General features: G+C 70.2%; 43 protein-coding genes (1 of these 43 only partly in view). 24 read left to right on the top strand and 19 right to left on the bottom strand.

The features are described 5' to 3' along the window. The 3 genes from AC06E6_RS09045 to folK form a co-directional block, all read left to right on the top strand. A protein-coding gene (locus tag AC06E6_RS09045; protein WP_054662938.1) for a response regulator crosses the window boundary here: on the top strand, nucleotides 1–93 show its end. The gene continues 348 nt to the left of window position 1, outside the view; 93 of the gene's 441 nt are visible here — the last part of the coding sequence; the start codon falls outside the window, past its left edge; the stop codon is at nucleotides 91–93. A gap of 6 nt (nucleotides 94–99) precedes the next feature. Then, nucleotides 100–1,620, top strand: a complete 1,521-nt coding sequence (locus tag AC06E6_RS09040) for a response regulator (protein ID WP_240213297.1) — start codon at nucleotides 100–102, stop codon at nucleotides 1,618–1,620. A 178-nt stretch (nucleotides 1,621–1,798) separates the two neighbouring features. Further along, nucleotides 1,799–2,287, top strand: coding sequence for a 2-amino-4-hydroxy-6-hydroxymethyldihydropteridine diphosphokinase (gene folK, locus AC06E6_RS09035; protein WP_161613198.1), 489 nt, complete (start codon nucleotides 1,799–1,801; stop codon nucleotides 2,285–2,287). Between the two features lie 159 nt (nucleotides 2,288–2,446). On the opposite strand, the gene AC06E6_RS09030 is transcribed toward folK, so the two are convergent. Beyond that, entirely contained in the window at nucleotides 2,447–3,184 is a 738-nt protein-coding gene (locus AC06E6_RS09030; protein WP_104938039.1) for a pteridine reductase, read from the bottom strand. A gap of 54 nt (nucleotides 3,185–3,238) precedes the next feature. Here AC06E6_RS09030 and AC06E6_RS09025 point away from each other — a divergent pair, with 54 nt between their 5' ends. From AC06E6_RS09025 to AC06E6_RS09015, 3 genes are all read left to right on the top strand, one after another. Further along, nucleotides 3,239–4,423 (top strand): class I SAM-dependent methyltransferase, encoded by a 1,185-nt coding sequence (locus AC06E6_RS09025; RefSeq protein ID WP_240213296.1) that lies wholly within the window; start codon nucleotides 3,239–3,241, stop codon nucleotides 4,421–4,423. Next, the gene (locus AC06E6_RS09020; protein ID WP_240213295.1) at nucleotides 4,420–4,833 is read left to right on the top strand and encodes a VanZ family protein; all 414 of its coding nucleotides are present in this window, start codon (nucleotides 4,420–4,422) and stop codon (nucleotides 4,831–4,833) included. Before AC06E6_RS09025 ends, AC06E6_RS09020 begins: the two co-directional genes overlap by 4 nt. 331 nt (nucleotides 4,834–5,164) lie before the next feature. After that, nucleotides 5,165–5,530, top strand: a complete 366-nt coding sequence (locus tag AC06E6_RS09015; RefSeq protein ID WP_104940110.1) for a cupin domain-containing protein — start codon at nucleotides 5,165–5,167, stop codon at nucleotides 5,528–5,530. Between the two features lie 66 nt (nucleotides 5,531–5,596). Here the strand turns inward: AC06E6_RS09015 and AC06E6_RS09010 are convergent, their stop codons facing one another. After that, nucleotides 5,597–7,894, bottom strand: a complete 2,298-nt coding sequence (locus tag AC06E6_RS09010; protein WP_478061030.1) for a beta-N-acetylhexosaminidase — start codon at nucleotides 7,892–7,894, stop codon at nucleotides 5,597–5,599. A gap of 99 nt (nucleotides 7,895–7,993) precedes the next feature. Here AC06E6_RS09010 and AC06E6_RS09005 point away from each other — a divergent pair, with 99 nt between their 5' ends. Then, nucleotides 7,994–9,226: an exo-beta-N-acetylmuramidase NamZ family protein gene (locus tag AC06E6_RS09005; protein WP_240213293.1), complete on the top strand. Its 1,233-nt coding sequence runs from the start codon at nucleotides 7,994–7,996 to the stop codon at nucleotides 9,224–9,226. Between the two features lie 47 nt (nucleotides 9,227–9,273). On the opposite strand, the gene AC06E6_RS09000 is transcribed toward AC06E6_RS09005, so the two are convergent. The 6 genes from AC06E6_RS09000 to AC06E6_RS08975 form a co-directional block, all read right to left on the bottom strand. Further along, the gene (locus tag AC06E6_RS09000) at nucleotides 9,274–11,616 is read right to left on the bottom strand and encodes a beta-N-acetylhexosaminidase (protein WP_478061028.1); all 2,343 of its coding nucleotides are present in this window, start codon (nucleotides 11,614–11,616) and stop codon (nucleotides 9,274–9,276) included. 166 nt (nucleotides 11,617–11,782) lie between these two features. Next, on the bottom strand, nucleotides 11,783–14,584 hold the full coding sequence (locus tag AC06E6_RS08995) for a TonB-dependent receptor (protein ID WP_104938046.1): 2,802 nt from the start codon (nucleotides 14,582–14,584) through the stop codon (nucleotides 11,783–11,785). Between the two features lie 115 nt (nucleotides 14,585–14,699). Beyond that, nucleotides 14,700–15,746, bottom strand: coding sequence for a glucokinase family protein (locus AC06E6_RS08990; protein WP_478061026.1), 1,047 nt, complete (start codon nucleotides 15,744–15,746; stop codon nucleotides 14,700–14,702). Between the two features lie 312 nt (nucleotides 15,747–16,058). Next, nucleotides 16,059–18,359 carry a beta-N-acetylhexosaminidase gene (locus AC06E6_RS08985; RefSeq protein ID WP_240213455.1) on the bottom strand — a complete coding sequence of 767 codons (2,301 nt, stop codon included), beginning with the start codon at nucleotides 18,357–18,359 and terminating at the stop codon, nucleotides 16,059–16,061. Nucleotides 18,360–18,468: 109 nt separating this feature from the next. Further along, entirely contained in the window at nucleotides 18,469–21,171 is a 2,703-nt protein-coding gene (locus tag AC06E6_RS08980) for a TonB-dependent receptor (RefSeq protein WP_240213454.1), read from the bottom strand. Nucleotides 21,172–21,231: 60 nt separating this feature from the next. After that, complete coding sequence (locus AC06E6_RS08975) at nucleotides 21,232–22,284, bottom strand: glucokinase family protein (RefSeq protein ID WP_478061023.1); 1,053 nt, start codon at nucleotides 22,282–22,284, stop codon at nucleotides 21,232–21,234. Between the two features lie 371 nt (nucleotides 22,285–22,655). Here AC06E6_RS08975 and AC06E6_RS08970 point away from each other — a divergent pair, with 371 nt between their 5' ends. The 6 genes from AC06E6_RS08970 (at nucleotide 22,656) to AC06E6_RS08945 (ending at nucleotide 30,257) form a co-directional block, all read left to right on the top strand. Further along, the gene (locus tag AC06E6_RS08970) at nucleotides 22,656–23,939 is read left to right on the top strand and encodes a sugar MFS transporter (protein ID WP_240213453.1); all 1,284 of its coding nucleotides are present in this window, start codon (nucleotides 22,656–22,658) and stop codon (nucleotides 23,937–23,939) included. A 43-nt stretch (nucleotides 23,940–23,982) separates the two neighbouring features. After that, complete coding sequence (locus AC06E6_RS08965) at nucleotides 23,983–25,059, top strand: LacI family DNA-binding transcriptional regulator (RefSeq protein WP_240213452.1); 1,077 nt, start codon at nucleotides 23,983–23,985, stop codon at nucleotides 25,057–25,059. 4 nt (nucleotides 25,060–25,063) lie between these two features. Then, the gene (locus AC06E6_RS08960) at nucleotides 25,064–26,089 is read left to right on the top strand and encodes an SIS domain-containing protein (RefSeq protein ID WP_161613209.1); all 1,026 of its coding nucleotides are present in this window, start codon (nucleotides 25,064–25,066) and stop codon (nucleotides 26,087–26,089) included. A gap of 175 nt (nucleotides 26,090–26,264) precedes the next feature. Beyond that, on the top strand, nucleotides 26,265–27,404 hold the full coding sequence (gene nagA, locus AC06E6_RS08955; protein ID WP_240213451.1) for an N-acetylglucosamine-6-phosphate deacetylase: 1,140 nt from the start codon (nucleotides 26,265–26,267) through the stop codon (nucleotides 27,402–27,404). Between the two features lie 569 nt (nucleotides 27,405–27,973). Continuing rightward, nucleotides 27,974–29,062: an acyltransferase family protein gene (locus AC06E6_RS08950; protein ID WP_240213450.1), complete on the top strand. Its 1,089-nt coding sequence runs from the start codon at nucleotides 27,974–27,976 to the stop codon at nucleotides 29,060–29,062. A gap of 154 nt (nucleotides 29,063–29,216) precedes the next feature. Next, a complete protein-coding gene (locus AC06E6_RS08945) occupies nucleotides 29,217–30,257 on the top strand; it encodes a S41 family peptidase (RefSeq protein WP_478061020.1) in 1,041 nt (346 codons plus the stop codon). Between the two features lie 10 nt (nucleotides 30,258–30,267). Here the strand turns inward: AC06E6_RS08945 and AC06E6_RS08940 are convergent, their stop codons facing one another. Then, nucleotides 30,268–31,494 (bottom strand): multifunctional CCA addition/repair protein, encoded by a 1,227-nt coding sequence (locus tag AC06E6_RS08940; RefSeq protein WP_478061019.1) that lies wholly within the window; start codon nucleotides 31,492–31,494, stop codon nucleotides 30,268–30,270. Next, a complete protein-coding gene (locus AC06E6_RS08935; protein ID WP_240213447.1) occupies nucleotides 31,491–33,449 on the bottom strand; it encodes a transglycosylase SLT domain-containing protein in 1,959 nt (652 codons plus the stop codon). The genes AC06E6_RS08940 and AC06E6_RS08935 overlap by 4 nt, the downstream gene beginning before the upstream one ends. Nucleotides 33,450–33,636: 187 nt before the next feature. On the opposite strand from AC06E6_RS08935, the gene AC06E6_RS08930 reads away from it, so the two are divergent. Then, entirely contained in the window at nucleotides 33,637–34,044 is a 408-nt protein-coding gene (locus AC06E6_RS08930) for an ExbD/TolR family protein (RefSeq protein ID WP_240213446.1), read from the top strand. A gap of 109 nt (nucleotides 34,045–34,153) precedes the next feature. Beyond that, nucleotides 34,154–35,032, top strand: coding sequence for an EamA family transporter (locus AC06E6_RS08925; protein WP_240213445.1), 879 nt, complete (start codon nucleotides 34,154–34,156; stop codon nucleotides 35,030–35,032). 141 nt (nucleotides 35,033–35,173) lie between these two features. Here the strand turns inward: AC06E6_RS08925 and AC06E6_RS08920 are convergent, their stop codons facing one another. The 4 genes from AC06E6_RS08920 to AC06E6_RS08905 form a co-directional block, all read right to left on the bottom strand. After that, complete coding sequence (locus AC06E6_RS08920; RefSeq protein WP_104940113.1) at nucleotides 35,174–35,911, bottom strand: endonuclease/exonuclease/phosphatase family protein; 738 nt, start codon at nucleotides 35,909–35,911, stop codon at nucleotides 35,174–35,176. A gap of 70 nt (nucleotides 35,912–35,981) precedes the next feature. After that, nucleotides 35,982–36,806 carry a thiol:disulfide interchange protein DsbA/DsbL gene (locus AC06E6_RS08915; RefSeq protein ID WP_240213444.1) on the bottom strand — a complete coding sequence of 275 codons (825 nt, stop codon included), beginning with the start codon at nucleotides 36,804–36,806 and terminating at the stop codon, nucleotides 35,982–35,984. A 119-nt stretch (nucleotides 36,807–36,925) separates the two neighbouring features. Beyond that, nucleotides 36,926–37,573, bottom strand: coding sequence for a thiol:disulfide interchange protein DsbA/DsbL (locus AC06E6_RS08910; RefSeq protein ID WP_161613219.1), 648 nt, complete (start codon nucleotides 37,571–37,573; stop codon nucleotides 36,926–36,928). 97 nt (nucleotides 37,574–37,670) lie between these two features. Beyond that, a complete protein-coding gene (locus tag AC06E6_RS08905) occupies nucleotides 37,671–38,447 on the bottom strand; it encodes a c-type cytochrome (RefSeq protein ID WP_240213443.1) in 777 nt (258 codons plus the stop codon). Nucleotides 38,448–38,572: 125 nt separating this feature from the next. Here AC06E6_RS08905 and yihA point away from each other — a divergent pair, with 125 nt between their 5' ends. Next, on the top strand, nucleotides 38,573–39,172 hold the full coding sequence (gene yihA / locus AC06E6_RS08900; protein ID WP_104940114.1) for a ribosome biogenesis GTP-binding protein YihA/YsxC: 600 nt from the start codon (nucleotides 38,573–38,575) through the stop codon (nucleotides 39,170–39,172). Nucleotides 39,173–39,257: 85 nt separating this feature from the next. Here the strand turns inward: yihA and AC06E6_RS08895 are convergent, their stop codons facing one another. The 3 genes from AC06E6_RS08895 to AC06E6_RS08885 form a co-directional block, all read right to left on the bottom strand. Then, entirely contained in the window at nucleotides 39,258–40,220 is a 963-nt protein-coding gene (locus AC06E6_RS08895; protein ID WP_240213442.1) for an MBL fold metallo-hydrolase, read from the bottom strand. Between the two features lie 109 nt (nucleotides 40,221–40,329). Then, nucleotides 40,330–41,163 carry a helix-turn-helix transcriptional regulator gene (locus tag AC06E6_RS08890; RefSeq protein WP_478061016.1) on the bottom strand — a complete coding sequence of 278 codons (834 nt, stop codon included), beginning with the start codon at nucleotides 41,161–41,163 and terminating at the stop codon, nucleotides 40,330–40,332. Then, complete coding sequence (locus AC06E6_RS08885) at nucleotides 41,163–41,867, bottom strand: VIT1/CCC1 transporter family protein (RefSeq protein WP_161613223.1); 705 nt, start codon at nucleotides 41,865–41,867, stop codon at nucleotides 41,163–41,165. The genes AC06E6_RS08890 and AC06E6_RS08885 overlap by 1 nt, the downstream gene beginning before the upstream one ends. Before the next feature lie 341 nt (nucleotides 41,868–42,208). Between AC06E6_RS08885 and AC06E6_RS08880 the strand changes: the two genes are divergently transcribed. From AC06E6_RS08880 to AC06E6_RS08860, 5 genes are all read left to right on the top strand, one after another. Next, nucleotides 42,209–43,588: a glutamate--cysteine ligase gene (locus tag AC06E6_RS08880; RefSeq protein ID WP_478061014.1), complete on the top strand. Its 1,380-nt coding sequence runs from the start codon at nucleotides 42,209–42,211 to the stop codon at nucleotides 43,586–43,588. Nucleotides 43,589–43,642: 54 nt separating this feature from the next. After that, nucleotides 43,643–44,278 (top strand): glutathione S-transferase family protein, encoded by a 636-nt coding sequence (locus AC06E6_RS08875; RefSeq protein WP_240213439.1) that lies wholly within the window; start codon nucleotides 43,643–43,645, stop codon nucleotides 44,276–44,278. 153 nt (nucleotides 44,279–44,431) lie between these two features. Then, entirely contained in the window at nucleotides 44,432–44,674 is a 243-nt protein-coding gene (locus AC06E6_RS08870) for a hypothetical protein (protein ID WP_240213438.1), read from the top strand. A 525-nt stretch (nucleotides 44,675–45,199) separates the two neighbouring features. Continuing rightward, nucleotides 45,200–45,580, top strand: a complete 381-nt coding sequence (locus tag AC06E6_RS08865; RefSeq protein ID WP_478061012.1) for a DUF3011 domain-containing protein — start codon at nucleotides 45,200–45,202, stop codon at nucleotides 45,578–45,580. Next, nucleotides 45,550–45,672: a hypothetical protein gene (locus AC06E6_RS08860; protein ID WP_275692619.1), complete on the top strand. Its 123-nt coding sequence runs from the start codon at nucleotides 45,550–45,552 to the stop codon at nucleotides 45,670–45,672. The genes AC06E6_RS08865 and AC06E6_RS08860 overlap by 31 nt, the downstream gene beginning before the upstream one ends. A gap of 250 nt (nucleotides 45,673–45,922) precedes the next feature. Here the strand turns inward: AC06E6_RS08860 and AC06E6_RS08855 are convergent, their stop codons facing one another. Beyond that, the gene (locus AC06E6_RS08855) at nucleotides 45,923–52,669 is read right to left on the bottom strand and encodes an MBG domain-containing protein (RefSeq protein WP_478061010.1); all 6,747 of its coding nucleotides are present in this window, start codon (nucleotides 52,667–52,669) and stop codon (nucleotides 45,923–45,925) included. An 11-nt stretch (nucleotides 52,670–52,680) separates the two neighbouring features. After that, a complete protein-coding gene (locus AC06E6_RS08850; protein WP_313228871.1) occupies nucleotides 52,681–54,222 on the bottom strand; it encodes a ShlB/FhaC/HecB family hemolysin secretion/activation protein in 1,542 nt (513 codons plus the stop codon). An 804-nt stretch (nucleotides 54,223–55,026) separates the two neighbouring features. Here AC06E6_RS08850 and AC06E6_RS08845 point away from each other — a divergent pair. The 3 genes from AC06E6_RS08845 (at nucleotide 55,027) to fghA (ending at nucleotide 57,427) form a co-directional block, all read left to right on the top strand. Next, nucleotides 55,027–55,302: a metal/formaldehyde-sensitive transcriptional repressor gene (locus AC06E6_RS08845; RefSeq protein WP_104938063.1), complete on the top strand. Its 276-nt coding sequence runs from the start codon at nucleotides 55,027–55,029 to the stop codon at nucleotides 55,300–55,302. A gap of 133 nt (nucleotides 55,303–55,435) precedes the next feature. Beyond that, nucleotides 55,436–56,545: an S-(hydroxymethyl)glutathione dehydrogenase/class III alcohol dehydrogenase gene (locus tag AC06E6_RS08840; RefSeq protein WP_104938064.1), complete on the top strand. Its 1,110-nt coding sequence runs from the start codon at nucleotides 55,436–55,438 to the stop codon at nucleotides 56,543–56,545. A gap of 51 nt (nucleotides 56,546–56,596) precedes the next feature. Then, entirely contained in the window at nucleotides 56,597–57,427 is an 831-nt protein-coding gene (fghA, locus tag AC06E6_RS08835) for an S-formylglutathione hydrolase (RefSeq protein ID WP_104938065.1), read from the top strand. Nucleotides 57,428–57,671 lie beyond the last annotated feature (244 nt).

The raw sequence follows: 57,671 nt of genomic DNA, 5'->3' as shown, positions 1-57,671 counted from the left end.
GTCAAGCCGGTGGACGTTGACCAGTTCTTCAACGCGGTCAAGACGCTCGGCACCTTCTGGGCGGTCATCAACCAGGCCCCGGAGCTGGAGTAAGCCGCCATGCCCAACAAAGGGACGCCGTTGGGTCCATTGCGCATCCTGCTGGTCGAGGATTCGGCCGAGGACGCTGAACTGTTGTGCGACCAGATGCTCGAAGCCGGGCTGGAATGCAGCTTCGAGCGGGTCGACAGCGAGCCGGAGCTGCGCACGCTGCTGGCGCAGTGGACGCCGGACATCGTGCTGTCGGACCTGAGCATGCCGGGCTTCTCCGGCTACCAGGCGCTGCGCATCCTGCGCGAGACGCATCCGCTGGTGCCCTTCATCTTCGTCTCCGGGACGATGGGCGAGGAAACCGCGGTCCAGGCGCTGCACGAAGGCGCCAACGACTACATCATCAAGCACCAGCCGGCACGGCTGCCCTCGGCGGTGGCACGCGCCATCCGCGAGGCGCGGCGCGAGATGGAACGGCTGCGGGTCGAGGACGAGCTGATGCGCGCGCAGCGGCTGGAAAGCCTGGCGCTGCTGGCGGCCGGGCTCAGCCACGACCTGCGCAACATCCTGCAGCCGCTGCTGATCGTGCCGGACCTGATCCGCGACCGCAGCGACGACCCCAAGGTGGTGCGGCTGGCCGACGTCATCGCCGAGTGCGGGCGGCGCGGCCACGAGATGGTCGAGTCGATGCTGTCGTTCGTGCGCGGCTCGCGGCTGCCCAGCGAGCGCATCGTCCTGCAGCGCCTGTTCCAGGGGGTCGGCATGCTGCTCAAGAGCAGCCTGCCGGGCAACATCGACCTGCACCTGGAGGTGCGCGACGAGCGCCTGGCGGTGGAGGGCAACTACACCGAACTGCAGCAGGTGCTGCTCAACCTGGCGCTCAACGCGATCCAGGCCATGCCCGACGGTGGCCGCCTGAGCCTGGTGGCCGAACGCGTGGCCACCACCGACGGCGAGCGCCTGTGCATCCGCGTGCAGGACCAGGGCATCGGCATGGACGCGGCGACCGTGGAGCGCCTGTTCAGCCCGTTCTTCACCACCAAGGCCAGCGGTACCGGGCTGGGGCTGGTGTCGTGCAAGCGCATCGTCGAGAGCCTGGACGGCACCATTGCGGTGTCCAGCCGCCCGGGCGAGGGCACCCGCTTCGACCTGCTGCTGCCGCTGCATGGCGCCGTGGTGGAGCGCGAGGAGAGCGCCATGCCGGTGGTCCCGGCCGGCCGTGGCCAGCGGATACTGGTGGTGGACGACGAGGCCACGCGCCTGTCGCTGCTGGGCAACGCGCTGGCCAGCCAGGGCTACCGGCTGCGGCTGGCCGCCGACGGTGCCGCGGCGATGCGCCACCTGCAGGAGGCCGGCATGCCGGACGCGGTACTGGTCGACAGCGGCATCCCGCTGCTGTCCGCCGGGCAGCTGCTCACCGAGATGCACGGCATGGGCTACCGCGGGCCGGCCATCGTGCTGGAGGAGAACCGCAACGAAGCGTTCGCCGACGGCCTGGTACCCACCGGCATCAGCGTGCACGTGCTGCCGCGCCCGCTGGAGATGCGGCGCGTGTTCCGGGTCGTGGCCGACGCGCTGGGCACGGGGTAGGAAGCCGGGGAAAAGCCAGGAACCCGTGGGGGAAGGCGGGAGCGGGTCACCGCCGCGGCAACCGCCCCTGCTTGCACCCTCCCTGGTTCCTGCTTCCGCTGCACTGGTTCCTGGCCCGAAGCCCTATCATGTGCGTCCCGATTCCGACCGTTTGGCGCAACACCGCGCCTCCCCTTCGATGACGACCGTCCTACTGAGCCTGGGCAGCAACGTGCGCCCGCACCATCACCTGCAGGCGGCGCTGCGGGTGCTGCGCGGGCGCTTCGGGCAGATCACCGTTTCCCCGGCCTACCGCACCCCGGCGGTGGGCTTCGACGGCCCGGATTTCCTCAACAACGCGGTCATGCTCGACACCGGCATGCCGCTGCTGGAGCTGGACGACTGGCTGCATGCGGTCGAGGACGCGCACGGCCGCGACCGCAGCGGGCCGCGCTTCAGCGACCGCACCTTGGACATCGACGTGGTGTACTACGGCGACCTGGTGGTGGAAGGCCCCGGGCACCTGCGCATTCCCCGGCCCGAGCTCAAGCACGCCTTCGTGCTCAAACCCCTGGCCGACATCGCGCCGGACTTCATCGACCCGGTCCGTGGCCTCAGCCTGCGGCAGATGTGGCAGGCACACCCGCAGCATGGCGACGTGTTCGATACCGTCGAACTGGCGGACTGAGCGCGCCGTCCGACGGCCGGTGGCCCGCTTTCCGCGGCACCGCGGAAAGCCACGCGGTGCGCCGCCGGGGCCGCGGCGGCGGTTCTGGCCAGGCGTCGCCCGCATCTGGTTCCTGCCGCTGAACCGGGCCGGCATCGGCGCGACCGCCGCCGCCATCGCTCAGGTCAGCGTGCGCCCACCGTCCAGCCGCAGCGTCTGGCCGGTGATGTAACCGGCATCGTCGAGCAGCCAGCGCACCGCCGCGGCGATCTCGTGCGGGGTGCCGGTACGCGCCAGCGGCGTGCGTTCCAGCAGCTTCTGCTTGGCGGCTTCGCTCTTGCCCTGTTCCGGCCACAGGATCGCGCCGGGCGCCACCGCGTTCACCCGCACGTGCGGCGCCAGCTCCAGCGCCAGCGAACGGGTGGTCATTTCCAGCGCGGCCTTGGCCGCCGAATAGGCGGGGTGGTCGCGCAGCGGCTGGCTGGCGTGCAGGTCGGTCAGGTTGACGATAGCCCCGCGTTGGCGGCGCAGGTGCCCGGCGGCGGCCTGGGCCAGGAAGAACGGCGCGCGTGCGTTGACCGCGAACAGCTCGTCCCACTGCTCGACCTCGACCTGGCCCAGCGGCGTGGGGAAGAAGTTGGAGGCATTGTTGACCAGCGCGTCGAGCCGGCCGAAATGCGCCACCACCTCCTCGACCAGCTCCGGCAGCGCCCGTGGGTCGCGCAGGTCGGCCTGCACCGCCAGCACGCTGCCCGGGCGCTCGCTCTCCAGGTCGAAGGCCAGCGCCTGCAGTTCTTCGCCCGACTGGTGCGCGTGCAGCGCCAGCCGGTAACCATGGGCGTGCAGGTGACGGGCGATGACCGCGCCGATACGGCGCGCGCTGCCCGTCACCAAAGCCACCCGTTGCGGATCCGTCATCTGCGTTTTCCTCGCTCGGCTATCCTGTGCATTGTCTCCGCAAACCGCCGTCCCATGCATTCCGACCTGCCCCTGCCCGAATCCGACGCGTTGGCCCACAGCGAGCAGCTGGCCGCGCACCTGCGCGCGGAGATCCTCGCCCAGGGCGGCGCGATGCCGTTCTCGCGGTTCATGGAACTGGTGCTGTATGCGCCGGGCTGGGGCTATTACAGCGCCGGCGCCAGCAAGTTCGGCGCCGCCGGTGATTTCGTCACCGCGCCGGAGCTGGGCACGCTGTTCGCCGCGGCCACCGCCAACGCGCTGGCGCCGGTGTTGCGCCAGCTGGGCACGCAGGCACGGGTGCTGGAACTGGGCGGCGGCAGCGGCGCGTTCGCCGAGGCCGCGCTACGCCACCTGGCCGGGCTGGACGCGCTGCCTGCGCGCTACGCCATCCTCGAGCCCAGCGCCGACCTGCGCCAGCGCCAGCGCCAGCGCCTGCAGGGCGCGCTCGACCCGGCGGTGTTCGCGCGGGTGGAATGGCTGGACCGCCCGTTCGAGGATGAATGGGACGGGGTGCTGTTCGCCAACGAGGTGATCGACGCGCTGCCCACGCCGCGTTTCCTCATCGACCAGGGCGAGGTCTACGAGGAAACCGTCGAGCTCGACGGCGAAGGCCGCTTCGTGCGCGGCGCGCAGCCGGCGGACATGCTGCTGTCGGCGGCGGTCCGCCACCTCGAGCGCTACCTGGAACGCCCGTTCGCCGACGGCTACCGTTCGGAACTGCTGCCGCAGCTGCCGTACTGGATCCAGGCGGTGGCCGGCGGCCTGCGCCGCGGCGCCATGCTGTTCGTCGACTACGGCTATACCCGTGCCGAGTTCTACCAGGACGACCGCCGCGACGGCACCCTGCGCGCGTTCTACCGCCACCGCGTGCACAACGACGTGTACCTGTGGCCGGGCCTGCAGGACATCACCGCCTCGGTGGACTTCACCGCCCTGGCCGAGGCCGGCACCGGCGCCGGCTTCGACCTGGCCGGCTACTGCCACCAGGCCGGCTTCCTGTTCGGCAACGGCATCACCGGCCTGCTCGAGGAGGCCGACGAACGCACCGACGAGGTCGGGCGCGTGCGTCTGCGCGAACAGTTCAAGCGGCTGACCCTGCCCACCGAAATGGGCGAGCGCTTCCAGGTGATGGGCTTCAGCCGCGACGTCGACCTGTCGGCCGCCTTCGCGATGGGCGACCTGACCTGGCGCCTGTGAGCGGCCCGCTGTTCAAACCGCTGCGCCACCTGCCGTTCTGGATCGGGCTGTGGGCGCTGGCGGTGCTGGGCGTGACCGTGGTGTGCCTGATTCCGCCGCCGCCGTTGCCACCGCTGCCGGAGAACGGCGACAAGGCCGAACACTTCATTGCCTATTTCCTGCTCTCGGCCAGCGCGGTGCAGTTGTTCCGCCGTGGCCGCGCGTTGCTGGCCGTGGGCCTGGCGCTGGTGGCGATGGGCGTATGCATCGAATTCGCGCAGGGCGCGTTGACCGACACCCGCAGCGCCGACCCGCTCGACGCGCTGGCCAATACCCTCGGCGTGGCCGCGGGCCTGGCGACGATGTTCACTCCGCTGCGCGATCTGCTGCTGCGGCTGCAGCCGCGTCGCGACGGCGCAGGGGAGCGCTAAGCGCCTGCGTCTGCCCAGGCTGTTCCCGCGCAGCGGCGCCGTCCGCAGGCTCGCGCCAGCGATGGCCGACGCAAAGGCGACGTCGCGATCGGGCGTGCTTGCCGCGGAGGCGTGTGCACCCGCGCCGTGCATTGAGAGGGTCCGGTGCGGGTGCTACCGTGCCATCCGGGCGATGGCCTGCACGCCGCGTCGGCACGCCGGGGCACCCGGTTGCAGGCGCTGACCCACAACGGCAATGCAGGGCACGGTGGCCATCCCGCGCCACCGCCGGTCTCTCCCGCCAGATCCCCCTGCCGGCGGCCTTTCATCTTTGGACAACAGCGCAATGCACATGCCGGACACCGCCATCAACCTGCAGGAAAAGCTGGCCCGGTTCTCGGAGCATTGGTCGCCCCGGGTCATCGCGGAAATGAACGACTACCAGTTCAAGCTCGCCAAGGTGCTGGGTGAGTTCGTCTGGCATTCGCATGCGGACACCGATGAGGTGTTCATCGTGCTGGCCGGCGAGATGGTGCTCGAGTTCAGGGACAGGACGGTCGCACTGGCCGCTGGCGAAATGTACGTGGTGCCCAGGGGCGTGGAGCACCGCCCGGTGGCGTCCAGCGAGTGCAGCATCATGCTGGTGGAGCCGCGCGGGGTGATCAACACCGGCGACGCCGGCGGCGCCTACACCGCAGCGAACGACGTCTGGGTGTAGGCCGCGCGCAGCTGCCGGCGCAGCCGGACGGCCCCTGCCGCGGCCCGCCCGCGCCCGTGCGCGCCGCTAGCGCAGCGTCACCCGGTCCAGCACCCACATGTCCGGACGGAAGTCGCCGCTGAAGCGGATGCACAGCGCTTCGGTCCTGTCGGCGCGGCGCAGCAGCGGCGCGCGCAGGGTGATGAAGCCGTCGGCGTCGGGGCGTGCGGGCAGGGGCGCGGTGGCGATGAGGTCGCCATCGCAGGAGCCGGCGCGGATGTCGAGTTCGCCATGCGCGCTGCGCGCCGGCAGGTAGCGGCGGCGGGCGTTCTCTTCCTCGCTCTGGTCGATGACGTAGGGCAGGCGGCCGGCGCGTACTTCGATGTGCTGCGCGCCGGTCATGGGCGCCTGCTCCCAGCGCCAGCACGGCTGCATGAAGGCGACGTTGAACAGGGCGCGCCGGCCGTCGGCCTGCACGGTGTCGTCCTGCATGCGCAGCACCGGGCCTTCGGCGCTGCACGGCTGCAGCTGGGCGTTGCCGCGGCTGCGCAGGCTGGCGGCGGTCACCTCGAAGCGGTCCGCCGGCTGCAGCGCGGCGCCGCTGGCGAAGGCGGCGCTGCGCAGCTGCACCGGCAGCGCGGCCTCGATGGGGCCGGTGTACAGCGGCGAGCGCAGCGTGGGCTCGCTGCCGTCGAGCGTGTAGCGCACCGGGTAGCCGAGCGGATTGGACAGTTGCAGCGTCGCCTTGTCGTGGCCGGCGGGCGCGTCGGCCAGCAGCACGCGGAACGGCGTACTTGCGTAGCCGACGCCCAGCGCGGCGTAACGCCGGGTCCAGGCCGGCAGGCGCTGCAGGAAGCTGGCGTAGTCCTTGCCGGCTTTCGGCGTCCAGCCGGTTTCGGCCACCGCCAGCAGGCGCGGGAAGGTGTTGTGTTCGACGGCGGCGAAACGCACGTCGTCGGTGGTCCACATGTTCGCCTGCAGGCCGAGGATGTGGCGGCGCTGGGGGGCGTCCAGCGCCTCGGGCACCGGCTCGAAGCGGTAGAACCTTTCCATCGGAATCAGCCGGGGGCTGGGCCGGCCGCCGGGCTCGTCCGGCGAGTCGGTCTGCAGGTAGTCCAGGTACAGATCGGCGTTGGGCGACATCACCACGTCGTGGCCCTGCCGCGCCGCGGCCACGCCACCGTCGATGCCGCGCCAGGACATCACCGTGGCATCCGGCGCCAGGCCGCCATCGAGGATTTCGTCCCAGCCGATCAGACGCTTGCCGTGCGCGTGCACGAGCGCTTCCAGGCGGTGAATGAACCAGCTCTGCAGCGCATCCTCGTCGGCCAGCCCGAGCGCGCGCATGCGTGCCTGCACGCGCGGCGATGCCCGCCATTGCGCCTTGATGGCCTCGTCGCCGCCGACGTGGATGTAGCGGCCGGGGAACAGCTGCGCCACCTCGGCGAACACGCCGTCGAGGAAGTCGAACGTGGCGTCGTTCACGTTGAACAGGTTGGCGTGGATGCCGCGGTGCGCCGAGACCGGGATCTGCCGGCCCTCGGTGCCCAGCGCCGGGTAGGCGGCGATGGCCGCGGTGGCATGGCCGGGCATGTCGATCTCCGGCACCACGCTGATGTGCAGCGCGGTGGCGTGGGCGACGATGTCGCGGATCTCGTCCTGCGAGTACCAGCCGCAGTATGGCGCGGGTTTGCCGCTGGCCGGATCGATGCCGGCGTCGCCGGCGGGGATGCGGCATCCGCCGACCTGCGTCAATCGCGGATGGCGCTTGATCTCGATGCGCCAGCCCTGGTCGTCGGTCAGGTGCCAATGGAACACGTTGAGCTTGTGCAGGGCCATGGTGTCGAGCAGCTGCTTCACCTGCGCCGGCGTCTGGAAATGCCGGGCCGAATCGAGCATGTAGCCGCGCCACGGGAAGCGCGGCGCGTCCTCGATGCGCATCGCCGGAAGGGTCACGCGCGCGGCCTCGCTCTGGGTGAGCAGCTGCCACAGGGTCACCGCGCCATGGAACAGGCCCGCCTCGCTGCTGGCGCGGATCGTGATGCCGTCGTCGCCGACGCTGAGCGCATAGCCTTCCGCCGGGATGCTGCTGGCCGGGTCGACAGCCAGGCGGATGCCGCGTGCACCTTGGCCGCGCGCGGCGATGGATAACGGCGTGAGCCCGGCCTTTGCGAGGAACGCGTTGAGCTGGCCCGCAACCCGCATCGCGGCGTCGCCCTCGGCCTGCACGACGGTGCTGGCGTCCACGGCGAAGGCCGCGGCACCGGCATCGACCCGCATCGAGGCCGGTTGTGGGATGAGCGAGGGGACGATGGCGTCGCCGCCGGCGCGGGCCGGCTGGCACAGCGCCAGCAGGCAGAGGGACAGCCACGCGGATCGACGCATCAGGGGTTCCGGTTGGACCAAGGCCAGGCCGGATTATCCGATGATCGGCTATCGTTGCGCATCGCCGATACCGTTGCCGACGCACGCATGCATGGATACATGAGAAACCTTTTCCTGTGCGTACTGTTGCTGGCGGCGACGCCCGTGCAGGCGGCCACGGCGCCCGGCAACGGGCCCGAACCCGGCATCGAGGTGTTGCTGCGCGAACGCGCCGCCGGGTTGCACGGCAAGCGCATCGGCTTGGTCACCAACATGACCGGCGTCGACCGCGCGCTGCGCAGCGACATCGACCTGCTGGCCGCGCGCGACGACGTCGAGCTGGTCGCGCTGTTCGGCCCCGAACATGGCGTGCGCGGCGACGTGCAGGCCGGTGGGCACGTGGATTCGTCGCGCGACGCGGCCACCGGATTGCCGGTGCACAGCCTCTATGGCGAGCACCGCGAACCGACGCCGGAGATGCTGCGCGGCATCGACCTGCTGTTGTTCGATATCCAGGATGTCGGCGCGCGTTTCTACACCTACCCGTACACCCTGGCCAACGTGCTGCGCGCGGCGCGGCGCGATGGCATCCCGGTATGGGTGCTGGACCGGCCCAATCCGGTGGGCGGGCTGCAGGTGGAAGGCCCGGTGCTGGAGCCGGCGCAGGCCTCGTTCGTCGGCATGTTCCCGATCCCGGTGCGCCACGGCATGACCATCGGCGAGCTGGCGCGGCTGTTCAACGCCGCGTTCGGCATCGGCGCCGATCTCACCGTGGTGCCGATGCGCGGCTGGCGGCGCGGCGATGCCGAGCCGGGCGGGGCGATGCCGTGGGTGCCGCCGTCGCCGAACATGCCCACGCGCGACACCGCGCTGGTCTACCTGGGCACGGCGCTGCTGGAAGGCACCAACGTGTCCGAGGGACGCGGCACCACGCGCCCGTTCGAGACCCTCGGCGCGCCGTTCGTCGATGCGCGGCAACTGGCCGATGCGCTCAACGCGCTCGACCTGCCGGGCGTGCGTTTCCGCCCGACCGCGTTCACCCCGAGTTTCTCCAAGCACGCCGGCAAGGCCTGCGGCGGGGTGCAGATCCACGTCACCGACCGCGAGGCGTTCCTGCCGTTCCGCACCGGGCTGGCGGTGGTCAAGACCCTGCACGACCTGTATCCGGACGCGTTCCGCTTCCAGTCCGATGCGCCGGGCGCGACGCCCGGCTTCTTCGACAAGCTGGCTGGCAATGCCTGGCTGCGCGAGGCGATCGGGCGCGGCGACACGCTCGATGCGATGCAGGCGCGCTGGCAGCCGGCGCTGCAGCGTTTCGAGGCGCTGCGCACGCGCTATCTGCTGTATCCGTGAGCCGACCCGCCCGCGGCCGCCGGCTGTCCGCCGGCGGCCATGCGGGCTCAGTCGCGCGTGCGCAGGGTCGCCTGCTGCAACACCCACATCTGCGGCCGGGTGTCGCCGCTGAAGGTCATGCACAGGTCGGCGCGACCGCTGGCCGGGACCCGCAGCGGCGCCTCCAGGGTGATGAAGCCATCGGCGTCCGTGGCCTGCGGCAACGGCTGGGACGCCAGCACCGGGCCCTCGCAGCCATCGCGCACCTCGAACTCGCCATGCGCCGCCACCGCCTTGCGGAAGCCGCGCTTGGCTTCTTCCTCGCGCAGCAGGCCGAAGTTGTAGGGGATGCGGCCGGCGCGCACCTGGATGGACGCCACGTCCTGCAGTTGCGCGTCTTCCCACAACCAGCACGGGTTGAAGATGGTCACGTCGAAGCTCGCGCGCGGGCCTTCGGCGGGGGTGTCATCCTCCAGCCGCAGCAGCAGGCGGCCGCCCTGCGGGCACTGCGCCAGGGTCTTGTCGGTGCGGGTCAGCAGCGCGGCGGCGTCCAGCGTCCATTGGCTCGCGCGGTCGGCCAGCGGCTTGCCGTCGAAGAACGCCGCGGCCTGCAGTTCGGTGGGCACCGGAACGTCCAGCGGCGCGGTGTAGGCAGGCGACCGCGAGGTCGGCACGCTGCCATCGGTGGTGTAGCGGATGTCGCCATAACCCAGCGGATTGGACAGCTCGACCCGCACCCGGTTGCCGGCGCGGTCGTCCTGGCGCTGCATCGCCACCGACAGTGCGGTCTGCCCGTAGGCGATGCCCAGCGCGCGGTAGCGGTGCAGCTGTACCGGCAGGCGTGCGAGGAAGCCGTCGTAGTCCTTGCGCTCCAGCGGCGTCCACGCGATTTCCGCCAGCGCCGCCATGCGCGGGAACAGGTTGTGCTGCAGCCGCTCCCAGGTGCGGGTGTGTTCGGTCCACATGTTGGCCTGCACCCCGATCACGTGCCGGCGCTGCGCGGCCGGCAACTGCGCCGGCACCGGGTCGAACGCGTAGATCTTCTGCATCGAGGTGAACTTCGGCCGGCCCGGCGGCTCGTCCGGCAGGTTGGTCTGCAGGAAGTCCAGGTACAGGGTGTGGCCGGGCGACATCACCACGTCGTGGCCATGGGTGGCGGCCTCGATGCCGCCTTCGATGCCACGCCAGGACATCACCGTGGCCTGCGGCGGCAGCCCGCCTTCGATGATCTCGTCCCAGCCGATCAGCTTGCGGTCGCGCGCCTCCAGGAACGCTTCCAGCCGCTTGAGCATGTGCGACTGCAGCGCTTCCTCGTCCTTCAGCCCGAGCCGGCGCATGTGCGCCTGCACCGCGGGCGATGCCTGCCACTGGTACTTCACCGCCTCGTCGCCGCCGATGTGCACGTACGGGCCCGGGAACAGCTCGATCACCTCGGCCAGGATGCCTTCCAGGAACTGCAGCGTTTCCTCGCGCGGATTGAACAGGTAGGGATTCACGCCCCAGTTGTGCGACGGTTCGGTGGGGCCATCGACCACGCCATGCTCGGGATAGGCCGCCACCGCCGCCTGGGCGTGGCCGGGCACGTCGATTTCCGGGACGATGGTGATGTGGCGGGCGGCGGCATAGGCCACCACGTCGCGGATCTGCGCCTGCGTGTAGTGGCCGCAGTAGCGGTTGGGGGAGCCGTCGGCCCTGCGCCCGGCCTCGCCCGGCGGCACGCGGCAGCCGCCGACTTCGGTGAGGCGCGGATAGCGCTTGATCTCGATGCGCCAGCCCTGGTCGTCGGTGAGGTGCCAGTGGAAGGTGTTGAGCTTGTGCGTGGCCATCGCGTCGAGCACCGCCTTGATCTGCTCCACGCTCCAGAAATGCCGCGCCGAATCGAGCATCAGCCCGCGCCAGGCGAAACGCGGGGTGTCCTCGATCCGCATCGCCGGCAGCGCCACCGCGCTGGACTGCGGCCCGGCGAGCAGTTGCCACAGCGTCATCGCGCCATTGAACAGCCCGTGTTCGTCGCCGGCCTGGACGCTGATGCCTTCGTCGCCGATGTGCAGCGTGTAGGCCTCCGGCGAGGTGCCGGCGGCTGCGGGCACGATGCGGAACTCGATGCCCGGGCCCTGGCCGTCGGCCAGCCGCAGTGGCGTGGTCCTGGCCAGCAGTTCGGTGAATTGCGTGGCGACGCGGCCGGCGGCATCGCCCGGTGCGCGGACCGCGGTGGTCGCATCGACGACGAAGCGGCCCTCGGCCGGCTGCACCACGGCCGGCAATGGAATCACCGGTGCGCCCTGCACGTCGGCGGCGGCCACGGCCAGTGCGGGCGCGGGGGACGCGCTGGGCGTGCAGCCTGTGGCAATGGCGGCCGCGGCGAGCAGGGCGGCCGCCATCAGTGTGGCGGCGGTTCGGTTTCGGATCATCGTGACTCCCTGGAACTGGATGGCGGCGTGGCGGCCCGCGCCGGTGTCCGGGCGGTGGGGCCTGCGACGCGGGCCGCCGGCCGCCACTGTAAAAAAAGCGGGCCTGGAAAAGCTCCAGGCCCGTTGGAGGAGAAAGAACGCAATCGGTATTCCTGCAGCTCCGCCCTTAGAAGGCGAAGCGCAGCGAGGCCATGTAACGGCGGCCGCTCAGGTAGGCACCGCGGGTGAGCTGTTCCACGCCCGAGTAGGAGTGGTACTGCTCGTCCAGCAGGTTCATGCCTTCCAGGCCGACGGACAGGTTTTCGTTGATCCGGAAGGCGATGGACGCATCCAGCGAGGCATAGTCCATGGTCCACAGCTGGCGGCCGGCGCTGACGTTGGTGAAGTACTTGTCACGCCAGCCGTAGGTGACGCGCGCGGTCCAGGTGTCGTTCTCGAAGAACGGGCTGATGTTGAACTGGTTCTTCGAGTTGAACGGCAGCGGGCGGCCGCCGGTGGCTTCGCCGTCGGAGTAGGTGTAGTTGGCGACGATGCCGAAGCCAAGCCCGAAGTTCTGCTGCCAGGCCAGCGAATAACCCTTGATCTTCGCGTCGCCGGCATTGCGCGGACGGTCCACCAGGTAGGTGTCGTTCTTGTTCTGGTTCTGGTTCCAGTGCGTCTCCGGGGTGGACTCGGTGAGGATGTAGTCGGCCACGTCGCGGTAGAAGATCGAGCCGGCGACGATGGCGTTCTCCGAGAAGTACCACTCGGCCGAGAAATCCACGTTGGTGGACTGGTACGGCTTGAGGTTCGGGTTGCCGCCGCCGCCGGTCAGCGCGGTGTCGGACAGCCACAGGTAGGAGGAGATGTCCGTGTAGTTCGGGCGGGCGATGGTCTTGGCCACGGACGCACGCAGTACCAGCGACTCGGTGGCGTCGTACACCAGGTTCAGGTTCGGCAGCACGTTGTTGTACTTGTTCTTCTTCACCACCGGGTCGTACGACGCCGCCAGCTTCTCGGCCGACCATTCCGGCTTGGTACAGCCGGCCAGGCCGGTGTTGCATTCGTAGCTGCCCGACTCCAGGTCGGTGCGCACGTAGCGCACGCCGACGTTGCCGCGCAGCTTGTCGAAGCTGAAATCGGCCTGCACGTACGCCGCGCCGATGTCCTCGTTGATCGACCAGTTGTTGCGCGCGAACTCCTCGGCGCTGAACGGCGAGACGACCGGCATGGTCTGCCACGGTGCCAGCCACTTGCCGCTGCTGATGTACTCGGCCAGCTTCCAGCCATCGATGGTGAAGCGCTTGCCCAGGTCACCGTAGCCGCTGAACCCGTTGAGGTAGTTGCCGGGCAGCTCGCGCGGATCGAACTGCGAGGCCTTGGCGTCGCCATAGGTGGCTACTGCGGCCAGGCCGATGCCCTGCTGGACCTGGCTGGTCTCGTGCTTGCGCTGCTTGTAGCCGAAGCGGACCAGGTAGACCGGCGAGTCGAGCTTGATGCCGAAGTCGACCTGGCCGTAGGTTTCCTTGTCGACGGTCGGCTTCTCGACCAGGTTGCCGCCCCAGCCGGTGTTCCAGCCGGGCTTGGACGGGTCGCCGCCCCAGCCGCCGTCCATCTGGAACTGGTCCGGGTTCAGGAACGGATTGCTGCCGGTGAACGTGACGCTGCCGGGATTGCCCGGGGCGTCGGCGATGGACCAGGTGTAGTCGGTGCGCGCCAGGAACTCGCCGAACACCTGCTTCGGGCCGCCGTCGGCCTTGGTGCGGCCGATATGGGTGGACGCGAACCAGCGCTCGTCGTTCCAGTCGAGCTTGACGTCGTAGGTCGACGACTCGACGTTGGCGCGGCGGTTCTGCAGGTCGAACACCACCAGCCCGTTCTTGTGGCTGGCACTGGTGATCAGCCCGTCCTTGACGGTGATGTCGCTCAGCGTCTTCAGGCTGTTCCAGGTGTTGCCCTGGTGGGTGAACATCGACTGCGCCATGTGGTCGAAGTTGGCGTCGATCTTCAGCGCGTTCAGCTCGATGTTCATCTGCTCCACCGGCTTGAACTGCAGCGCCAGCGAGTAGGTCTTGCGCTCGCGCTGCTGCTCGAAGAAGTGCGCGCTGGTGGAGTTGGGGCCGACCGCGTTCGGGTTGGCGTACAGGGTTTCGGCGCAGGTGCCGGTACAGGTGGCCGGCAGCGTCGGCTGCACGCCGTTGACCGGCGGCTTGGACCAGTCCGGCGGCAGGTTGGTCACCGAGCCCGGGGCACCGCCGACGCCGGCGATGTAGTCCTTGGCCCGCACGATGCCGTAGGACTCGATGCCGTCGCGGCGGATGCTCTCGTTGGAGGCCTGGGCCGAGACGATCACGCCGAAGCTGCCGGCGTCGTTCTTCCACGCGAACGCGGCCGAGGCGTTGGGATCGGTCTTCTCGACGCGGTCGTTGCGGCCGTAGCTGACGCGGCCGGACAGGCTGACCTTCTCCGGCATGTCCAGCGGCTTGCGGGTGGAGACGATCACGGTGCCGCCGATCGAGCCTTCATCGATGCGCGCTTCCGGCGACTTGAACACTTCCACCTTGCCGACCAGCTCGGGCGCCAGCAGCGAGTAGTTGAAGGTGCGGGTCGGGAAGTCGGACATGTTCCAGTCGCCGGAGGCGATGGACTGGCCGTTGAGCAGGGTGCGGTTCAACGCCGGATCGGTGCCGAGGATCGAGACCTTCTCGCCCTGGCCGTAGGCGCGGTCGATGGTCACGCCGGGGATGATGGTCATCGCCTCGGCCACGTTGGTGGCCGGGAACTTGCCCACGTCCTCGGCGGTGATGACGTCGACGATGGCGTCGGCATTGCGCTTGGTCTCCAGCGACTGCTGCAGGCTGGCGCGGATGCCGGTGACGACGACGCGGTCGAGGTCGGTGGCCTCCTTCTTGCCGGCCTCCTGCGCGTGCGCGGAAAAGCTCAGGCAGGTGACGATGGCGGCGGACAGTACGGACTTGCGGTACCTCATGATGTCTCTCCTCATCATTGGCGTGATTGTGGGTTGAACCGCGGTTGCTGGGGGGTGCCGGTGCGCGGGCGCGTGCCCGTGCGGCGGTGTCGTGGCTGCGTGGGTGGGAGCGTGCTCAGGTGCTGCGGTGCTGCAGGTACCAACTGGCTGCGCCGATGACGCCCAGTTGCCCGTGCTCGACCAGTTTCACGGGGATGCGCTGCAGCGCCTTGGCCATGGGTCCCTTGTTGAGGAACCGCTCGACGAAGGTGCTGCCGATGAGGAACGGGCCGAGCTTGGGCAGGATGCCGCCGGCCAGGTAGATGCCGCCCTGCACGCCGTAGAGCAGGGCCATGTCGCCGATGGTGGAGCCGAGGATTCCGCAGAACAGCTCCAGGGTCTGGACCGCGAGCGGGTCGCTGCCATCGCAGGCGGCGGCGCTGACCGCGTCGGGGGTGGCGTGCACGGGCGCGGTGCCGCGCACCGCGCACAGGGCGTTGTAGAGGTTGAGCAGGCCGGGCCCGGACAGCGCGCCGTGCTCGATGGAGACATGGCTGCGGTTGCGCAGCATGTGCTGCAGCACGGCCATTTCCAGTTCGGTGCCGGCGGCCAGCGCGGCCTGCCCGGCTTCGGTGGCGAGCACGACCGAGCGCTCGCCGACGGGAATCCAGAGCGCGGCGCCCAGGCCGGTGCCGGGGCCGACGACGAGGGTGGGGCCGCGCGGCGCCTGCGCCGGGCCGGTGAGCTGCAGCACCTGGCTGCCGTCGATGTGGGCGGCGGCGTGGGCGACTGCCTCGAAATCGTTGACCAGGTGCACGGCCTCGAAGCCGAGGTCGTCGCGGATGCGGCTGGCCGACAGCGGCCACGGCAGGTTGGCCGAGATCACGCTGCCGTCGGCCAGCGCGTAGCCGGCGCTGGCGATGACGCATTCGCGCGCGCCGGGGGCGTGGGCGTGGAAGTCGGCCAGGATCTGGCCCAGCCCGGCGTGGTCGGCGCAGCGGTAGCGGCGGTAGGCGATCACGTCGACGGCCTGGCCCGGCGTGGCACGGACCAGCCCCACCCGCACATGGGTGCCGCCGACATCGGCGGCGATCAGCGGCACGGCCGGCGCGGCGATGGGCTGGTGCTGGGTTGGACTGAAGCTGGCGACCACGCGGTTCCCCCGGAGTGTCTGCAGTTCCATGGGGAGCTGCGGCATCCGGAGTTTCGGCGTTGCCTGACAACGATGTCAAGCTGTTCTGCAAAAAATTTTCAGATCAACAATGCCGTCAGAATTTCAAATAACCCAATGATTGCAATGGCAAAAATTATTTCATTCGAAACGATGCTTCAAATTTGGAGGGTGCGTAGGACCAGTCGGTTGTATTCGTGAAATTTTTTCGCATCGCCCGGACCTGGCTCGCTGCCCGCGCCCGGGGGCCGGCACCGCAGCGGCCTACGTGGTCCGTCCCCATGAAGAAAAGGGCCACCGTTTCCGGTGGCCCCGGGGGCGTGCTCAGTGCGTGGTTTCCAGTTGTATCCAGTCCAGCGTCCACAGCGCCGGCCGGGTGTCGCCGGTGAAACGGATGCACAGGTCGGCGCGCGGCGGCGCCGCGTGCAGTGGCGCGCGCAGCTCCACGAACCCGTCGGCGCCCGGCGCCGCCGGCAGCGGCACCGACACCAGCGGCGTGCCCTTGCAGTCGGCCAGGATCTCCAGCTCGCCATGCGCGGTGCGGGCGGGTGCGAAGCGGCGGCTGGGTTCGTCGTGGGCGAGCTGGAAGTTGTACGGGATGCGCCCGGCGCGGACCTTCACCGCGCTCACGCCCGCCAGGTCCGCGTCCTGCCACAGCCAGCACGGGCTGAAGATGTTGACGTTGAACACCGCGCGCTCGCCGTCGGCGGGGCCGTCGTCCTCCAGGCGCAACAGCAGCTTGCCGTCGCCGGGGCAGAGGCCGAGCCGGGTGTCGTCGCGGGTGAGCAGCGAATCGGCGGTGACCGCGAAGCGGCTGGCCGCGGCGAGCGGCTTGCCGTCGAAGAACGCCGCGGCGCGCACCTCGGCCGGCAGCCTGACCTGCAGCGGCTGTACGTAGCGCGGCGACGCGGCGCTCACCGCGCTGCCGTCGAGCGTGTAATGCACCGCGTAGCCGAGCGGATTGTCGAGCGTGACCGTGGCGGTGCCGGCGCTGCGGTCGCCCTTGTCGTGCATGTCCACCTGGAACGGCGTCTGCGCGTAGTGGATGCCCATCGCGCGGTAGCGCTGCAGCTGGCGCGGCAGGCGCTGCAGGAACCCATCGAAATCGCGCTTGTCCGCTGGACTCCAGCCGGTTTCGGCCACCGCGGCCAGGCGCGGGAACAGGTTGTGCTCCAGATTGCGGTCGTTGCGCGTGTGCTCGGTGAACATGTTGGCCTGCAGGCCGAGGATGTGCTGGCGCTTGTCGGCGGCCAGTTCCGCGGGCACCGGCTCGAACCCGTAGGCCTTGCGCAGCTCGATGGTCGTCGGCCGGCCCGGCGGCTCGTCTGGCGAGGACGTCTGCAGGTAGTCCATGTACATGTGGGTGACCGGCGACATGATCACGTCGTGGCCTTCGCTGGCCGCCTTCAGGCCGCCTTCGGTGCCACGCCAGGACATCACCGTGGCTTCGGGCGGCAGGCCGCCCTCGAGGATTTCGTCCCAGCCGATCAGGCGGCGGTCGTGCTGCTCCAGGAACTTCTCCAGGCGCTTGATCATGTGGCTCTGCATTTCCATCTCGTCCTTCAGGCCGAGCCGGCGCATGTGCGCCTGCACGCGGGGGGAAGCGATCCACTGGTCCTTGACCGCCTCGTCGCCGCCAACGTGCACGTACCTGGCCGGGAACATGTCGATCACTTCCAGCAGCACGTTCTCCAGGAACTGCAGGGTGCTTTCTTCGGTGTTGAACAGGTTGGGGAACACCCCCCACTGGTTGTCGATGGCCAGCTTCTGGCCGGTCACGCCCAGCTCGGGGTAGGCGGCGATGGCCGCGGTGGCGTGGCCGGGGACGTCGATCTCCGGGATCACCTGGATGTGGCGCTCCGCCGCGTACGCCACGATCTCGCGGATCTGCGCCTGCGTGTAGTAACCACAGTAGCGGCGCGGCTCGCCGGTGGCCGGGTCGCGGCCGGCATCGCCCAGCGGCACCCGGCAGCTGCCCACCTCGGTGAGCTTCGGGTAGCGCTTGATCTCCATGCGCCAGCCCTGGTCGTCGGTGAGGTGCCAGTGGAAGGTGTTGAGCTTGTGCTGGGCCATGGCATCGAGCAGCTTCCTGATCTCGTCCATGCTCTGGAAATGGCGGGCCGAATCCAGCATCAGCCCGCGCCAGACGAAGCGCGGCGCATCGGTGATGGTGGCGGCGGCGACCTCGCCGGGGGTCTGGTCGGTCAGCAGCTGCGCGGCGGTGACGGCCCCGTAGAACAGGCCGCGGTCATCGCTGGCACTGACGTCGATGCCGGTGTTGGAGACCTTCAGCGTGTAGGCCTCGGCCGGGTTGGTCGCCGATGGGTCCAGGCGGAAGCGGATCTGTGCCTTGCTGGCGTTCTCGGCCACCGCCAGCGTGGGGCCGCCGTTCTGCCTGAGCAGCTCGACGAACTGGGCGGCGACGCGGCGCGAGGCCTCGTCATTGCCACCGACCCGGGCGGCATCCTTCAGTACGAAGTCCTTGCCGCCGTCGGCCTGGTAACGGGCGGGCAGCGGGATCAACGACGGTGCGCCGGCGGCGTGGACCTGCACGGCGGTGAGGCCGAGCAGCAGGCAACTGCCGAGCAGGGTTGCGCGACGACGCGCACGGAGGGACTTCGTCATCGGGGCGGAGCTCCTGTGTTTTCTGGAGGGTACTCAAAAAAACGCCGGGCCCGGAATGATCCAGGCCCGGCGCGTCATGCTGCCCGGCGGTGCGGCGTGCCGGGATGGATCAGAACTTCACGCGGGCATTGAGGTAGTACTGGCGCCCGTTGCTGTAGAACGCGGTCGGAATGCTGGCGCTCTGGTAGTACTTGTAGGTCGGGTCGTTGAGGTTCAGCGCATCCAGGCTGAAGCTCAGGTGGTCGTTGAACTTGTAGCTCAGTGCCACCGACAGGGTGCCGAAGCTGTCCTGGTAGTACGGATTGGCGCCGGACAGGCCGATCAGGAACTTCGAACGGTAGGTGTAGCCCACGCGTGCACCGAAGGTGTCGTTTTCGAAGTAGGCACCCACGTTGTAGGTGTTCTTCGAAGTGCCGGTCAGGTTGTTGCTGCCGTCGGCCCAGGTGTGCGAGGTGCTGCCATCGGCGTAGGTGTAGTTGCTGGTGACGCCGAAGTTTTCGCCGATCGGTTGCTCGTAGACCAGTTCGACGCCGGTGACCTTGCCGTTGGAGTTGACCGGAACCGAGACGTTGTACGGCTCGAGCTTGTGGGTCAGCTCGCTGAACAGCATCTGCGTCTCGGTGCCGAAGGCCACGTAGTCCTTCAGGTTCATCGAGTAGGCGCCGATCGACAGCAGGCCGCGCGGCATGAAGTACCACTCGAGGTTGGCGTCGAAGTTGGTCGATACGATCGGCTTCAGGTTCGGATTGCCGCCGCCACCGGTCTTGTTCAGGTCAGAGCCCCAGGACGAGGCGCCGAGCGCGGAAAAGTCCGGCAGGGTCTGGGTCTGGGATGCGGCAAAGCGGAACACCAGGTTGTCGGCCATGTCGAACTTCAGGTTCGCGCTCGGCAGGATGCGGCTGTGCTTGTTGTTGGTGTTGATGATCTTCCAGCCGCCCCACACCGGGCAGGCCCAGCCGCAGCCGGGGCCGGGGCCCTGGGCGAACAGGCTGGTGACATCCGCATTGGCGACGTCGCTGACCGACTGGTAGGACATGATGTCCTGGTCGATATTGACGTAGCGCAGGCCGACGTTGCCGCTCCAGCGGTCACCGACGAAGTTGGCCTGCACATAGGCGGAGAAGTTCTTCTCCTGGACCTTCCACTCGGCGCCATAGTTGTGGCGGCCGTTGGGGCCGTCGTCGTTGGACAGCCAGGTGGAGTTGTTGACCACCGCGTCCTTCAGCGCGCCGGGGGTGAAATACCACAGGTTGCGCGGGAAGGTGCCGCCGATGCTGCTGGCGAAGCCATCCGGGTACGGTGCGGTGGCGCCATTCTTGAGCGCACTCCAGATGTCGCCCGGGCTCGCGCCTTCCGGCGACATAGCCTCGCGCTTGTGGTCGGCGTAGCGGGCGCCGAAGTCGAGCGAGCTCAGCGTGCCGTCGTTGAAGTACTGGCTGAAGTCGGCGGTGAACCACTTCTCCTTGTCCTCGGCGGTGACCTGCTGGTTGCCCCAGGTGCCGAAGCTGGTCACACCGCTCGGGGTGAGGTCGCCGCCGACGTTCCAGTCGATCGGCGCGCCGTTGCCGTGGGTGCTCCAGCTGGCGCCGCCGCCATTGGCCAGGGTCACTTCGGCGATGAACTGGCGTGGGGTGGAGCCGGTGCCCTTGGTCGAGCCGGCCTGGAACTTGGCGCTCAGGTTGTCGTTGATCTGCCAGTCGGCATCCAGGGTGACGTAGCTGCTCTTGGCGGTGGCTTCGCGGTAGATCATGTCGTACACCGCGTAGTCGGTACCCGCCTGGCCGGTGTACGTGGCATCGGTCAGCACGCCATCCTTGACCACGTAGCCGGGGTTGGGTGCCTGCGCGCCGGCAAAGTGGTTGCCCCACAACATGAAGTTGCGGTTGTAGTTGTTGGCGTCCATCTTCGAGCTGAAGCCCTCGACACCCAGGATGAGGGAGTCGGACGGCTTGAACTGCAGTGCGACCAGCCCGCCCTTGCGCTCGCGGGTCTGTTCGAACAGGGTCGAGCCGAGCAGGCCGGGCGCCCACACCCCGACCAGGTCCGGGTTGGTCGCGGCCACCGGGTCGGAGGCGCCGATCTGGAAGAAGCCGCCGGGCACTTCCTGGGCTTCGCGGCGCAGTTCGCGCTTCTGGCTGAACGCCTGCACCATCACGCCGAAGGTGTTGTCGTCATTTTTGTAGTTGAACAGGCCGGACAGCTGCGGATCGTTGGACTTGGCCTGGTCCGAGCGCACCGCGCCGATCGAGGCCTCGGCGGTGATCTGCTTGGCGAACTCCAGCGGCTTGCGGGTGATGATGTTGACCGTGCCGGTGGTGCCGCCGTCCTGCAGCTTGGCCTGCGAGGACTTGTTCACCTCCACAGAACGCACCAGTTCCGACGGCAGCAGGGTGTAGCTGACGCTGCGGCCGACGTTGTTGCCCTGGCTGAGTACGAACCAGTCGGCCGAGCCGACGCTGTGGCCGTTGATCAGGGTCTGGGTCAGGCTCGGGCTGGTGCCGCGCAGGCTCACGCGGTCGGCTTCGTCGAAGCCGCCTTCGTCGGCGCTGGACGAGCTGATGTTCACGCCGGGCAGGCGCTGCAGGGTGTCGGCGACGTTGTGCGCCGGCAGCTTGCCGATGTCCTCGGCGGTCACCACTTCGACGCGGGCATTGGCTTCGCGCTTGGTGTCCAGCGACTTTTCCATCGAGCCGCGGATGCCGGTGACGGTGACGGTGTCCAGGTCGGTCGCCTTGGGCTGCGCTTCCTGCGCGTGGGCGCTGAAGGCAAGGCAGCCGGCGATGGCTGCCGAAAGCAGGGTCTTGCGGTGCATGTTGTCTCTCCTCAACATCGGAATGAAAGGCACGGGCGTGCCGCTTTACGTCTGGTCTTGCTATTGCATCTGTTGCTTATGCTGCGAGGCTTGCGTGGCCAACTTTTCCAGATACCAACTGGCTGCGCCGATGACGCCCAGTTGCCCGTGCTCGACCAGTTTCACGGGGATGCGCTGCAGCGCCTTGGCCATGGGTCCCTTGTTGAGGAACCGCTCGACGAAGGTGCTGCCGATGAGGAACGGGCCGAGCTTGGGCAGGATGCCGCCGGCCAGGTAGATGCCACCCTGCACGCCGTAGAGCAGGGCCATGTCGCCGATGGTGGAGCCGAGGATTCCGCAGAACAGCTCCAGGGTCTGGATCGCGAGCGGGTCGCTGCCATCGCAGGCGGCGGCGCTGACCGCGTCGGGGGTGGCGTGCACGGGCGCGGTGCCGCGCACCGCGCACAGGGCGTTGTAGAGGTTGAGCAGTCCGGGCCCGGACAGCGCGCCGTGCTCGATGGAGACATGGCTGCGGTTGCGCAGCATGTGCTGCAGCACGGCCATTTCCAGTTCGGTGCCGGCGGCCAGCGCGGCCTGCCCGGCTTCGGTGGCAAGCACGACCGAGCGCTCGCCGACGGGGATCCAGAGCGCGGCGCCCAGGCCGGTGCCGGGGCCGACGACGAGGGTGGGGCCGCGCGGCGCCTGCGCCGGGCCGGTGAGCTGCAGCACCTGGCTGCCGTCGATGTGGGCGGCGGCGTGGGCGACGGCCTCGAAATCGTTGACCAGGTGCACGGCCTCGAAGCCGAGGTCGTCGCGGATGCGGCTGGCCGACAGCGGCCACGGCAGGTTGGCCGAGATCACGTTGCCGTCGGCCAGCGCGTAGCCGGCGCTGGCGATGACGCAGTGCGCCACCTGCCGGTGGTGGCTGGCGAAGTCGGACAGGATCGCGCTCAGGCTCGGATGGTCGCCGCAGCGGTACTTGCGGTAGGACAGGATCTCGATGGTCCCGCCATCGCTGCCGCCGGCGCGGATCAGGCCGACGCGGACATGGGTGCCGCCGACGTCGGCGGCCATGAAAGGTAGAGACGCGCTGTCGAGCGGAAAGGTCTGCAGTGTGGGGGCGGCAGCGGTCACTCGGTTTCCCTATGGCGTTGGGGGAGCGCCCGTCAGGCGCCATCGGGAGCCGAGTCTGTAATCGTTCTGACAACGATGTCAACGAATAGTTGAAACTTTCGATGCTGCGCCGCAGCGCCGTTCTGCGCGGCGGCGACGGCTGCGGTTCGGTTGCATTCGAAAGCAGGTGGCCGGCAAACCCTGCGTTTTCAAGCGTGCGAGCACTGGCTGCATGCCGTGCGGCACGCTGCCAGCGTGGGCGGCAGGCGGGTCACGCGTACACGCGTTGTTGACAAACGCGTCGGCACCCAACCATAAATGTGACAACGTTGTTCCCAGTTACCACCGGTCGGCGTGAGCCGTCCCTCTCGCAGCTGCAGGAGCCTTGACCAATGTCCGCTGTTCCCGCTTCCACGCCGCGCACCGGCATGGCGTCGTCGATCGCCATCGTCGGCGGCCTGTTCTTCATCCTTGGATTCTGTACCTGGATCAACGGGCCGCTGATCACCTTCGTCAAGCTGGCCTTCGAGGTCAGCGAGGTGTCGGCGTTCCTGGTGTTGATGGTGTTCTACCTGTCCTACTTCTTCCTGGCGCTGCCGGCGTCGCTGATCCTCAACCGCACCGGCATGAAGAAGGGCCTGGCGCTGAGCCTGGCGGTGATGGCGGTGGGGGCCATGCTGTTCGGCCAGTTCGCGACGCAGCGCTGGTTCGCCGGTGCGCTGGGCGGCCTGTTCGTGATCGGCGGCGGCATGGCGCTGCTGCAGACCGCGGTGAACCCCTACATCTCGATCCTCGGCCCGATCGAGGGCGCGGCCCAGCGCATCGCGCTGATGGGCATCTGCAACAAGGTCGCGGGCATCCTGGCGCCGATCGTGATCGGTTCGCTGGTGCTGCACGGCATCGGTGATCTCGACGCCCAGGTGCAGGTCGCGGACGCGGCCACCAAGGCGCAGCTGCTCAGCGATTTCGCCGCCAAGATCCATACCCCGTACATGGTGATCGCCGGGGTGCTGCTGCTGGTGGCGGTGGGCGTGCTGTTCTCGCCGCTGCCGGAAGTGCGCGCGGCCGAGGCCAACGCCGTGGCCGCCGACGGCGCCGCGGAAAAGCACAGCATCTTCCAGTTCCCGCACCTGTGGCTGGGCGTGCTGTGCCTGTTCGTCTACGTCGGCGCCGAGGTGATGGCCGGCGACGCCATCGGCACCTACGGCCATGGCTTCGACCTGCCGCTGGACCAGACCAAGCTGTTCACCTCGTATACGCTGACGGCGATGCTGGTCGGCTATCTGGTCGGCCTGGTGCTGATCCCGCGCTTCATCTCGCAGGAGCGCTGGCTGGCGGTCTCGGCGGCGCTCGGCGTGCTGTTCAGCGTGGGCGCCTACGTCACCCAAGGCTACGTCTCGGTAGGCTTCGTGGCCGCGCTGGGCTTCGCCAACGCGATGATGTGGCCGGCGATCTTCCCGCTGGCGATCCGCGGCCTGGGCCGCTTCACCCAGACCGGCTCGGCGCTGCTGGTGATGGGCATCGCCGGCGGCGCGATCATTCCGCAGGCGTTCGCGGTGCTCAAGCAGCATTTCGACTTCCAGCTGGTGTTCGCCGCGCTGATGGTGCCGTGCTACCTGTACATCCTCTATTTCGCTGTCCGCGGGCAGCGTGCGGGCCGCGCGCATGGCGGCTGAATCGAGCATCATGGCGGCCAGTCAGTCCAGCCAGGAAACCGTCATGCGCAGGCCCACCATCAAGGACGTCGCCGAGCGGGCAAAGGTGTCGCTCAAGACCGTGTCGCGGGTCATCAACAACGAACCGTCGGTGATGCAGGCCACCCGCGCGCGGGTGCTGCGCGCGGTCGCCGAGCTGGATTACGAGCCGGATCCGTCGGCGCGCAACCTGCGCAGCAACACCACGTTCGTGATCGGGCTGGTCTACGACAACCCGAACCCGTACCACATCATCGGCGTGCAGAACGGCGTGCTGTCGGCCTGCCGCGAGACCGGCTTCGGCCTGCAGATCCATCCATGCGACTCGACCTCGCCGATGCTGGCCGAGGAACTGGCCGACTGGGTGCAGCGCTCGCGCCTGGCCGGGCTGGTGCTGACCGCGCCGATGTCCGAGCGCCCGGAGCTGGTGGCCGCGCTCAACGCGCGCGGGATCAAGACGGTGCGGATCATCGCCGCCACCGAGGACCCGGCCGACGGCGCCTGCGTGTTCGTCGACGACCGCGATGCCGCCTACGAGATCACCGAGCACCTGATCCAGCTCGGGCACCAGCGCATCGGCTTCCTGTGGGGCGGGCCGGAGCACCGCTCCAGCGGCGAGCGCTATGCCGGCTACGAGGCCGCGCTCAAGGACTACGGCATCCCGCTGGACAAGCACCTGGTGATCCCGGGCGACTACACCTTCGACGATGGCTTCCGCGGCGCGCGCCGGCTGCTGGCGCTGCGCGAGCCGCCCACCGCGATCTTCGGCTCCAACGACGAGATCGCCGCCGGGGTACTGGCGGCGGCCAACTCGGCCGGGCTCAACGTGCCCTACGACCTGTCCATCGCCGGTTTCGAGGACAGCCCGTTCTCGCGCCAGTCGTGGCCGGCGCTGACCACCGCCAAGCAGGCCACCGGCGACATCGCCCGGCATGCCGCGCGGCTGCTGATCAGCCAGCTGCGCACCGACGCCTACGAGGACAACCCGGTGCAGCTGCAGAACCAGGGCTTCGTGCCGCAGCTGGTGGTGCGCGGCTCCACCGCGCCGCTGCGCCAGCAGCCGTTGCGGCCGCCTTCCCCTTCCCCCGATCTTTCCGAGTAGAACCATGTTGCCCAGCGAGACCGAAACCCTGATGTTCAACGAGGCCGCGTCCAGCGCCTCGGTGATCGCCGCCCAGTTCGCCCGCAACCACGAGCGCATGCGCGCGCTGGCCGCGGACCTGCGCCAGAACCCGCCGCCGTTCGTGGTCACCTGCGCGCGCGGCAGTTCCGATCATGCCGCCACCTACGCCAAGTACCTGTTCGAGACCCGGCTGGGGCTGGTGACTGCCTCGGCCTCGCCGTCGGTGGGGTCGGTCTACGAGGCCCGGCAGCAGCTGCAGGGCGCGCTGTACCTGGTGATCTCGCAGTCCGGCAAGAGCCCGGACCTGCTGCGCAACGCCGAGGCGGCCAAGGCCGCCGGCGCGCGCGTGGTGGCGCTGGTCAACGTCGAGGATTCGCCGCTGGCGCAGCTGGCCGATACGGTGATCCCGCTCGGTGCCGGTGCCGAGCGCAGCGTGGCCGCGACCAAGAGTTACCTGGCCTCGCTGGCCGCGATCCTGCAGTTGTGCGCCTACTGGCGCGATGACCCGACCCTGATCGCCGCGCTCGACGCCCTGCCCGCGGCCCTGACCCAGGCCTGGCAGTGCGACTGGAGCGCGCTCACCGAAGGCCTGGTCGATGCCCACAACCTGTTCGTGGTCGGCCGCGGCCCCGGCCTGGCCGCGGCGCAGGAGGCGGCGCTCAAGTTCAAGGAAACCTGCGGCCTGCATGCCGAAGGCTACAGCTCGGCGGAGGTCAAGCACGGACCGATGGCGCTGGTCGGCCGCGATTTCCCGGTGCTGGCCTTCGCCCAGCCGGACGAGACCGGCGCCGGTACCCGCGCCCTGGCCGACGAGTTCGCCGCGCGTGGCGCACGCGTGTGGCTGGCGGGCGAGGGCGGCGACCTGCCGGTGGCGGCCGCGCCACACCCGCTGTGCGCGCCGCTGCTGACGGTGCAGAGCTTCTACCGCGCGATCAACGCGCTGGCGCTGCGCCGGGGCCATAATCCGGACCTGCCGCCGCACCTGAACAAGGTGACCGAAACCGTCTGAGCGCCGGTCCCCGGCCTGCGCGGCGGGCCGGGCGTCGCAGGGGGCGGCACAGGCCGCCGCCGGCTCACCGCGCAGGCGCGCGCGACCTGCCGCCGCCGCCATCGAACGGGCAGGGACGCTGCCGTTGTTCATCCTCCCGGCGCAGGGCTGCGGGAGGGCATCCGGAACCAAGAAGATGACCAGTTACGCATTGACCCACGCCCGCATCCTGGGCAACGACGACTTCCACTCCGGCCACGCGGTACTGGTGCAGGACGGCAAGGTGGCGGCGGTACTGCCGGAGGCCTCGCTGCCGGCAGGCGTGCCGCGGCACGATCTGGGCGGCGGCTGGCTGCTGCCGGGCTTCATCGACGTGCAGGTCAACGGCGGCGGTGGCGCGCTGCTCAACAACGCCCCGGACGTGGCGTCACTGCGCACGATGATGCGCGGGCACCGCCGCTTCGGCACCACCGGCATGATGCCGACCCTGATCAGCGACGACGCGGCGGTGATGGCCCAGGCCATCGCCGCGGTGCGCCAGGCCATCGCCGAAGGCGTGCCCGGCATCCTCGGCATCCATCTGGAAGGCCCGTACATCGCACCGGCGCGCAAGGGCACCCACGATGCCGGCAAGTTCCGCGTGCCGGGGCCGGACGAGGTGGCGATGGCGACCGCGCTCGACAACGGTGTCACCGTGATCACGCTGGCACCCGAGCGGGTGCCGGTGGAGACCATCCGCGCGATGGTCGGCAACGGCGCCATCGTCTGCGCCGGCCACACCGCCGCCAGCTACGAGGAAACCCGCGCCGGCCTGGAGGCCGGCATCAGCGGCTTCACCCACCTCTACAACGCGATGACGCCGCTGCAGGGGCGCGAACCCGGCGTGGTCGGCGCCGCGCTGGAGGACCCGCACAGCTGGTGCGGGGTGATCGTCGATGGCGTGCACGTGCACCCGGCCAGCCTGCGCGTGGCGCTTGCGGCCAAGCCACGCGGCAAGGTGATGCTGGTGACCGATGCCATGCCGATGGTCGGCGCCGACGATCCGTCGTTCGCGCTGTATGGCGAGGTCATCACCGCCGTCGATGGCGTGGTGCGCAACGCCGCCGGCTCGCTCGCCGGCTCGGCGCTGGACATGGCTACCGCGGTGCGCAACACGGTCAGGCTGCTGGGGCTGCCGTTGGCCGAAGCCGCGCGCATGGCATCCACCTACCCGGCGCGGTTCCTGCGCCTGGACGACCGCTTCGGCCATATCGCCGCGGGTTACCAGGCGGATTTCGTGCTGCTGGATGAAAGGCTGCAGGTGCAGGCGACGTGGATCGCCGGGCAGCGCGAGTGAGGGAGCCGCTCTCCCTTCGTGGCGGGAGGGCACGGTTTGCGCGCCGCTGGCGCGCGCGTGCGTTCGAGCGCCCACGCCATTGGCGTGGGCCGGGACGCGGAGCGGGAGGGTACGGGCGGAGCCTCACAGCGTTCGATCGTGCGAAGCCCCGTTTTGATCGGCCCTGGGCAACGGCAGCGGCTTTCGCTCCCGCTTCGCGTGAGCGGGTTACTCATCTTTGGCTCGTGCAAAGAGAAGGTAGCCAAGAGCAAGCACGCCTGCCTTCGCGCCCACGGCAGTGACGTGCCGTGGGTCCACTCCGCCGCCGGGATTTTTTTGACGAGACATCCCTGTCTCGTCGAAGAACGACGTGCATCCCAGCACGTCGCCGCTTGCGGGGGCTTGTCCGTCGGCGCCGTCCCTGCGGAAGGGGACCCGGCAAGTCAAATCACGAGCAACAGCAACAGCAGGCCTCTGCTTGTGGTTCCGGCAAAGGTGGCAGTTCTTTTCAACAGACCGAAGGGCTGGTCAATCGCTTCTCGATGCGGTGTCTGCCGGCCTCCGCTACCTGACCGCACGGGATACCCTCCATGAGCAGTTCCCCATCCAGCCAGACACCCACCCGCTTTGCATCGGTCGATGCGCTGCGCGGCATCACCGTCGCGGCCATGCTGCTGGTCAACAACCCGGGCACTTGGAGCCACGTGTACGCGCCGCTGGAACACGCGGAGTGGAACGGCTGCACGCCCACCGACCTGGTGTTCCCGTTCTTCCTGGTGATCGTCGGCGTGTCGATCGCGCTGGGCGTGGTGCCGCGGGTCGAGCAGGGCGCCGACCGCGCCGCGCTGACCCGCAGCGTGCTGGTGCGGGCGGCACGCATCGTCGGCCTGGGCCTGCTGCTGCACCTGTTGGCGTGGTGGTGGCTGGACCTGGCGCATTACCGTCCGCTGGGGGTGCTGCAGCGTATCGGCGTGTGTTTCGCCGCCGTCGGCGCGCTGGCGATCTGGTCGCGCGCGACCACGCAGTGGGCCTGCCTGCTGTTGTTGCTGTCCGGCTACGCGGCGCTGCTGGCCGCGGGGAGCACGCTCGAGCCGTGGCACAACCTGCCCAGTCGCGTGGACACCGTTGTGTTCGGCGACCTGGCCTACCGCTACGACGCCGCCACCGGGCTGGGGCATGATCCGGAAGGGCTGCTGTCGACGCTCGGCGCCCTGGCCTCGACCCTGCTCGGCCTTCGCGCCGGCGCGCTGCTGCGCCAGGGCCGTGCGGCGCGGCTGCTCCCGGCCGCGCTGGTGCTGTTGCTGCTGGGGGCGCTGTGGTCCAGCTGGCAGCCGCTCAACAAGAACCTGTGGACGCCGTCCTACGTGCTGTGGACGTCCGGTTGGGCACTGGCTGCGCTGTGGCTGGCGCACGTGCTCATCGACCGCGTGCAGTGGCCGCCGCTGGGCCGGCGCTTCGGCGTCAATGCGATCACCGCCTACGCCGGCTCCGGGGTGACGGTGCTGGCATTGCTGGGCACCGGCAGCTGGGGGTGGCTGTACAGCCACGTGTTCGACCGCTGGATCACCCCTCTGGCCGGTGCCGAAGCCGCCTCGCTGGCGATGGCCATCGCCTTCGTCGCGGCCTGGTGGCTGCCGATGTGGTGGCTGGACCGGCGCCGGATCTACCTGAAGATCTAGCCCCCAAAGCCGGGTCCGCGCCCATTCCCCGGGCAAGGGACGTTGACCTGGGCCTGTTCCCGGCGCTGTTCTATCCTGCATCGGTAGCGACGTGCCATGGGATGGAACCACGATGTGCAGGAAGCGGAAACGCGCGCTGGCGGTGATGCTGTGGATGGCGATGCTGCCGGCGTGGGCGCTATCGGCCACCCCGGTGCCCTCGTTGCCTGCGCGGGAGCAGATGCTGGGCCTGCTGGAGCAACGGGCGCTGCATCGGAACCTGGTGGACTGGAGGGCGTTGCGTCGCGAGCTTGCCGCGACCACCGATGCCGAACGGCAACGCGCGCTGCTGGCCGACGCCATCCACCGCGCGACCGCCGGTCATGGCGGGTGGATGGCGGCCGCGGAGCTGCGCGACAGGTACCGCGCGGCGGCGCCCGCGGCCGCGCTGCCCGCGGCTGTGGAAGCGTCTGCGGCGCCGGAGGCCGGGCGGATCGACCCGCGGCTTGGTCGGATCACGATCGGGCCCTATCTGCCCGATCCGGGGCTCACCCGTGCGCAGCAGCGGGAAGCCGAGCAGCAGCACGCGCAGCGTCTGCGGGACACGCTCTGGCGCCTGGACGATGGCAGCCGTTGCGGCTGGATCGTGGACCTGGCCGACAACACCGGCGGCAACATGTGGCCGATGCTGCTGGGGGTGGGGCCGCTGCTGCCCGGCCGCGTCGGTGGCACGGACGTGGTCGGGCATTTCCAGGATGCAGGCGGGCTGCAGCCGTGGCGCTACCGCGACGGTGCGGTCTGGGTGGGCCAGGCCCTGCGGCTGGCGGCGGACGATGGGAGCCGGCGCCTGCGCCATCCCGAGGCACCGCTCGCCGTGCTCCAGTCCGGGCGTACCGCCAGTTCCGGCGAGGCCATCGTGCTGGCGCTGCGCGGACGGCGCGGCAGCCGCAGTTTCGGCACGCCGACGATGGGCTACTCCACTGGCAACGTTCCGGTGACACTGGTCGACGGCAGCACGCTGCTGCTCACCACCACGGTGATGAAGGACCGCAACGGCATGGGCGATGGCAGCCGCATCGTTGCGGATGTTCCGGCGGCGCTGCCGGCCGATGCGCTGCGCCTGGCGCAGGCATGGCTGCTGGCGCAGCCGGCCTGTGGCGGAAAACCCACGGGAAGTGCAGGGGCAGGCGCGCCATCCTGGAAAACCGCCCCCTGACTGGTTCTCCCTATGCCCGGCGTGCCGCGCCGATGGCGTTGATCCGGGCCTTGTTCAAGGCTTCGCCCACCGCCGGGCCGCTGAGGCCTTCGGCGGCGAGGTCGCGCGCATTGATCGCCAGCGCCGCGGCATGCAGGCGCAGCAGCGTGGCGCGTTGCGGGTAGTCGCTGTCCTCGAAACCAAGCCGGCCGCGCTTGTCGCATTCGCAGGCCAGCGCCATCTGCGCGATGCGCTCCGGGCGCCTGAAGCCGTCGCAGCGCTGCAGCAGGTCCAGTACGGTGGCGTCGCGCAGTTCGTCGATCCGGTGCACGTTGAGATGCTCGCGGCACACCGCCGCGGCCAGCTGGCGGTGGTCGGCGGGGATGCGCAGGCGGTCGCACAGCGCCGCCAGCGGCTTCAGCCCGCGCTGTTCGTGCATGACATGGCGTGGCAGCTGCTCGGCCGGGGTGAGCGCCTTGCCGAGGTCATGGGTGAGCGCGGCGAAGCCGATGAGGTCGTCGCCCGGCGCCAGCCGCGCGGCCATGTCGCTGACCATTTCCTGGTGCACCCCGGTGTCCACTTCCGGGTGGAATTCGACGCGCTGCGGAATGCCGTACAGCGCGGCCACTTCCGGCAGGATCGGTGCCAGCGCGCCGGTATCGTGCAGGGTGCGCAGGAACGCCGAAGGGCGCGCAGCGCGCAGCGCCTTGCGCAGTTCCTGCCAGATGCGTTCGGGTACCAGCGCGTCCAGTTCGCCGCTGGCGGCGATCTCCCGCATCAGCGCGACGGTTTCCGGGGCCAGGGTGAAACCCAGCGGTGCGAAGCGCGCCATGAACCGTGCCGCGCGCAGTACCCGCAGCGGATCCTCGACGAAGGCCGGGCCGACGTGGCGCAGCACGCGCGCCTGGAGGTCGCGCGCGCCGCCCCAGGGGTCGACCAGCGTGCCGCTGTCCTCGTCGCAGGCGATGGCATTGATGGTGAAGTCGCGGCGTTGCAGGTCCTGTTCCAGCGTCACCGACGGGTCGGCGTCGACCACGAAGCCGCGGTAGCCGCGCCCGCTCTTGCGCTCGGTACGCGCCAGCGCGTGTTCCTCGCCGGTATGCGGGTGCAGGAACACCGGGAAGTCGCGGCCCACGGCCTTGAAGCCACGCGCCTCCATCTCCTGCTGGGTGGCGCCGACCACCACCCAGTCGCGGTCGCCCGCATCCAGCCCCAGCAGCCGGTCGCGGACCGCGCCGCCGACCAGGTAGGTCTTCATGCGCCGTCCTTGGCCGTCGGGCAGACGAAGCCGCGCGACGCCGGGACGTTGCGGCCGGCGATGCGGTCGCCCAGCGGCACCGCCTTGCCGTTGAGGCGCCAGTCGTAGATCACGCTGAACGCAAGCACGCGCGCGACGTATTCGCGCGTCTCCTTGTAGCTGATGGTCTCGATCCAGAAGTCGGGGTCGTAGTCCGGCCGCTGCGACTGCCAGCGCGCCGTTGGCGTGGGCCCGGCGTTGTAGGCGGCGATGGTGACGTACGGCAGGCCGCCGTAGGTGTCCAGCAGCTGCCGCAGGTAGGCGGTGCCGATGGCGATGTTGGTGTCCGGATCGTAAAGGCTGGCCGCGCCGCCGTAGCCGTCGAGCCCGATGCGCCGGGCGACGCTGGCGCCGGTGGCGGGCAGCACCTGCATCAGCCCCAGGGCGTTGGCCGGCGAGCGCGCGTTGGGGTTGAAGATGCTCTCGGCGCGGATCTCGGCGGCAACCCACGCCGGATCCAGCGCGTTGCGCGCCGCTTCGCGGCGGATGGTGTCGTCGTGGTACAGCGGGAACCGCAGCGCGTACAGGCGCATCTCCTGCGGCCCCTTGAGGGCGAACACGGCGCGGTCGAACCAGCCCGCCTCACCCGCCACTTCGACGGCCAGCCGGCGCCGGGTGTCGTCGAACCGCGACAGCGCGTCGGCCCATTCGCGCGCGGCCCAGGTGGCGCGGTCGATGCGGAACAGTTCCAGCGCGCGCACCAGCGCCGGGTCGCGCGCCACCGCCGCGCGCGCCTGCGCATCGCTGCCGGGGTTCCACGGACACAGTGCGTAGGGCTGGCGCAGCTTGTCGGCGGCAAGGAAGCCATGGAAGGTCGGCTCGGTGGCGACGGCGCGGTACAGCGGCATGGCCTCGGCGGCCCTGCCGGTCTTTTCCAGCAGCCGTGCCTCGAACCAGCGCCAGCGCGAGTCACCGCGCTGGCCCGCGGGCATCGCCCGGATCGCGGCCAGCGCCGCGGGCCAGTCGCCGCGCGCCATCGCTTCGCGCGCGCGCCATTCGTGCAGGCGCTCGTCGTACGCCGATTCCGGCACCGCGGCCAACCGCCGCGCCGAATCCGGCAGGTAGGACGCCACCGTCCACAATGCGATCTGGTAGCGCACCTGCGCCTGCTGCGCGGCGTCCAGCCGCAGCGCCTGCGCATACTGCGGCAACTGCCGTTCGGCGGCGTCGGGGTCGGTCCGCGCCAGCTTTGCCAGGCCGTCGCTGGCGATGCGCCGGCTGCGTTCGTTCTGCGGCCACTTCAACGCGCGCACGTCCGGTTTGTCGACGAACGCGGCGTAATCATTGGCCAGGGCCAGCTCGGCGGCCGGCAGGCCGCGCGCGGCGGCGCGCATCACCCCGGGCTGCTGGGCGTCGGCCGCGGCGTCGATGCGCTCCCAGCGCAGTGCCGGGGTCAGCCCGCCGCGCTCGGCCAGGCCGGCGAACACCGGATCGCACGCATCGGGCAGCGACTTGCCGCTGCTGCGCCACAGCGCCTGCGCGTCGCGGATCCAGCCGGCATCGGCCTTGCCGGTGGCCAGGCGTGCGTTGAGCTCGGCGCACTGCAGCCCGGGGTCGTTGCTGGGCCGCCAGTTGGCGAGCAGGGTCGGCCAGTCCTGGCGCCGCGCCAGCGCCGGCAGCCACGCGGCGCGGAATGCCTCGGCCACGGCCTGGCCCTGGTAGCGCTTGAGGAAGTCCAGCGCCTGCGGCGTGTCCACGGTGTCGATGCCACGGCGCAGCGCGCTGTACTCGAGCCAGCCGTACAGCGGGTGGTCGCGCAGGCCCGCGCTCGCGGCGGCATCGAACTGGCCGCGTTCGGCGTTGTCGATGGCCACGCGCATGGCGGCGCGCCGGGCGTCGAGGGTCTGTGCGCCGGTGCCGGTACAGGCCAGCAGCAGGGACGCGGCGAAAGGCAGCAGGCAGATATTCCGTTTCATCGGCAGAGCATAGCCGGGGCATCGTCAACAGCGCCGCGGCGATTCCGGCTCGCGCATGAACATCGCCGCCGCGCGGCCGCTGAACCGAAACGCGGGCTGAACGTGACGGGCCGCGCCGCTGCCGTGCGCCGCGGTGGCCGGCGTAGTGTCGACACCGGGGCGCAACGCCTCGCCGAAGGAGCGGAGCATGGCATTCAGTGCAGCTGGCAGTTCCGGACCGATCGCCGACATCAATGTCACCCCGCTGGTGGACGTGATGCTGGTGTTGCTGATCATCTTCATCGTCACCGCGCCGTTGGTGTCCTGGCCGATCCCGGTGGACCTGCCGCAGTCCACCACCCGCCAGGTCCCCCGCGTGGATCCGCCGCCGCCGATCGAATTGCGGGTGGACGCGGCCAACCAGCTCACCTGGAATGGCCAGGCGCTGCCGGTCGCTTCGCTGCAGGCGCGGCTGCAGGAGCAGGCGCGTCTGCATGCCGGCAACCTGCCGGAGCTGCGCATCGACGCCAGTCCGGACGCCGAGTACGACACGATGGCCAAGGTGCTGGCGGCGGCCGACAACGCACGGATGGAGCGCATCGCCTTCCTGCGATGAAGGGGTGCCCGGGCCGTGCGCGAAGGCGGGCGGCCCGGGACAGGCGCGCGGCGGCGCACGATGAGCCGCGCGCGGCGGCCGGGGGCGCCCGCCGCACTACACTACGCGCATGCAGACTTCACGATTCGCGCCGCTGTTGCCGGCGCTGGCGGTGCTCGGCTCGGTGACTTCGCTGGCCATCGGCACGTCCTACGCCAAGCACCTGTTCCCGCTGATCGGCGCCCAGGGCACCAGCGCGTTGCGCGTGGGCTTTTCGGCGCTGTTCCTGCTGCTGCTTTGGCGGCCGTGGCGCTGGCATACCCGCCGCGCCGACGGCGCCGCGATCCTGCGCTACGGGCTGGCGCTGGGGCTGATGAACCTGCTGTTCTACATGGCGCTGCGCACGATTCCGTTCGGCATCGCGGTGGCCATCGAGTTCATCGGGCCGCTGGCGGTGGCGATGTTCTCCTCGCGGCGGGCGATCGATTTCCTGTGGGTGGGCTGCGCGCTGGCCGGGCTGCTGCTGTTGCTGCCGCTGGGCGGCGGGCCGGCGCTGGACGTGGCCGGCGTGCTGTACGCGCTGGGCGCCGCGGCCTGCTGGGCGCTGTACATCGTGTTCGGCAAGCGCGCCGGGCACCTGCATGCCGGGCACTCGGTATCGCTGGGCGTGGCGGTCGCGGCGCTGGTGGTGGTGCCGGTGGGCGTGGCCCACGCCGGCATGGCGCTGCTGCAGCCGTCGATCCTGCTGGCCGGGCTGCTGGTGGCGGTGGTGTCCAGCGCGATCCCCATGTCGCTGGAGATGATGGCGCTCAAGCGGCTGCCGAAGGAGACCTTCGGCATCCTGATCAGCATGGAACCGGCGGTGGCCGCGCTGTGGGCGCTGCTGCTGCTGCACGAACAGCTGTCCGGCCTGCAGTGGCTGGCGATCGGCTGCACGGTATTGGCCTCGGTGGGGAGCGCGGCGACCGCGCGGCGCCGGCCACCGCCCGCGGCTGCCGTGGTGACATGAGCCGGTGCCGGGTGTAGCCCCTTGTGCCGGGGATGCGCCGCAGGGACACCCGGGTCCAGGGGCGCGGCTGCGTCGCTGCGGGGAATCGGGACAGTGGCCCCGTCGGCGCTGCGACCCATGGCGCGGCCGCGTGCGGCGACGCTAGCGCAGGCTGTTGGCGGGGACTTCGACCTGCATCTCCACCGCCAGGTGGTCCGAATGGGCCGCGGCGACGGCGCCGGTTTCGAGCGCGCGCAGGCTGTCGCTGACCAGGATATGGTCGATCGCCCGTTCCGGGCGCCAGCTGGGGAAGGTGGGCACCAGGCAGCCGGGCGGCTGCAGCCGGGTCTTGCGGTACAGCACCTGCATTTCCGGGCGCTCGGCCTTGCAGTTGAAATCGCCCATCAGCACCGCGTTGGGGTAGTCGGACATCAGGTCGGCGATGAAATCCAGCTGCGACAGGCGCGAACCCACGCCCAGCGACAGGTGCGCGACGGCGACCGCCAGCCCTTCGCGGCCGTCGCCGAAGCGCGCCAGCAGCACGCCGCGGCCGCCGATGCGGCCGGGCAGGGCGTGATCCTGCACTTCCACCGGTTCCAGCCGGCTGAGCAGGCCATTGGCGCTGGACGCGACCCCGCCCATGCGCCGGTTGGGCTGGTGGCTCCAGTAGTTGAAGCCGGCGCGCTGGGCCAGGTAGTGGGTCTGGTTGGTGAAACCCGAGCGCAGGCTGCCGGGGTCGGCCTCCTGCAGGCCGACGATGTCGCGGCCGCTGGCGAGCCTGGCGATCGCATCCAGGCTGGAGCGCTTGCTGCCCGACGGCAGCGCGTGCGACCAGCTGCGGGTCACGTAGTCGCTGTAGCGGCGCGTGCTGGAGCCGGCCTGGATGTTGGCCGTGAGCAGGCGCAGGGTGTGGGTGGGGGAATTCACGGCGGTGGAACCAGGGCCTCGTGTCGACGAGGCCCTTGATACCTTACTTGGCGTTGGCGGCGCGTTCGCGTGCGATCAGGTGGTCGGCGATGCGCAGCATGTCCTCGTAGCTCTTGCCCTTGACCAGGTACTTGCCGTTGACGATCAGCGACGGCGTGCCGGTGATCTTGCTGCGCTGGGCGAACTGCTTGGCGCGATTGGTCTTGGCCACCACCGAGAAGCTGCCCATGGTGTCGGCGAAGGTCTTCGGGTTGACGCCGAACTTGGCGTAGAAGTTGGCGATGTCCTCGACCGAATCGCGGCCCAGCTCGCCCTTGAGCGACTGCTCGACATGGATGGCCGAGTACAGCGCCTCATGGGTCTTCTCCTGCACGCCCAGTGCCTCGGCGGCATAGAAGGCGCGGCCGTAGTCGTCCCACATGCTGCCGAACATGGCCGGCACGTAGACGAAGTTGACGTCCGACGGCAGGCCGGCCTTCCACGGCCCGATCAGCGGCTGGAAGCGCGCGCAGGCCGGGCAGACGTAGCCGAACACCTCGGCCACTTCGATCTTGCCGGTCGCCGGCTGGATCGGCTGGCCGCCGTCGATGACCAGGTAGTCGGTGCCGGCCACCGGTTCAGGGCCGACCAGGCGCGCCTGCGCCGGCACCGGGGTGTTCTCCGCGCTCTGCGCGGCGGCCTGCCCGCTGGCCGCTTCCGGCGTGGCGGCGGCTTCGGCAGCAGCGTCGGCGGCGGGGGCGGCCGGGGCGTTGGCGGCGGCCGGTTGTTCGGCGACCGGGGCGACGGCGTCGGCCGAGCCGTCCTGGGCCTTGCAGGCCACCATCAGCGGCAGCAGGGCGGCCAAGGCGAGTACGAAACGGATCTTCATGGGTGGATCTCCAGCAGGGATTCGTCGGGTCGTCGGGCCGCCAGCGGCGACCGCGGGGCGCATGATGACATTATCTGCGGCGGCGGCTGAACCGGTTGCCGGAGCGCGCCGGCATGGGCTCAGCGGCGCCGGCCGGCAGCGCGCTCGCGTTCCACCAGGGCGCTGGCGATGCGCAACTGGTCCTCGAAGCTGCGGCCCTTGACCAGGTATTTGCCGTTGACCACCAGCGCCGGCGTACCGGGCACCCGCACGCGCAGGGCGAAGGCGCGCGCGGCCTTCACCCTGGCGTCGGTCTGGTCGCTGCGCAGCGCATCGACATAGCGCTCCGGCTGCACCCCGTAGGCGGCATAGAACGTCGCCAGTTCCTGTGGCGACACGTTCTGCATCGGCAGGCTGCGCCGTTCGTGCAGGGCCTTGAACACATCGGCGTGGCTGCGCTTGAGCACGCCGGTCTGCTCGGCGGCGTAGAAGGCGCGCGCATAGGCGTCCCAATGGCCGCCGAAGGCAGCCGGCACCGCGGTGAAGCGCACGTCGCCCGGCAGCCGGGCGACCCAGGCTTCGAGCAGCGGTTCGAAATGGGCGCAGTGGATGCAGGGGTAGCCGAACACTTCGACCACCTCGATCTTGCCGGCCAGGGGGGCGAACGGGCCGGGTTCTGCGATCAGCTCATAGTCCTGGCCTTCCACCGGTGCGGCGGCGTCGGCGGCACAGGCGGCCAGCGGCAGCAGGGCCAGCAACAGCAGGGACAAGCGCGCGAAATACGTCATCGGGATCTCCAACTGGAAAAAGAGACGCCGACCACAGGGGTCGGCGTATCCGGGAACACGACTGCCCGTCGCCGTGGCGACCGCGACCGTCAGGCGGTCAACGCGCGGCGGCCACGGCCACGTCGTCGGCGCGCGCGTGCAGGCCCTGCACGTAGCTGGCCAGCGCCTGGATTTCCTGCTCGGTGAGCTTGCCGGCCACCTGGGCCATGATCCGGAACTGCGACGGATCGGTTTCCTGGGTCTGGCCCGCCTGGTAGTGCTGCAGGCGCTGGGTGACGTACATGGCGTGCTGGCCGCCGATGTGCGGGTAGGCCGGGCCGGGATTGCCGGCGCCGCTCGGGCCGTGGCAGGCCATGCAGGCCGGGATCTCGCGGCTGGCGTCGCCGTTGCGGTACAGCTTCTGGCCGACCTCGTAGAACTTCATGCCGGCGTACGGGCCGTCGGCGATGGCGGTGTCGTCGGCCACGCCGGCGCCGGACTTCTGGCGGGCGAAGAAGGCGCCGATGTCGCGCATGTCCTGCGCGGTCATGCCCTGCACGAACGGCAACATGGCGGCGACCGCGCCCTCGGTGCGCTGGCCGCCGGCGATCAGCGCCAGCTGGCGGGCGATGTAGCGCTCGCTCTGGCCGGCCAGCCGCGGATACATCTCCACCGCGGAGTTGCCGTCGGCGCCATGGCAGGCGGCGCAGGCCTGTGCCTTGCCTTCGCCGGCCTCGGCATCGCCGGGCAGGGTCTTGCTGAGGTCGATCTCCAGCGGCGCGGTCTGCACCGGCGCGTTGTCGGGCACCGGCGTGACCGAACTCTGTGCGAACGCGACGACCGCGATCAGCGGGATGACAAGGGCGGAAACGGCTAAGACACGAGCGTGGCGCATGCAGAAGCTCCGTGTGGAACGGGCCGGGCGGGTCCGCGCCGGCATCGACCGGATTATCCACGCCGTTTCATGGCAGGGTCAACGCACGGGCGCCAGCGGGGCCCGCGGCGTGCGATCCTATGGGCATGTCACAGCTCCTAGAACGCGCCCGATATCTGCTTTCGGCCCACAATGCCCGGCAATTGCCGCCGGACGAGGGCGCCGAGGTGGCCTTCGCCGGTCGCTCCAACGCCGGAAAATCCAGCGCGCTCAACGCGCTGACCCGCCAGAACGCGCTGGCCCGCGTCTCCAAGACGCCGGGCCGCACCCAGCAGCTGGTGTTCTTCCAGGTCACCCCGCAGGCGCACCTGGTCGACCTGCCCGGCTATGGCTACGCCAAGGTCCCGCAGGAACTGCAGGCGCACTGGCAGGCCTTCATCGACAACTATTTCCGTACCCGCGACGCGCTCAAGGGACTGGTGGTGGTGATGGACATCCGCCACCCGCTCAAGGACTACGACCGGCAGATGCTGGCCTACGCGGTGCAGCGCGGCCTGCCGGCGCATGCGCTGTTGACCAAGGCCGACAAGCTCGGCCGTGGCCAGCAGGCGCAGACGCTGCAGAAGGTGCGCAGGGAACTGGCCGATGCGTTCGGCGATTCGGTGAGCGTGCAGGCGTTCTCCGGCGAGTCGAAGCAGGGCGTGGACGAGGCCCGCGCCGTGATCGGTGGCTGGCTGGGCCTGTAACGCCGACACCAGGCGGGCACTCCAGCCCTTTCCCACGCGCCGCGCACCCGCCCGTGGGGCGCCAGCGCGCGGCGCGGGCCCTCGCTCACAGCGGCGAAAACTCGCCCGGCACCCAGGCGAAGGCTTCACCCGCGTGGCGCACGTGGCCCAGGCCGGGGAACGGCAGGTGCGCGCCAGCCACCCACCACCGCCCCGCCGCGGCCTCGGCCATCAGCCGGCGGCGACTGGCGATGGCGGCCGTGCGGTCGCTGTCGGCTTCGTAGCTGGCGTCGGGCCGCGCGAACTGGACCGCGTGGAAGTGCACGATGTCGCCCCATACCAGCAGCTGCTCGCCGTTGCCGCCGTCGATCCGCCAGGAGACGTGGCCCGGGGTGTGGCCGTGGCTGTCCAGCGCGGTGATGCCGGCGGGCAGGGCATCGCCTGCGACAAAACGTCGCAGGCGTCCGGCCGCGGCGTACGGCGCCACCGCACTGCGCGCCATCGGGAAGGCGAAGCGCAGCGACTGCGGCGCGCCGGCTTCACTGGCCGGGTCCAGCCAGTAACCGGCATCGGCCTGTGACAGCCACACGCGGGCGTTGGCGAACGCCGGCTTGCCGTCGGCGTCGAGCAGCCCGCACAGGTGATCCGGATGGGCGTGGGTCAACAGCACGTCGTCCACCTCGGCGGGGTCGTAGCCGGCGGCGCGCAGGTTGACCAGTACCTGACCCAGGCCGGGGCCAAAGCACTGCGCGGCGCCGGTATCGACCAGCGCCAGGTGTGTGCCGCGCTGCACCAGGTAGGCGTTGACCGCGGTCTGCAGGCCCTTGCCGTCCTCGGGCACGTAGCCGTGTTCGAGCAGGCGGGTGACCGCGCCCGGGTCAATGCCGGCCAGTGCCTGCCGCGGCAGCGCGACGGTACCGTCGAACAGCGCGGTGACGTGCACCTCGCCGATCTGCTGGTGATACACGCCGGGTACCTGCGCGTGCGGGACATGGGCGGTGCCGGCATGGGCGCCGCCGGCGGCCAGCAGCAGGGCCAGGGCAAGGGGACGAAGGACAGCGTGGGACATGGGCAGTTCCGTCAGGGGCGGCATCGCGCCGCGGAGCCGCCATGTTGCGCCCGGCCCAGCCTGCGATGCGCTCGCAATGCCGCGCGATCCGCTCACCGCCGCCGCGTCGTCACTGGTTGCCGATCGCGGACGGCTCCATGCCATAGCGTTCGTGGAAGCGCCGGTTGAAGCTGGACAGCGAGCGGTAGCCGACGCGCGCGGCCACGGTCTTCAGCGGCAGGCGGGTGGTGTAGAGCAGCTGCATCGCCTGCGCCAGCCGCGCATCGCCGATCAGCTCGCGCAGGCCGAGCCGTTCGCTGGCCAGGCGCCGGCGCAGGGTGGCGCCACTGATGCCCAGGTGCTGTTCGAAATCGCGCGACTGCCAGTTGCGTCCGGGCTGGGCGGCGACCAGGTCGCGGATGCGCTCGCCCAGGCCGGGTTCGGGCGCGACCAGCAGGCTGCCATGGCCGGACGCGCAGAACGCCACGGCCAGGCTGGCCAGCGCCAGCCGGGCCGCGGTGTAGTCGCCGTGTTCCAGCGCCTGCCGCCACTGCAGCAGCGGCGCGCCGTGCGCGGCCAGCGGCAGCCGCGCCAGCGGCGGGCCGGCGTCGGGCAACGGCCCGCTCCACAAGGTGCGGGTGGCGTGCAGCACTTCGGTGCACAGCGGCACGATGGCGCTGAGATAGAGGCCACTGTCGGGGTCGGGGACGTTGACCACGTCGATCCGGCAGCGGCGGGTGATCAGGAACAGGTCGCCGGGTGCCAGGTCCAGCACCTGCTGCGCGGTGCGCACGTGCTTGCGTCCCTGCAGCAGGATCGCGAACTGCGGGCGCGGGATCTCCACCGAGGACGCGCCGTGTTCGCGGCGCGCGGTGATACAGGCATAGTCCCCGGCGTTCTGGCAGTCGGCCAGCGTCGCCAGCTGTTGCAGCAGCGGGCCGGGCGTCGTCGCCAAGGCCACCATCAACCGGCCAGGTGGGTGTCGAACAGATTGCCGATGGCCGCCGCCGCGCCCATCGCCAGTGCGCCCCAGAACACCACCCGCAGCGCACCGCGCAGGCGCGAGGCGCCGCCGGCGTGGGCGGCCATCGCGCCGGTGATGCACAACCCGACCAGGGTGGACGCGGTGGTGATCTGCGCGACGTAGGCGTAGGGGGCCAGCAGTGCGGTGAGTACCGGCAGGATCGCGCCGACGACGAACGCGCCAGCCGAGGCCAGCGCCGCCTGCAGCGGCCGCGCCCGCAGTTCCTCGGTGATGCCCAGCTCGTCGCGCGCATGCGCGGCCAGCGCATCGTGCGCGGTCAGCTGCACGGCCACCTCGTGCGCCAGTTCCGGGGTCAGCCCGCGCCGCCGGTAGATGCCGGCCAGTTCCTCCAGCTCGGTATGCGGGTCTTCGCGCAGTTCACGGCGTTCCAGCGCCAGGTCGGCATGCTCGGTGTCGGCCTGCGACTGCACCGACACGTATTCGCCGGCGGCCATCGACATGGCGCCGGCCACGGTGCCGGCGACGCCGGTGGCCAGAATGGTGGAGGCCGGCGCGCCGCTGGCGGCGATGCCGACCACCAGGCCGGCGACGGAGACGATGCCGTCGTTGGCCCCGAGCACGGCCGCGCGCAGCCAGCCGACACGTTCGGAGCGGTGGGATTCGGTGTGTCGGGTCGGTTTCATGGCCGCAGTGTAGGACGGCACGTGGACCGTTGGTGAAAACGACTCGCAGCCGCGGCGCCGGACCGGTCAAGTCGCCGCCGGTGGGATGCTGAAAACCGCCACCGCGACATGCCGGCAATAGGGGCCGCGATATAGTGCGCGCTCGGGAGCTGTTCGCGGTCCATCGCGGGCGAGGGCCGGTGGCCCGTGGCGGAGCCGGGCAGGCGCAGCGTGCGTGGATGCGCGCCTTGCCGGCGCTGGACGGGACGCGGTGACGCGCGCGACGGACTGCGGGCCGGTTCTTGTGATGCCGGGGGCAGGCCCCCATTTCCCCGCCCAGCCAGAACACTGCGAGCCAGCCCTTGTCGAGCCCCAGCCACGTTGCCGATACGCCCATTACCGACCGCTCGCAGCTGGTGGAGGTGCTCGCTTCCGGCGAGAAGCCGCGCCCGCAGTGGCGCATCGGCACCGAGCACGAGAAGTTCGGGTTCCGCCTGGATGACCTGCGCCCGCCGACCTTTGAAGGCGCGCGTGGCATCGAAGCGCTGCTCAACGGCCTGACCCGTTTCGGCTGGGAGCCGGTGCAGGAACGTGTCGATCAGGGGCCGGGCAACACCATCGCGCTGCTGCGCGACGGCGCCTCGGTGACGCTGGAGCCGGCCGGACAGCTGGAGCTGTCCGGCGCCGCGCTGGAGAGCATCCACCAGACCTGCGTGGAAACCGGCACCCACCTCAACGAGGTGGCGCAGGTGGCCGGCGAGCTGCAGCTGGGTTTCCTCGGCATGGGCTTCCAGCCGAAGTGGACCCGCGCCGACATGCCGTGGATGCCCAAGGGCCGCTACCGCATCATGCGTGACTACATGCCCAGGGTCGGCTCGCTCGGCCTGGACATGATGACCCGCACCTGCACGGTCCAGGTCAACCTCGACTACGCCAGCGAAGCGGACATGGTGAAGAAGTTCCGCGTGTCGCTGGCGCTGCAGCCCATCGCCACCGCGCTGTTCGCCGATTCGCCGTTCACCGAGGGCCGGCCCAACGGTTACCTGAGCTACCGCTCGCACATCTGGACCGACACCGATGCCGACCGCACCGGCATGCTCGACTTCGTGTTCGAGGACGGCTTCGGCTACGAGCGCTACGTCGACTACCTGCTCGACGTGCCGATGTATTTCTCCTACCGCGACGGCGTCTACCACGATGCCAGCGGCAAGTCGTTCCGCCGCTTCCTCAAGGGCGAACTGGACGTGCTGCCGGGTGCGCTGCCGACGCTGCGCGACTGGTCCGACCACATGACCACCGCCTTCCCCGAGGTGCGGCTGAAGAAGTACCTGGAAATGCGCGGCGCCGACAGCGGCCCGTGGAGCCGGATCTGTGCGCTGCCGGCGTTCTGGGTGGGCCTGCTGTACGACGACACGGCGCTGGATGCGGCCTGGGACCTGGTCAAGGATTTCAGCCTCGCCGAGCGCCACGCGCTGCGCGACGGCGTGCCGCGGCAGGCGCTGCACCTGCCGTTCCGCGGCGGCAGCGTGCGCGACCTGGCGCGGCGCGCGCTGGAGATCTCGCGCGAGGGCCTGCGCCGCCGCGCGGCGCTCAACGGCGACGGCCAGGACGAGACCCGTTTCCTCGACGTGCTGCAGGAAATCGTGGACTCGGGCAAGACCGCCGCCGAGCGCAAGCTGGAGCTGTTCCATGGGGCATGGAACGGCAGCATCGACCCGGTGTTCCGCGAATTCGCCTACTGAGCCGGCACCCTGGCGCGTTGCTAGACTGCCGGCTCCCTTGACGGAGGCAGGCGCATGGGCAACACGACGGACGAGATCGTCTTCTACACCCACCCGCAATCGCGCGGCCGCATCGTGCGCTGGATGCTGGAGGAAGTCGGGCAGCCGTACCGCACCGAGGTGCTGGGCTACGGCGAGGACATGAGGTCGCCGGCCTACCTGGCGATCAACCCGATGGGCAAGGTACCGGCCATCGTCCACCGCGGGGTAGTGGTGACCGAGGCCGCGGCCATCTGCAGCTACCTGGCCGATGCGTTCCCGCAGGCCGGGCTGGCGCCGGCGCAGGACGACCCGCTGCGCGGCAGTTATTTCCGCTGGCTGTTCTTCGCCGCCGGGCCGGTGGAGGCCGCAGTCAGCGCCAAGGCGTTCGGCCTGCTGGCGCCGCCGGACAAGGCCGGCATGGTCGGCTATGGCAGTTTCGAGCGGATGGCCGACACCCTGGAGAAGGCCGCTGCCGGCGCCGCGCCGTGGCTGCTGGGCGAGCGGTTCAGCGCCGCCGACGTCTACCTGGGCAGCCAGGTGCTGTGGGGCACGATGTTCAAGACCCTGCCCGAGCGCCCGGCGTTCGCCGAATACGCCGCGCGCCTGCGCGCGCGTCCGGCCTGGCAGCGCGCGGCCGCGCTGGACGACGCGCTGGCGGCGTCGCAGTGAGCGGCGCCGGCGGCGATCACGCCGAGGCTTGACCCCGGTCAGGGCGGCCCGCGCCGCGGGCACGCAGTATCCGGCCGGCGGGCACGGTCGCCCGCCGCCGGAACGGCCACGGGGCGGGTCGCCGGTCGCGTGCTGCGCCCCGGGAGTATGTCGATGACGCAATTCAGGATTCCCCTGTCCGGCCCGGCGCCGGACCTGCAGCTGCTGGAAGACGCGCTGCAGGACGCCGACCCTTCCGTGCTGCTGGATATCGAACCGCTCAGCCGGGTGTTGCGCATTTCCACCCTGCTCGACGAACACAGCCTGCTGCCGGCACTGGGCCGCGGCGGCCTGCCGGTTTCCGCCGCGCAGCTGGAACGGGTGCCTTCGGAATGCTGCGGCGGCTGCGGCGGCTGAGCCGTCGCGGCGCGCAGTCCCGGGGGAAGCCGGCACGTGGGCGCCCCGCGTGCCGGCCTTCCCTCCCGGCCAGGCGCGACGATGTGGAGGGGATGGCCTGGCGGGAAAGCCACCGGCCGGCGTGGCGGATGCGCCGCCGGCCGCGGCGTGATGCCTTCCGTGCAGTGCGCCCTGCATCGGCCAGCGTAAGCGCCCGCGACCCGACCGTGGGGCTTCCCGTGGAGACGTCGTCCCTGCTCGCCGCGACCGCCTTGTTCGCGCTGCCTTGCGCCTTGCAGGCGCAGGCCGCCCTCCCGATGCTCAACGGCACCTGCCCCGGTGCACGGGAGGTGCCTGCCGACGACGGCGGGCCGGTCTATGTCAACGGCAGGGAAACCCGGCTGAAGCGCTTCAATGACGATCATGTCGAGGCGCACGACCCGGCCCGCAGCGTGACCCTGTCGATCACCACGTCCGCCGGCGGCGGCGTGCAGATGTCCCATACCGGCCAGGACGGCGCGAACGGGGGGTGTTCGGTCGGCCGCCATGACGCGCGCGGCGGATCGCACGACGCGCCGGTCTGCCCGGGACGTGACCTGCGAATCGCAGGGCAACACCCTGGCCGGGTGCGACATGGACACCCGCGGCGATGTCGAGCTCGTGCGCCGGCTCAGCCGCACCGAATGCGTGGAGGGCCGGAACGGGGGGTGTCGCGCAATTCCGTCCGGGTCAAGGACGGGTGCCGCGCGGTGTTCCGCAACACGCCGGGGGACGGCGGGCATCACGCCGACCACGGCCAGCACCGCGGTTACGTGGCGCCCGTGGCCGCCGCCGGTGCCGGGCTGCTGGGCGCCTGCAATCGGCGTGCGGGCGCATCCGGCGCGCTGGTCACGCGCGTGCCGGAGAACGACGAGGCCGCCGAACTGATCGTCGATCATCCGGACGGCTGCTACCTGTGCATGGCGCGCAACGATGCACAGGTGATGTCCTTGACCCGGTTGCTGCGCCAGCCGAAGTGATCGTCTGGGCGGCGTGGTGCCGCCCCGGCGAGGGGATGGCGCAGGTGGCGGCAACAGGGTGCCCTCGCGCCTCTGCGGCGTATTGCCCGGGCATGGCCGCTGGCGCCGCGTCGTCGGACGCTGCGGCCGGTATCGCGGTGGCGGCGGGCGGGACCGCCGCGCAAGCCGCCGGGGAACGGCCGCGGCACTGCCCGGGACAAAGAAAAAAGGCGCGTCGACAGACGCGCCTTTTCCCTTCACCGGCCCGCCGTCATTCCGGCTGGCGGATGGGACAGCGCACCTCCTCCAGGGACGTGCAGGCGTCGCTGGCCGGGGCGATGGCCGCATCGGCCAGGCGGTACAGGCCGGCGGCGGACGAAGCGGTGGGTGGGCGGGTTGCGGGCGTGCGCACGCTGGCGGCCACTTCACGGCCCACCTGCAGGTTCTGCGCGACGGACAGGCCCTTTACCTCCAGCGTTCCTTCGCGGTAGGTGATGTCGTAGTTGTCCAGCCGTGCCCCCTGCGCATCGCTGGCGACGATGGCGTAGCTGCCGGGCTGCGCGCTAACGCCACTGCCGTCGCTGAACAGCCTGACCGCGTCGATGGTGTCGTCGTTGACCAGGCCCTGCGCCGTGTAGCCGTTGAGCGGTGAGTGCTGGCCAATGGTCTTGCTGGCGTTGTTGGCGGTGATGATCAGGCCGGCCTTGCCGATGCTCAGGGTGCCGTTGACGTAGGTGATGTCGTAGTTGGACAGGCCGCTGCCATCGGCATTGCTCGCGGTGATGGTGTACTCACCGACGTTGGCGGTGGCCGCGCTGCCGGCCGAGGCCAGCTGGACCGAGGACACCGTGTCGCCATCGGCCAGGCCACTGACGGTGAAGCCGTTGATGCCGCCGGTCTGGCCATAGGTCTTGCTGCCGTTGTTGGCGGTGATGGTCAGCCCGGCCTTGCCGATGGTCAGGGTGCCGTTGACGTAGGTGATGTCGTAGTTGGACAGGCCGCTGCCGTCGGCGTTGCTGGCGGTGATGGTGTAGTTGCCGACGCTGGCGGTGGCCGCGGTGCCGGCCGAGGCCAGCTCGACCGAGGACACCGTGTCGCCATTGACCAGGCCGCTGGCGGTGAAGCCGTTGATCCCGCCCGCCTGGCCATAGGCCTTGCTGCCGTTGTTGGCGGTGATGGTCAGCCCGGCCTTGCCGATGCTCAGGGTGCCATTGACGTAGGTGATGTCGTAGTTGGACAGGCCGCTGCCGTCGGCGTTGCTGGCGGTGATGGTGTAGTTGCCGACGTTGGCGGTGGCCGCGGTGCCGGCCGAGGCCAGCTGGACCGAGGACACGGTGTCGCCGTTGACCAGGCCGCTGGCGGTGAAGCCGTTGGTACCGCCTGCCTGGCCGTAGGTCTTGTTGCCGTTGTTGGCGGTGATGGTCAGCCCGGCCTTGCCGATGGTCAGGGTGCCGTTGACGTAGGTGATGTCGTAGTTGGACAGGCCGTTGCCCGCGGCATTGCTGGCGGTGATGGTGTAGTTGCCGACGTTGGCGGTGGCCGCAGTGCCGGCCGAGGCCAGCTGGACCGAGGACACGGTGTCGCCGTTGACCAGGCCGCTGGCGCTGAAGCCATTGACACCACCCGCCTGGCCGTAGGTCTTGCTGCCGTTGTTGGCGGCGATGGTCAGGCCGGCCTTGCCGATGGTCAGGGTGCCGGCGAGCAGCTCGATGTCATAGCCGAACTGGCTGGAATAGAGCCCGCTGGCACGCAGGTTGGCGCCGGTGTAGGTGCCGGCGTTGGCGCTGCTGGCGGTGTAGACGGCGCTGCCGGACACCAGCGCCGGGTCGTAGCCGACGGGGAACACCAGGGCGCCGACGCTGCTGCTGGCGCTGCCGTCGTAGGTCTTGCTGGCGTTGCCGGCATTGACGCTGAGCGTGGTCATGAAGCTGCGCAGCAGCGGCGCGCTGTGGCCCTCGTACATGCGCCAGGTGGCGCCCGTGCCACCGGCGTCGTCGATGCTCCAGCCGGCCGCCACGAAGGGCGCCAGCCCGGTGAGCTGGGCGCTGGTCAACCCGGAGATGCCGCTGCCGTTGCCGGCGCCGACGCCCTGGGCCAGGCCGCTGCTGCTGGTGTTCCAGAAGCTGCCGGTGGCGGTGCCGACATTGCTGCCCACCAGGCCGCCGACCGCGCCCGCGCTGGAACTGGCCGTGCCGGTGGCATAGACACGCAGCAGGCTGCCGTCGTTGAACCCGACCAGGCCGCCCGCGGTGGCGCTGCCCTGGGCGCTGCCGGTGGCGTAGCTGTCGCGGATGACGCCGGTGCTGGCGTTGCTGCCGGCCAGGCCGCCACCATTGAGGCCGCCGCCGGCGCTGCCCGTGGCCAGCGACTCGCTGAGGGTTCCGGCGTTGCTGCCGACCAGGGCGCCGACATTGCCCGTGCCGGTGACGGTGGTGTCGCTGCTGACCCGCTCGATAACCCCGCCGGCGGCGTTGTAGCCCACCACGGCGCCGCTGTAGCTGCCGCCGGCCACGCTGCCGCCCACCAGGTTGAGGTTGCCGACGTAGCCGGCGTTGTAGCCGAACAGGCCGCTGTAGGTACTGCCCGGACGGTTGATGACCAGGCCGCTGATGCGATGTCCCTGTCCGTCGAGCCGGCCGCTGAAGGGGGTGGCCAGGCTGCCGATGGAGAGGAAGCCGGTGCCGCTGTTCCACAGCGCGCTGCTGGAGGCGTTGATGTCGTTGGCCAGGACGAAGCGGCTGCCCGCCAGGCTGGTCGACGCCAGGCCCTGCAGGCCGTAGACATCGGTGATGCGGTACGGCGTGGCGGTGCTGCCATCGCCACCCAGCGCGCGCACGAAGGTGGCGCCGGCGCCGAGGCGGAAGTCGGTGACGCTGAAGCCGGGCAGGCTGGCCGCCACCTGGCGCCAGGTGCCGCCGGTGAGATCCAGCACGCCGAGGTTGACGCCCCCGTTGCTGGTTACGGTGCCGGCAGCGGACAGGGCCAGGCTGCCGTTGGCCGCATCGATGCCATCGCCCAGCACGACGTTGCCGCCGTTGCTGGTGCTGAGGGTCAGGCCGGCGTTGTCGCCCCAGGTCAGGCGGTCGGCGACGCTGAGGTTGCCGCCTGCCGACAACTGGCGGGTGCCGCTGATGCCGAAGGTGCCGCCGCTGTCCAGGCTGAGCAGGCCGCCGGAACCGAGGTTGGTGTCCAGGCTGTAGCTGGCGGCGCTGGCCGCCAGGTAGAGGCCGTAGCCGCTGCTGGTGAGGTTCGCGAAGTCGCCGTACGAGAGGAAGGCGAGGTCGCTGTCGGCATGGCTGCCGCGCGCGGCCAGGTAGCGGCTGCGGGTCGCCGAGAGGCTGCCCTGGCCGGTGAACAGACGCATGGCGGCGCTGTAGACGTCCAGCCCCTGGATGCCGTTGGTGCCGATCACGTCGCCGAAGCCGGCACCGGTGTCGAGGTTGCCGTCCAGGTAGGCGATGGCGCCATTGGCGTCCAGGCTGCTGGCATCGCCGAGGATGTAGTAGTAGCCGTCCGCCCCGCTGCTGGCGCTGCCGATGGCCACGCCGCCGGACACGGCGGTCAGCGTCGCGCCCGCCAGGGCGGCGGCACCGGCATTGCCGAAGGCCTTGCCGCTGATGGCGATGGGCGTGGTGCCGTAGCGCCAGCTGAAATACGGGTAGAGGTTGGCGCCGGTGCCCCAGATGGACGCGGAGAAACCGGCCGGCAAGCCACCCTGGAGCTGGGCGGTGGTACGCCCGGTGATCCCGTTTACCAGGCCACCGGCTGCGGCCAGCGGCTGGCCACTGGTCTGGGTGTTCCAGTAGGCGTTGCTGATGGCGCCATTGGTGCCGTTGTTGTAGCCGACGAACCCGCCTGTCTGGCTGCCGCCCGCGACGTAGCCCGTGGAGTAGCTGTTGCTGATGGTGCCGTTGATGAAATTGACCCCGGCGAAGCCGCCGATGTTGCTCGCAGAGCCCTGGCCGATCACCGCGCCGGTGGCGTAGGAGTCGGTGATGCTGCCTTCGTTGTGGCCGACGAAGCCGCCGACCGGCCCCGACGACGCCCGCACCGTGCCGGTGGCGTAGGACTGGCTGATGGAACCGCCATCGCCGCTGTAGCCGTTGGCGCCCACCAGGCCACCGACATAGCCGAGGTTGGCGGTCGTGTTGGTGCCGGTGACGTTGCCGGTGGCATGGGAGCGGGTGATGCTGCCGCCGTTGACGTTGAAGCCGACCAGGCCACCGACCTGGTAGCCGGCCCCGGTGACATTGCCGGTGGCGGAGGCATCGGCGATGGCGCCGCCGTCGTTGGTGCCCACCAGCCCGCCGGTGTTGGCTTCGCTGGTGCTGGTGCCGCTGACCGTGGTGCTGGCCGACGCGTTGCCGAGGGTGCCGCCCTGCATGTAGCCGACCAGGGCACCGACGTTGTCTCTGCCGGTGACGTTGCCGCCCACCAGCCTGACGTTGGCCAGGGTCGCGCCGGAGGTGTAGCCGAACAGGCCGACATAGTCGGTGGCCGCGCGGTTGATGACCAGGCCGCTGATGCTGTGGCCCTGTCCGTTGAAGCTGCCGGTGAACTGCTGTGCGTTGCTGCCGACCGGGCGGAAGCCCGACGCGCCCCACACCTCGCCGTAGTAGCCGCCACTGGCGGCCATGGCGCTGGCCAGGCTCAGGTCGGTGCCCAGCCGGTAATTGGCATTAAGGTCCAGCCCCATCAGTTGCAGGGCGTGGGGGGTGAAGATGGTCGTGGAGTATTCGTTGCGCAGCATCGGCCGGGTATCGCCTTCGAACATCACCCACATGTTGGTGAAGTCGAAGCCGGTGTAGGTCGACTGGTTGCGCACTCCGCTGGACAGCCCGGTGCCGCCGCCCAGCGAGCTGGACTGGCCGGTGCTGTTGATGTCCCAGTAGCTGTTGTTGACGATGATGGTCGGCAGGAAGCCGCCGCCGATCAGGCCGCCGGTGGTGGTGTAGCCGGTGACCTTGCCGCTGGCGTAGGTGTTGGTCAGCGTCGCGCTGGAGATCACCTCGCCCAGCAGCCCGCCTGCAAACGCGCTGGTGTTGCTGACCGTGGCGGTGACCGAGCCGGTGGCATAGGAGTCGGCCATGGCAATGCTCTGCACGCTGCCCGCCAGCCCACCCACCACGGTCAGGCCGGTCACGTCGGCGGCAGAGGACGAGTAGCGGATGATGCCGTTGTTGACCGTGCCGGCCAGGCCGCCGACGAAGGCGCTGGAGCCGGACACGCTGCCGGTCATGTGAACGTTGCTGAGGGTGCCGCCGAGGGTGGCGGCGATGCCGCCGACGTTCATCTGGCCGGTGATGCGGGCATTGGACAGGGTCAGGTCACGAACGTTGCCGCTCACGGTGCGGAACAGCCCGACGTCGTTCTCCAGCCCGCGGTTGATGGTCAGCTTGTCGATGCTGTGGCCAAGGCCGGCGAAGTTGGTGCTCGCCCCGTCCAGCGGGTTGAAGCCGGCACCGCCGTTCCAGCTGGCGGTGGCGCTGGCGTCGATGTCGTTGCCCAGGGCGTAGAAGCCGGTGCTGGTGATGTTCTGCAACGCACCGATGTCATGGATCAGGACGTAGCCGGTGCCCGCCAGGCTGAGGCTGGCATTGCTGCCGGACAGGGTCACGCGGGCGCCCTTGTTCAGGCTGTAGCTGCCGCTGTAGGACAGCGACAGCCCGGCGTTGTTGCCGGTGGCGGTGATGTCCTTGTTGATGATGATGCTGCCGGCGGCGTTGAGCGCCAGCACGGTGTTGGCGCTCCAGCTGATGGGCGCGTCCACGGTGATGTTGCCGGCCTGGCTGCCGCCGACGCCGGTGGTCACCGTCACCCCGGTGCTGGCCAGGGCGTTGCTGAGGGTGGTGACGTTGAGCACGCTGTCGTTGGCGTTGCCGTTGAAACCGCCCATGCCGGAGCTTGTGCCGTTGGAAATGGTCACGTTGTACGGGTCGATCAGCCACTCGCCGGTCTTGCCGTTGGGCGCCAGGGTGGTGATCCTGACGTCGTCGGCGATCTTCACGTGGGCGCCGCTGGTCTCGATGAAGCCGCCATCACCGCCGTCCGGGGCACTGGCATCGAGGGTGCCGGCGACGTTCACCACGCCGCCATCGAAGTCGCCCATCAGCAGGATCCTGCCGTCCTTCTCGCCCACCGTGCGGGCTTCGATCACCCCGGTATTGTTGACCACGGTCTTGAGCAGGGCATCGCCGGCGTGGGCGGTGAGCAGCACCTGGCCGCCATCGGCCTTGATCAGCTGGTGGTTCTCCACCAGGGCATCGACCATGGCCTCATCGACCCGCAGGTTGAGCAGGCCGTTGCCGGCGAAGTCCAGGGTCATGGCATCGCCGGCGGCCAGCGCCACGCTGCCCTGGTTGGCGACGATCACGCCGTGGTTGCTGACCCTGCCGCCGAGCAGGGCAATGGCGCCGCCTGCGCGGGTGTTGAGCGAGCCGTGGTTGATCACCTCCGCATTGCGGCCGTCGCCCTTGAAGCGGTAGTTGCCGGCGGCGAAGTCGGCGTCGCTGATGCCCAGGGTGGAGGCGACCAGGCCGCCGACGTTCACCTGGGCGCTGGCGCCGAACAGTACGCCGTTGGGATTGACCAGGAAGACCCGGCCATTGGCGTCCAGCTGGCCCATGATCAGGGAGCCGTCGACGCCGAGTACGCGGTTGAGCGCGATCGCGTTCGCGCCGGGCTGGTTGAAGGTGACCTTCTGCCCGGCACCGATGTTGAAGCTCTGCCAGTTGATCGCCAGTTTGTCGCTGGCCTGGTTGATGACCAGCTGGTTGCCGCCGGGCGCGCCGATCTGGCCGCTGCCGGACACGATGTTGCCGCCGGTCGGCAGCGATTGCGCCATCAGCCCCGGGCTGCTGATGGACACCAGCAGGCCCAGCGCCAGTGGCGTCAGCCGCGGGCCGGCCGGCAGGCGGCGCGTGGCGCCGCTCGTCGCGCCGGGAGAGGCGCCCAGTTCGGAGGCCACCTGGACCTGGCCCAGAGCGCGGTTGAACACGAGACGGTAGATGCGATTCATGGCCGGTGTCCTTAGAAAGTGGTGCTGATGCGTGCCCAGTACTGGGTGCTGTGTCCATCGGCGGCGCGGTAGCTGCCCGTAGGCCGGGCGCCGCTCACCTCCAGCCGCAGTTCCGGCTTCCAGGGCAGCCGCAGGCCGATCGCGACACCGGCGCCTTCCAGCGTCGTGGGCTGGAAACCGATGCGGCGGTTGTCGGGTGCCGGGGAAGTGCGGCCCCAGTCGTAGAACAGGTTCAGTTCGAGCAGGTCGCCCCAGCGACGGCCATTGAACGGCGACGGCGTGTCGGCAAAGCCCGGCGCGCTGACCTGGTACTCGAAGGTCGCCTGCACGCCACGGTCACCCAGTGCCGTGGACAGCGGATAGGCGCGCACGCTGGTCGGTCCACCGACGCTGAACTGCTCCACCGGGGTCAGCGCGTCATCGCTGAACTGGGCGTTGCCGCGCAGCAGCAGGCGCTGGTTGCCGGGCAGGGCCTGCAGGCGCGCCAGCGCCAGCCGGCTCACCCAGAAGTAGGAGTCGTGCGCGGCATACAGCCAGTTGAAGGCCGGGGAACCATCCTTGACGGATTTGCGCACCGACAGCTGCGCCAGGTTCATGCCACGCCAGCGGCGGTCGGTGTGGCGCAGGCTCACTCCGGCCTCGACCACGTCGAAGGTGTGGCGCGAGAGTTCGATGTCCAGGCCCTCGAGCCTGGATTCCTCATGGACCCAGCGCGCCGACGCCTGGACCTGCAGGTCCGGGCGCTGGATGAACTTCCAGTCGCTGCCCGCGTAGAAGAGCGTGGTCGGGCCCTTGATGCCGATGGCGGCGAACGGCCCGGAGTTGAGCTCGATCTCGCTGCGGCTGGCGCCGGCAATGGCGCTCAGCCCATCGACCGTTGCCAGCGGGGCGCTCAGGGACAGCGCCGCCTGCCAGCTGTTGGCCGGGTCCAGCCCGTAGCCGACGCTTGCGGCGAGCACGTCGCCCAGGCCCAGTGCATTGAACGCGCTCACGCCCAGCTCGGCGCGGTACTGGCCGGTGCTGTCGGTGCCGTGGTTGCTCAGGCCGGCGGTGATTTCATAGGGGCGTTCACTGTCGCGGGCGACCAGGATGATGTCGGTCTCGCCTTCGTTCTGGCCCGGCTGCAGCACCGAGGTGACCGACACCCCGGGCAGGTCGCGTGCGTAGAGAAGGGCGCGTTCCAGCTCCGCCTGGCGCAGCGGGCGGCCGATCAGGCCCAGGCTGCTGGCGCCGAGCTGGTCGTCGCGATAGCGCCGGCTGCCCTGTACCAGCACCCGCCCGACCCGGCCTTCCATCACCTTCAGCGTCAGTGTCTGGCTGTCATCGATCTGCTGCGGCGGCACGTAGGCCACCGAAACCAGGAAGCCGGCCTCGCGGTAGGCCTGGGTGATGCGCGCGGTGATCTGTTTGATCTGCTCGAAGGTCAGCGCTGCCGGCAGCGTGGGGCTGATGTCGCGCAGGGCCTGGTTGGCGACCGCATCGATCGCCGCGCGGCTGATGCCGCTGTCCGGGTGTTCGCCGACGCCTTCGACCGCGATGCGGGCGATATGCACGGTGGCAGGCGCCGTGGTGGGCGCGGCATCCTGCGCCCATGCGCAGGGGCTGAGGACGCACGCCAGCGCGGCGGCCAGTACGGCGCAACGCAGTGGGTGGATACGGGGGACGCGAATCGGGGTGTTGCTGCCATTGAGAGGCATCAGCGTGGTATCCGTCAGTGGTTTTGAGAGCGCTTGCCTGGGAACGCGACCGGCTTACTTTCTAACCGGGAAAAGTGGCCCGATGGCATCACCCGATTTGCAGGTGGGCGGGATCATATGTGACCCCTATCGCAATTTGAATTGCCCGCTCCGCGGCAGGGTCGGGACCGGCCCTGAGAACGGCCACCGTCCGCGGTCCATGCGCGCGCAGGGACCCTCGCCCGTGGGCCATCGGACCCCGCCCTGCAGGTGTCATCGCAGGCGCGGAATTCCACGGAGCATTGCCGCCCCCGGGGCGGCCCGGGGTACTTGGGCGTTGCGTCCCCGGCGACGCGGAGGGGGTGCCCGGGGCCGCTCGTTCACGCCGGCACTGGCGTGGACCGGGCGCTGCGGACCCGCGCATCCGGCGGCCGATTCGATGGCCGGATGCGCCGCCCATCGCTGCGGCTGCACCCCTATGTGTTTGCGCGCTGGCGCCTGCCGTCCACGTCCGCGCCGTCCGGGCGCCAGGAACGGCATGGGTCCTGCTCCGTGGCGTCCCGCTGGACCCGCTCCGCAGGTCAGCCCCGGGCCAGGCCGGCCCGCACGCGTGCGCAGCAGCGCTGACAGCCGGGCCTTCGTCCAATATACTGTCCCCCAGTACAGGATAGGAGCCCGCGCGTGCCGCATTCACCCGAGGAAAAGAAAAAGGTCCTGGCGCGGGTGCGGCGGATCCGCGGGCAATGCGATGCGCTGGAGCGCGCGCTGCAGGCCGGAGCCGACTGCGGGCCGGTGCTGCAGCAGATCGCGGCCATCCGCGGTGCCGTCAACGGGCTGATGTCCGAAGTGATGGAAGCGCACCTGCGCGAGGAATTCGGCCAGCCGGCGCAGTCGGACGCGCAACGCGCCGCGCGCGTGGCCGAGATGTCCGGCCTGATCCGTTCCTACCTTAAGTAGGGGCAGCGCCGGCGACGACGGCGCTGCCTGCGCAGCTGCGCACCGGCCGCATGGCAGCGCATGGATGCGCCGCATCGCCCCCCGGCAGCCCACTGCAATCGCCGAACCCGAACAACCGCTACAGGAGAAAACCATGAAGTCACGTGCCGCCGTCGCTTTCGGCCCCGGCCAGCCGCTGCAGATCGTCGAGATCGACGTCGCCCCGCCGAAAGCGGGCGAGGTGCTGGTCCGGATCACCCACACCGGTGTCTGCCACACCGACGCGTTCACCCTGTCCGGCGATGATCCCGAAGGCCTGTTCCCGTGCGTGCTCGGCCACGAAGGCGCGGGCATCGTGGTCGAGGTCGGCGAGGGCGTGACCTCGGTGAAGCCGGGCGACCACGTCATCCCGCTGTACACCGCCGAGTGCGGGCAGTGCCTGTTCTGCAAGAGCGGCAAGACCAACCTGTGCACCGCCGTGCGCGCCACCCAGGGCAAGGGCGTGATGCCCGACGGCACCAGCCGCTTCTCGTACAACGGCCAGCCGATCTACCACTACATGGGCTGCTCGACCTTCTCCGAGTACACCGTGGTGGCCGAGGTGTCGCTGGCCAAGGTCAACCCGCAGGCCAACCCGGAGCACGTGTGCCTGCTGGGCTGCGGCGTCACCACCGGCATCGGTGCCGTGCACAACACCGCCAAAGTGGCCGAAGGCGACAGCGTGGCCGTGTTCGGCCTGGGCGGCATCGGCCTGGCGGTGATCCAGGGCGCGCGCCAGGCCAGGGCCGGGCGCATCATCGCCATCGACACCAATCCCTCCAAGTTCGCCCTGGCCCGGCAGTTCGGCGCCACCGACTGCGTCAACCCGAAGGAGCACGACAAGCCGATCCAGCAGGTGATCGTGGAGATGACCGGCTGGGGCGTGGACCACAGCTTCGAGTGCATCGGCAACGTCAACGTGATGCGCGCGGCGCTGGAGTGCGCGCACCGCGGCTGGGGCCAGAGCGTGATCATCGGCGTGGCCGGCGCCGGCCAGGAGATCTCCACCCGTCCGTTCCAGCTGGTCACCGGGCGCAAGTGGATGGGTACCGCCTTCGGCGGCGTGAAGGGCCGCAGCCAGCTGCCGGGCATGGTCGAGGACGCGATGAAGGGCGATATCGAACTGGCACCGTTCGTCACCCACACCATGGGCCTGGAGCAGATCAACGACGCCTTCGACCTGATGCACGAAGGCAAGTCGATCCGCAGCGTCGTCCACTTCTGACCGGCGGCCGGGGCACGCCCCGGCCATGCCTCCGCGCGACTGGAGAGAACCATGCAACGAATCGAACACCGCGCCTGCTTCGGCGGCTGGCAGGACGTATACCGGCACCGCTCCCAGGTGCTGGGCTGCGACATGACGCTGGGCGTCTACCTGCCGCCGCAGGCGCAGGACGGGGCCCGGCTGCCGGTGCTGTACTGGCTGTCCGGGCTGACCTGCACCGAGCAGAACTTCATCACCAAGGCCGGCGCGCAGCGCTACGCCGCCGAGCACGGCATCATCCTGGTGGCGCCCGACACCAGCCCGCGCGGCGACGACGTCGCCGATGCCGAAGGCTACGACCTGGGCAAGGGCGCGGGGTTCTACCTCAATGCCACGCAGCCGCCGTGGGCGCCGCACTATCGCATGTACGACTACGTCGTCAGCGAGCTGCCGGCGCTGGTCCAGGCGCAGTTCCCGGCCAGCGACGCGCGCGCGATCAGCGGCCATTCGATGGGCGGGCACGGTGCGCTGGTGATCGCGCTGCGCAACCCGGGGCGCTACCGCAGCGTGTCGGCGTTCGCGCCGATCGTGGCGCCGTCGCAGGTGCCGTGGGGCGAGAAGGCGTTTGCCGCCTATCTCGGCCAGGACCGCGATGCGTGGCGGCAGTACGACGCCACCGCGCTGGTGGCCGGGGCCGCGGAGCGGCTGCCGCTGCTGGTGGACCAGGGCGGCGCCGACGAGTTCCTCGAGCCGCAGCTGCGCCCGCAGCTGCTGGCCGATGCCTGCGCGGCCGCCGGCCATCCGCTGCAGCTGCGGATGCAGCCCGGTTACGACCACAGCTACTACTTCATCGCCAGCTTCATCGGCGAGCACATCGCCCATCACGCCCGCGCGCTGGCCTGAGCGGCCGCGGGAGCGGGGCGTCGGTGTGGTCGCGGCAGTCCGCTGCGGCCGCATCGCGCCGCGGCGGAATCCCCGCTGCGGCGCCTGATCCGCGGCTTCCGGGCTGTCCCTGGCTGTGGCCGCGGCGCGATCCGCCGCATTCCCCGCCTGCCCATCGCCGCCGTCGCTGTCGCAGGCGGAGCCGTGGACGAGGTTGCAGTGGCCGCAGGCAGTCGCGGCAACAGCTGCCGGAGCAGGTGTGGGA

The sequence above is a fragment of the Stenotrophomonas sp. Steno-Z10-HUANG genome, assembly GCF_056393075.1.
Note: the sequence above shows the minus strand (reverse complement) of the source record. Positions and strands in the feature narration are given on the sequence as shown.

What these genes read in the sequence shown, in the direction of transcription:
- AC06E6_RS09040 (WP_240213297.1), top strand. Translation starts at nt 100, where the DNA reads ATGCCCAACAAAGGGACGCCGTTGGGTCCATTGCGCATCCTGCTGGTC.
- folK (WP_161613198.1), top strand. Translation starts at nt 1,799, where the DNA reads ATGACGACCGTCCTACTGAGCCTGGGCAGCAACGTGCGCCCGCACCAT.
- AC06E6_RS09030 (WP_104938039.1), bottom strand. Translation starts at nt 3,184, where the DNA reads ATGACGGATCCGCAACGGGTGGCTTTGGTGACGGGCAGCGCGCGCCGT.
- AC06E6_RS09025 (WP_240213296.1), top strand. Translation starts at nt 3,239, where the DNA reads ATGCATTCCGACCTGCCCCTGCCCGAATCCGACGCGTTGGCCCACAGC.
- AC06E6_RS09015 (WP_104940110.1), top strand. Translation starts at nt 5,165, where the DNA reads ATGCCGGACACCGCCATCAACCTGCAGGAAAAGCTGGCCCGGTTCTCG.
- AC06E6_RS09010 (WP_478061030.1), bottom strand. Translation starts at nt 7,894, where the DNA reads ATGCGTCGATCCGCGTGGCTGTCCCTCTGCCTGCTGGCGCTGTGCCAG.
- AC06E6_RS09005 (WP_240213293.1), top strand. Translation starts at nt 7,994, where the DNA reads ATGAGAAACCTTTTCCTGTGCGTACTGTTGCTGGCGGCGACGCCCGTG.
- AC06E6_RS09000 (WP_478061028.1), bottom strand. Translation starts at nt 11,616, where the DNA reads ATGATCCGAAACCGAACCGCCGCCACACTGATGGCGGCCGCCCTGCTC.
- AC06E6_RS08995 (WP_104938046.1), bottom strand. Translation starts at nt 14,584, where the DNA reads ATGAGGTACCGCAAGTCCGTACTGTCCGCCGCCATCGTCACCTGCCTG.
- AC06E6_RS08990 (WP_478061026.1), bottom strand. Translation starts at nt 15,746, where the DNA reads ATGGAACTGCAGACACTCCGGGGGAACCGCGTGGTCGCCAGCTTCAGT.
- AC06E6_RS08985 (WP_240213455.1), bottom strand. Translation starts at nt 18,359, where the DNA reads ATGACGAAGTCCCTCCGTGCGCGTCGTCGCGCAACCCTGCTCGGCAGT.
- AC06E6_RS08980 (WP_240213454.1), bottom strand. Translation starts at nt 21,171, where the DNA reads ATGCACCGCAAGACCCTGCTTTCGGCAGCCATCGCCGGCTGCCTTGCC.
- AC06E6_RS08970 (WP_240213453.1), top strand. Translation starts at nt 22,656, where the DNA reads ATGTCCGCTGTTCCCGCTTCCACGCCGCGCACCGGCATGGCGTCGTCG.
- AC06E6_RS08965 (WP_240213452.1), top strand. Translation starts at nt 23,983, where the DNA reads ATGCGCAGGCCCACCATCAAGGACGTCGCCGAGCGGGCAAAGGTGTCG.
- AC06E6_RS08960 (WP_161613209.1), top strand. Translation starts at nt 25,064, where the DNA reads ATGTTGCCCAGCGAGACCGAAACCCTGATGTTCAACGAGGCCGCGTCC.
- nagA (WP_240213451.1), top strand. Translation starts at nt 26,265, where the DNA reads ATGACCAGTTACGCATTGACCCACGCCCGCATCCTGGGCAACGACGAC.
- AC06E6_RS08950 (WP_240213450.1), top strand. Translation starts at nt 27,974, where the DNA reads ATGAGCAGTTCCCCATCCAGCCAGACACCCACCCGCTTTGCATCGGTC.
- AC06E6_RS08945 (WP_478061020.1), top strand. Translation starts at nt 29,217, where the DNA reads ATGGCGATGCTGCCGGCGTGGGCGCTATCGGCCACCCCGGTGCCCTCG.
- AC06E6_RS08940 (WP_478061019.1), bottom strand. Translation starts at nt 31,494, where the DNA reads ATGAAGACCTACCTGGTCGGCGGCGCGGTCCGCGACCGGCTGCTGGGG.
- AC06E6_RS08935 (WP_240213447.1), bottom strand. Translation starts at nt 33,449, where the DNA reads ATGAAACGGAATATCTGCCTGCTGCCTTTCGCCGCGTCCCTGCTGCTG.
- AC06E6_RS08930 (WP_240213446.1), top strand. Translation starts at nt 33,637, where the DNA reads ATGGCATTCAGTGCAGCTGGCAGTTCCGGACCGATCGCCGACATCAAT.
- AC06E6_RS08925 (WP_240213445.1), top strand. Translation starts at nt 34,154, where the DNA reads ATGCAGACTTCACGATTCGCGCCGCTGTTGCCGGCGCTGGCGGTGCTC.
- AC06E6_RS08915 (WP_240213444.1), bottom strand. Translation starts at nt 36,806, where the DNA reads ATGAAGATCCGTTTCGTACTCGCCTTGGCCGCCCTGCTGCCGCTGATG.
- AC06E6_RS08910 (WP_161613219.1), bottom strand. Translation starts at nt 37,573, where the DNA reads ATGACGTATTTCGCGCGCTTGTCCCTGCTGTTGCTGGCCCTGCTGCCG.
- AC06E6_RS08905 (WP_240213443.1), bottom strand. Translation starts at nt 38,447, where the DNA reads ATGCGCCACGCTCGTGTCTTAGCCGTTTCCGCCCTTGTCATCCCGCTG.
- yihA (WP_104940114.1), top strand. Translation starts at nt 38,573, where the DNA reads ATGTCACAGCTCCTAGAACGCGCCCGATATCTGCTTTCGGCCCACAAT.
- AC06E6_RS08895 (WP_240213442.1), bottom strand. Translation starts at nt 40,220, where the DNA reads ATGTCCCACGCTGTCCTTCGTCCCCTTGCCCTGGCCCTGCTGCTGGCC.
- AC06E6_RS08890 (WP_478061016.1), bottom strand. Translation starts at nt 41,163, where the DNA reads ATGGTGGCCTTGGCGACGACGCCCGGCCCGCTGCTGCAACAGCTGGCG.
- AC06E6_RS08885 (WP_161613223.1), bottom strand. Translation starts at nt 41,867, where the DNA reads ATGAAACCGACCCGACACACCGAATCCCACCGCTCCGAACGTGTCGGC.
- AC06E6_RS08875 (WP_240213439.1), top strand. Translation starts at nt 43,643, where the DNA reads ATGGGCAACACGACGGACGAGATCGTCTTCTACACCCACCCGCAATCG.
- AC06E6_RS08870 (WP_240213438.1), top strand. Translation starts at nt 44,432, where the DNA reads ATGACGCAATTCAGGATTCCCCTGTCCGGCCCGGCGCCGGACCTGCAG.
- AC06E6_RS08865 (WP_478061012.1), top strand. Translation starts at nt 45,200, where the DNA reads ATGACGCGCGCGGCGGATCGCACGACGCGCCGGTCTGCCCGGGACGTG.
- AC06E6_RS08855 (WP_478061010.1), bottom strand. Translation starts at nt 52,669, where the DNA reads ATGAATCGCATCTACCGTCTCGTGTTCAACCGCGCTCTGGGCCAGGTC.
- AC06E6_RS08840 (WP_104938064.1), top strand. Translation starts at nt 55,436, where the DNA reads ATGAAGTCACGTGCCGCCGTCGCTTTCGGCCCCGGCCAGCCGCTGCAG.
- fghA (WP_104938065.1), top strand. Translation starts at nt 56,597, where the DNA reads ATGCAACGAATCGAACACCGCGCCTGCTTCGGCGGCTGGCAGGACGTA.